Origin of the sequence: Halalkalibacterium halodurans (genome assembly GCF_004376175.1) — a bacterium.
Classification (GTDB): Bacteria; Bacillota; Bacilli; order Bacillales; family Bacillaceae_D; genus Halalkalibacterium; species Halalkalibacterium halodurans.
Genome location: NZ_SNUY01000017.1, coordinates 1628 through 59298, shown reverse-complemented (window position 1 = coordinate 59298; position 57671 = coordinate 1628). Strand labels below are relative to the sequence as shown.

Here is a 57671-nt window from a genome sequence, read left to right as displayed (position 1 = left end):
ACCGTACAGGAACGAAAAAGGTGCGTCATTTGCGAACAACCGAGGCCATCAGGTATTCAATTATTCGAATCATTTATTTGCGAAGGTTGTGAACAGGAAATAGTGAAGACGGAAATTGAGGATATGGCATACTACCATTTTGTCCGCCGTTTAAAAAAGATCGCCCTTCCGAAAACATAAGGTGGTAAGTGATAAGTCGAAACGGCTTATCACTTTTTTCATTAGATAGGAAAGGAGATAACCAGAGAGTTCTAGCACCAGGCACCAAACACGAGGCGAACGTCCCAAGAGCGCCTTATGATCAGTCATCATCGACTCGCAAGCTCTCTAGGATTTCTTTCTCTCCTTGGTAAGCGGGCACTTCTTATTGAAGTGACAAAAGGTTTGTGTTCTCTTTACATGTTTGAGTGTAAATGCTACTAGCGGACTTGCCCCACGTGAGTGTCAATCGTTATAATGGAAGAAACACAGAAGGAGTAGCATAACATGAAAAAAGCCTCAACATTGCCGCTATTTGAACGGCTCGTTCAGCATGATCGCGGGGGACCTATCTCGTGCCATGTTCCAGGCCATAAGCAGGGGGCTCTTTTTCATAAGGATGCCTGTTCATATTTTCAAAGCATTTTATCCCTTGATGTAACGGAGCTAACCGGCCTTGATGATCTCCATGACCCCGAAGGAGTTATTGCAGAGGCTCAAGCTTTGACAGCCCGCTACGTCGGGGCAGAAGCGACGTGTTTTTTAGTCAATGGCTCGACGGTTGGTAATTTGGCAATGATTTTAGGTACACTTGAGCCTGGCGATACTGTTTTTGTACAAAGGGATTCGCATAAATCGGTGATGAATGGGTTAGCGATGGCAAGGGTCCATCCAATCTTTCTTTCACCAGCCTACGATGAGAGAACGCAATTGCCAACAGGTATTACCGAACAAACGTTAAAACAAGCACTAATAGAACACCCGAATGGGAAAGCACTTATTTTAACATATCCATCGTATTATGGGGTTGCCCGCTCGATCCGTCCGCTCGTCCAGATGGCGAAAGAAGCTGGATTGTACGTACTTGTGGATGAGGCGCACGGAGCACATTTTCCGGTAGGTGATCCATTTCCGAAACAAGCACTTGAGCAAGGGGCCGACGTAGTCGTTCAATCTGCGCATAAAACCTTACCCGCCTTAACAATGGGCTCCTATCTTCACTTTGCTCATGGACTACATTCGAAAATCAAGGATTCCATTCGAGAGCAATTGCAGATTTTGCAGTCGAGCAGCCCATCCTATCCGATTCTTGCCTCATTAGATGCAGCAAGAGGATTTTTAGAGGATCTCACGAATGTAAAAGATACGCTCGATTCCATCGCGGAGATAAATAGGCGGATTGAACAGGTCGAGCGTTTGTCGGTTGCTACATTTTCCCCGCTACCCACCGATCCATTAAAAACGGTGATTACAGTAGAAGGGGCAACAGGATTTGCCTTGCAAACGGAACTTGAAAAAGAGGGGATATACTCAGAGCTGGCAGACGATCGTCATGTTTTGCTTATGTGGGGGCTAACCCCTTTACAGAAAGTCCGACAAGAGGAAATCATCGACAAAATGTGCCGAGCAACCAAGCGGCTTCCTGCGCTTGAGCAAATAAGTAAAGCTTGCCCCCTATCGTTATCGTGGCAAGCACACACGTCGCTTGATCTATCATATGATGAACAAAAACGATATTCAATTGAAGAGGTTGCCGTGGAAGAGGCTGTGGGGAAAGTGAGTGGAGCAACGGTTATCCCTTATCCCCCAGGGGTACCTCTCCTATTAAAAGGGGAAAAAATCACAGAACAGTTAATTGCCCAATTTCAGCAGTTGCAGGAGGCAGGGGCCCGTTTTCAGGGGAGACCTTCTGAGCAACAAGGGTTGTATGTGTTTACGTTGGAGGCTATGACATGACGAAAGGTTGTTTTATTACAGTTGAAGGTGGAGAAGGCGCAGGGAAAACGTCTGCGCTAGATGCGATTGAGGAAATGCTAAGAGAGAACGGCCGATCGGTCGTACGGACCCGTGAGCCAGGGGGAATCCCCATTGCTGAGCAAATTCGTTCCATCATATTGGATGTTGACCATACAAGAATGGACCCGAGAACAGAAGCATTGCTTTATGCAGCAGCCCGTAGACAGCACCTGGTTGAAAAAGTGTTGCCAGCACTGGAAGCAGGGCATGTCGTCCTATGCGATCGCTTCATTGATAGTAGTTTGGCGTATCAGGGATATGCAAGAGGTATTGGGTTTGAGGATATTTTAGCGATAAATGAATTTGCCATTGAAGGACGTTATCCGGACTTAACTTTGCTTTTTCGTGTAGATCCAGACGTAGGTTTATCACGAATTCATCGTGATCAGTCAAGAGAGCAAAATCGCTTGGACCAAGAGGCCCTTACGTTTCACCAAAAAGTAAAAGAAGGTTATGAACGGATAGTCGAGACGTACCCCGAACGAGTAGTGGAGATTGATGCAAACCAGTCCTTTGATCAAGTTGTTGCTGATGCCGTCCGCATGATAAAGCAAAGGCTATCACTTTAAAAATGAGGAGTGAACAGTATGAAATTAATTATTGCGGTTGTCCAAGACAAAGATAGCAATCGGTTGTCTGAAGCCCTTGTAAAAGCGAACTATCGTGCGACGAAATTAGCAAGTACGGGCGGTTTCTTAAAAGCAGGTAACACGACATTTCTTATTGGGACCGAAGATGAGCATGTAGAAGAGGTCATGACGATCATTAAAGACAATTGTAAGAGCCGTGATCAGTTAGTAGCACCCATTTCGCCAATGGGTGGAAATGCGGATTCCTATGTTCCATATCCAGTCGAAGTCCAAGTCGGCGGAGCCACGGTTTTTGTTTTACCTGTAGAACAGTTTGAACAATATTGACAAGGAGGGGTCGCCTATGACTTGGGAAAATCTCGCCAAAAACCAACCATTTGTCGCAACGATGCTAAAAAACAGTTTGGCTAAAGGGCGACTCGCTCATGCTTACATCTTTGATGGGAACCGGGGAACTGGGAAAAAGCGCATGGCTCTTCACTTAGCGAAGAGCTTCTTTTGTGCACAGAGAGCTGGAGTTGAGCCTTGTCAAACGTGTAAAGAATGCAAGCGCATTGAGCATGGCAATCATCCGGATGTTCATTTCATCGAGCCAGATGGTCAGTCGATCAAGAAACATCAAGTCGAGCATTTACAAAAGGAATTTTCCTATCGTGGGATGGAATCCGCAAAAAAAGTGTACATCGTCAACCATGCAGATAAAATGACAACTAGTGCAGCGAACAGTCTGCTTAAATTTTTAGAAGAGCCACTCGCAGATACGGTGGCAATATTGTTGACGGAACAACTGCAAAACATGCTCCCTACCATTAAGTCGCGCAGTCAGGTTTTATCCTTTGCTCCGCTTGAGGTGCAAGCATTTGCGAAATTACTGGAAGAAGGGGGGATATCTGAATCCGTTTCCAATCTCTTAGCAAGTTTGACAACAAGTTTTGAGGAAGCGATGGCGTTTGTGGCAGATGAGTGGATTGCACAAGCACGAAGCCTAGTGTTACAATTGATGGAAGAGCTCCAATCTCGGCCGAATCAAGTGTTACTAACGGTTCAAGATCAATGGTTACCACACTTTGATGATCGCCCGAAACAGGAGCTTGGATTAGAGTTACTTCTTTTATGGTTTCGAGACCTTTTATATACACAAGTGGGAAAAGAAGAGGCGTTCACCTACGTTGGCGAGGAAGAGGCCCTTTCACGACAAGCGCTTGCCCTCTCACAACATAAAGTCCGTAAAGGAATGACTGCCATTATTGAGGCGAAACGTCATCTGAGTGCGAATGTATCTCCACAGCTTGTGATGGAGAAGCTTATGCTCAGATTACAGGAGGGATAAAAGATTGCATCATGTTGTTGGTGTTCGTTTTAAAAAAGCGGGCAAAATCTATTACTTTTCTCCAGGTGACTTAGACATTCCTCGAGGAGAGAGTGTTATTGTGGAAACTTCTCGAGGCGTTGAATACGGCAATGTCGTCATTGAGAAAAAAACAGTCGGGGACAACGATGTTGTATTACCGCTTAAGCAAGTGATTCGCGTAGCGACCGAAAAGGACAAGCTAGCGGTTCAAGAAAATAAAGAGGCTGCAAAAAAAGCCTATGACGTCTGTGTTCAGAAAATTATGGAGCATCAGCTCGATATGAAGCTCGTAGACGTGGAGTACACGTTTGATCGGAATAAGGTATTGTTTTATTTTACAGCCGATGGTCGTATTGATTTCCGGGAGCTTGTTAAGGATTTAGCCTCGGTTTTCCGTACGAGAATCGAATTGCGGCAAATCGGTGTTCGTGATGAGGCAAAAATGCTTGGCGGTATAGGGCCGTGTGGGCGAATCCTTTGCTGCTCCTCTTTTTTAGGTGATTTCGAACCTGTGTCCATCAAAATGGCGAAAGATCAAAACCTTTCGTTAAACCCAGCGAAAATCTCTGGCCTTTGTGGCAGGTTGATGTGCTGTTTAAAATATGAAAATGATATGTATGAATCAGCGAAGCAGGAGCTGCCGGATCTTGGCGAAACGATTGATACACCTCATGGGAAAGGAAAGGTTGTCGGGTTAAACATGCTGGAGCGACTCGTTCAAGTTCATCTGTTTGAAGGAGAGCGGGTGCTGGAGTTTTCCCTAGAGGAACTATTAGAACGAGGGGCTGTTTCCGCTGAAGCCACAGAATAATGAGGTGGTTGATACGTGAACAAAAAGGCGATTTTTACACAAGTGAGTCAACTTGAGGAACGGATCGGTGAGCTGCACCGGGAGCTTGGGGGTCTAAAGGAGCAATTGGCTTACTTAATCGAAGAAAATCATTTTTTAACGATTGAGAATGAGCATCTACGTGAGCGATTAGGGGAGCCTGAACTAGAAGAAACGGAAGAGAAAGAGCAAGTGACGAAAGAGAGAAAGCCGTTTGTCGGAGAAGGCTATGATAATCTGGCCCGTCTTTATCAAGAAGGATTTCATATTTGCAATACTCATTACGGTAGCCTTCGTAAAAACGGAGAAGATTGCCTGTTTTGCCTGTCATTTTTAAATCAAGACTAATGTATAAAGCGATAGCCTTTTCCCGGTGAAAAGGCTTTTTTGCTCATGAGGAGGGACTTAGGTGATGATTCCAACATACGACGATGAGCGCATAGATTATACACCTGGACGAACGCGGCAAGTGATTCAAAGTCCAAATGTGTTTGCGTTTTCAATGGACGCCGTTTTGCTTGCCCGATTTGTCTATTTGCCGATACAAAAAGGGGACATACTCGATCTTTGTACAGGAAATGGGATTGTTCCTCTTCTCTTAACGGAGCGCTCAAAGGCACGAATGGTCGGAGTGGAGATTCAAGAACGCTTGTTTGAGATGGCGATCCGCAACAGTCAATTAAATGACCTTGAGCAACAGCTTACGTTTATGAATTTAGACCTTAAAGATCTGCCGAAGAACATGCCGATGCATTCCTTTGATGTGGTGACATGCAACCCACCGTATTTTGCTAATTTGAATGAAGATTTGCTAAATGATAACCCTTATTTGGCCATTGCTCGTCATGAAATTCATTGCTCCCTTGATGATGTGTTACGAGTGAGTAGCCAGATGGTAAAGAACCGAGGGAAAGTAGCAATTGTTCACCGGCCCGAGCGATTAACTGAATTAATCGAAGGGATGAAGCGGTATCGCATCGAGCCAAAGCGGCTACAATTCATCCACCCGAAGGCAGGCGCGGAGGCGAATATCGTTCTAATTGAAGGTATGCTTGGCGGTAATTCAGGAGTAAAGGTTCTCCCTCCACTCACTGTCTATGATGGAAATGGGAAATACACGATAGAATTTCAGCAGGTGTTTGCGGGACAATGAATCATTACGTGTACATATTAGAATGTAAAGATGGTAGCTGGTATACCGGATACACGACAGATGTAGACAGGCGCATAAAAAAGCATGCTAGTGGAAAAGGAGCCAAGTATACACGGGGGAGAGGACCATTTCGGCTCGTTGCCACTTGGGCCTTCCCATCTAAAGAAGAAGCGATGCGGTGGGAATATGAAGTGAAACATCTGTCACGGCGGAAAAAGGAACAGCTCGTGTCATTAAAAGGGGGTCCATATGAAAACACAACAAAGCTATCAACAACGTGATGACAAGGGAACGCTCTATCTTGTAGCCACCCCGATTGGAAATTTGGAAGATGTGACGTTTCGTGCGATTCGGACGTTAAAGGAAGTAGATCAAATCGCGGCAGAGGATACACGGCAGACGAAAAAGCTGCTCAACCATTTTGACATTGCCACGAAGCTTGTGAGCTATCATGAGCACAATAAAGAGACGATGGGCAAGCGATTGATCGATGATTTAATAGAAGGGCGTACGATCGCTCTCGTTAGCGATGCGGGGATGCCTGCCATTTCCGATCCGGGGTATGAGCTCGTGGTATCGGCGATTAAGGAGGGCATTGCCGTCATCCCGATTCCAGGGGCGAATGCTGCTGTTACAGCGCTCATCGCTTCAGGTTTACCGACGGAAAGCTTTCAATTTATTGGCTTTCTCCCACGGCAAAAAAAGCAGCGCCGCCAAGCGTTAGAAGAGACAAAGCCTACAAAAGCGACGTTGATTTTTTACGAATCTCCCCATCGTCTAAAGGACACGCTTGACGATATGCTGCTCATACTAGGAAATCGCCATGTGAGCATTTGCCGGGAATTGACGAAGACATATGAAGAGTTTTTACGAGGAACGTTAGAGGAAGCGGTTCATTGGGCGAGAGAAGCTACGATCAAGGGAGAGTTCTGTCTGATCGTGGAGGGGAATGGAGAGAAGGTTGAGCCTGAAGAAGTATGGTGGGAGTCTTTGTCACCCGTTCAGCATGTAGAACATTATATTGCACTAGGATTTCGTTCAAAAGAGGCCATTAAACAAGTGGCGACAGACCGCGGGGTACCGAAGCGAGATATTTACAACATATATCACCAAGAATAAAAAAGAAAGCTCTGGCATTTGCCAGAGCTGAGCAACCTTCAATTAGGATTGTGTTGTACGTGATACGTAATCTTGAAGATCTTTTAAGATATCTTTCGCACCTTGAGGGCTTAAGATGATCTTTCCTTCTGCAAGAGAAAGGTTGTCGTCAGATACTTCACCAGTTACTTGACAAGTCATGTTTGGCTTATACTTTTTCAAGATGATGCGATCATTGTCGACATAGATTTCAAGAGCATCTTTCTCAGCAATGTCTAATGTACGACGAAGCTCAATAGGAATTACCACACGACCAAGTTCATCAACTTTACGAACAATACCAGTAGATTTCATAGAAAATTCTCCTCCCGAAAAAAATAAATCTGTTTTATAAAATGTGTCATAATTCGACATTTTTTTATCTGAACTAAGAATACCAATGTTTCCAAAACAAGTCAATTACTTTTTTGAGAAAAATTCAATGTAATTTTTTCCTTTTTGCTAGATTCCTTTTATATCAACGTATTACGTAAACGAAAGGATGAAAATATGATTGAAATCTCTTCAGATTTAATAGAAAAACTGACGAAAATTAACGATATCTTAAAAGAAAGGTCAACTATTTCGTCACTCGAAGTAGACAAAATTCGACACTCTTTATCGATTTCAGGAGCTGTCTTTCGACAAATGGAGCCTTTAGGGAGCGAAATGATTGCTCGTTGGCTTGATAATAAGCAGATCGGAGCTGTGGATGGGTCGGTTAATCAGACAAAGGGATCGCCTCCTCATGTGCTCTATTTATTTCAAGCTTTAGCGAAAACACTCCAAGGTGTTGAAACGAAAAAAACAGACGTCTATTCACCTCTTCTTGACTCACCTGAGGATGAGACGGAGCCGCTGAAATGGCGAGCCCACATTTTGTCGAAGCTTGAACTTAAAGCAGCACTAGATTTAATGGATCAAGCAGAACTTGCCATTTTAATGATGGATGGCGCCTTGTACCATTATCGAATCGATGCTCCAGAGGAGTGGGAAGTACTTAGAAACAGGGCCCTAGAGCGAGGGACCCTTCTTGTTGGCGTGTCAGAGGAGATAACAACAAGGAATATTGGTAGTCTATCCCCTTTTACGACGATGTTTAAACACCAAACTGTCTATGATCGGGATTTGTTATTCGGTGTATTGCATAAAAGGGAGAGTTTATATATTGAAAGCATTCAACAGAAAGCTGGGCTCCGATCTGTCTGGATGAGGGCTAGCAGTAGTCCGGCTATTACAGGGTTTGATATGTTAGAAGAGCAGGCGGAGGAGATGAACGATGTTGCTGATTTCTTAGCAACGATGACTCCTGAAGACGGTAGGGGGATTCCTCTCTTCCTTGATATTGTTGATCGTGAGGTGCGGCTATCAGATAAACTAGTCGAAGCGATGGTCGATCAGTATTTAGAAACGGAGCTAAAGGAACGCTACTTTTCCCAGAAGCGTGAGGAACGGCCTTATTAAGTTTAGGAAAAAGGAGAGTGTGAGATGCAAGTAGTCGGGATTACGACCCAGCATGAAGTCTATGTGGCCTCAAAAGAACACAAATTTCGTATGAACGAAATGGTCGTTCTTGAGGATGAAGATTTGTTCGATCCGAAAGGGGAAGTGGTGGAGACCTTTTCCTATAATCGCTACATCCCGATGGGGTTTGATAAAGGGATCGTGGATCAGCAAGTGCTGCAAACGTTAGAGCAACTCGGATACGATATTGGCTCAGATGATATTCATTTAGCGAAGGTGCGTCTGTTTGAAGAGGCGATCCAACCGATTCAGACAGGTGCGAGTGTACGACATCCGTCTTTTGCAGAAATCGCTCCTCTGTTAGTGAAAGCAAGGCCTGAAGATGGTCTTGTGTTAGGAGAGGTTAAGTCTACGGAATATGTAGCAGAGACGCTTCCAGACGAATTGAAAGGATTAATGAAAATTCGTGAACAAGAACAGACGCGGAAGCAGGAAGGGGTTCCGTTTATTTTTGATATTCGCGCGATGCAACAATATCCCCATATCGGTGTGTTCGGTGGATCGGGCTCAGGAAAGTCGTTCGGCCTTCGAGTCATGTTGGAGGAGCTGATGAAGCTCGAGATCCCGACCCTTGTGTTCGATCCTCACTTTGAGATGAATTTTTCAGCTAAAGCCGAAGGACAGGAGGATGCTCCTTCCTATCAATCGAACTATACCGTCGTGCAAATCGGTCGTGATGTGGGAGTGGATTTCTCGGCATTATCGACGCGGGATGTGGAGCGCCTATTGCAAGCGGCTGGTTCATTGTCCGAATCGATGGTGAACGTCATTCAATCGCTCCATAAACGAAAGGATAGCTACCAGTCATTTAGTGACCGGGTTGGGAATTTGGCGGACGCCCTTGAAATCGGTCGGCAAAAGGTGGACAACTTGCTACATGACGGCGGAATGAGTCGCGAAGAGATTGAACGATATCAATCGTACAAAAAACTACTCGAGCAATATGGAAGCTTACCCCTTGCCTCTGTTAAAGGGATTCAATGGCGACTGTACCGTCTCAATCAAGCTGGGTTATTTCAGCAGAGCATCCGTGTCATTGAAGAGAGCTTGCACCGCGGACAGCTTGTTGTCGTTCAAGGAGCAGTCTGGTTGCTCCAAGTGTTTTCAAGCTATGTCGTTGGAGCATTATACGGAAAAAGAAGAGCCTATAAGGATGCGAAGCTGCAGCACGAGCAGGGGGATTTCTTTCCACCGTTTGTCATTGTCACCGATGAGGCCCATAACTTTGCACCAAAAGGATATGAGGCCCCTGCAAAGCCAGTACTGAAGGAAATCGCTCAGGAAGGACGGAAATATGGCGTGTTTCTCATTTTTGCGACGCAGCGGCCAACCTTGCTTGATGAGACGATTACGGCTCAGCTCAATTCGAAGTTCGTTTTCCGAACGGTGCGTGGCACGGACATTCAGACGATTAAGGAAGAAACCGATCTAACAAATGAAGAAGGAAAACGTTTGCCATATTTGCGATCAGGAGATGTGTTTGTGTCATCCGCTATAATGGGGCGAACAATGGCTGTTCGTATCCGGCTAGCCCATTCGACGAGTCCACATACGGTCAATCCATTCGATGAACTACAGGAACGGAAAACCCAAGGAGATGACGAGCTAATCAGTGCCCTTGAGCCGTTTTTACCGCTGGCCGAGACAAGTGTTATGAATCATATGGATGCGCTTCATAAACAGACAGGTAAGCGGTGGGATGTAAGCGAGTTAAAAAAAGAGTTGGAACGACTTTGTGATGCAGGGAAACTAAAAAAGCAAAAAACACCGTTCGCCACTGTTTATGACCGCCCTTGACAGGAATGAGGGTTGTTCGGTATATTTTGGCTAAGTCAAGGTGAAAATGAGCGTAAGAACACAACGTGATAAGAGACCTGATGAAGGGATGAGTACAGCTGATTGACCTATTTGCGTCATGCTAAGCAGAGAGCCGGGGGAGCTGGGAACCGGTATAGGGGGCAGCTGGAAGATGGTCCTGGGAGGGTTTTCTTTCGAGTGTTGCTTTTAAACATGAGGGAGGAACGTAGCTGGCGTTAACAGAGAAGTCAACGTGACTTCATGAGCCAATCATTGTGAAGTGATTGGAAAACATGGGTGGTACCGCGTGAGCACTAGGCTCTCGTCCCAATGGGATGAGGGCTTTTTCTAGTTTGTTTTAGGAAAGCGATTCGATCCCGTATAAAGTTTGCGTGAAATAAGAAGGAGGAAGACGATTATGTCGAAAGAGCAAAAAACATTTTATTTGACTACACCGATCTATTACCCGAGTGACAAGCTACATATTGGTCATGCATATACGACAGTAGCTGGTGATGCGATGGCTCGCTACAAGCGGCTTCGTGGCTATGATGTTATGTATTTAACGGGGACGGATGAGCACGGTCAAAAGATCGAGCAAAAAGCAGAGGCCAAAGGGTTAACACCTAAGCAGTTTGTCGATGAGATTGTCAGCGGTATTCAGGATCTATGGAAAAAGCTCGACATTTCTTATGACGATTTTATTCGTACGACCGAGGAGCGTCACATAAAAGTCGTTCAGCAAATTTTTGAGCAGTTGTTGGATCAGGGAGACATCTACCTTGGGGATTACGAAGGTTGGTACTCCATTCCAGATGAAACGTTTTACACGGAAACTCAGCTTGTAGATAAAGAATATGATGCTGACGGGAATCTCATCGGAGGCAAAAGCCCTGATAGTGGGCACCCAGTAGAAAAGGTCCGTGAACAATCGTATTTTTTCCGAATGAGTAAATACGCAGATAGGTTGCTACAGTTTTATGAAGAAAATCCACAGTTCATTCAGCCAGAATCTCGGAAGAACGAAATGATTAATAACTTTATTAAACCAGGACTTGAAGATTTGGCTGTTTCTCGCACGTCGTTTACGTGGGGCGTTCCAGTGCCGCGCGACCCGAAGCATGTGGTATATGTTTGGATTGACGCCCTTTCCAACTATATCACTGCACTTGGGTATGGCTCGGACCAGCAAGAAAAATACGAGAACTATTGGCCAGCTGATGTTCACCTTGTCGGCAAGGAGATCGTTCGTTTTCATACTATCTATTGGCCGATTATGCTGATGGCTTTAGACTTGCCCCTTCCGAAAAAAGTATTTGGTCATGGCTGGTTGTTGATGAAGGATGGAAAGATGTCAAAATCGAAAGGGAACGTTGTTGACCCGGTCCCACTTATCGATCGTTACGGGTTAGATGCGCTTCGCTATTACTTACTTCGAGAGGTACCGTTTGGCTCGGATGGTGTCTTCACACCAGAAGCATTCGTTGAGCGGGTGAACTATGATCTAGCCAACGATCTTGGTAATTTGCTCAACCGAACGGTGGCGATGATTGAGAAATATTTCGATGGGAAGATTCCTTCCTATGTAAAAGACGGTACCCCGTTTGATGCGGATCTTGTCGAACTTGTGTATTCAACTGTAAAAAAAGTAGAGGATGCCATGGAGGAAATGGAATTTTCCATTGCGTTAACAGCCATCGGTCAGCTGATTAGTCGCACGAATAAATATATTGATGAAACCCAACCGTGGGTTCTGGCAAAGGATGAATCGAAACGTGAGCAATTAGGGGCAGCAATGTACCATTTAGCTGAGTCCATTCGTTATGTATCGGTGTTGCTACAACCATTTATGACAAAAGCACCGCAAAAAATTTGGGAACAGCTTGGCATTGATTCCTCCCTCACGACATGGGAATCCCTCGAAACTTTTGGACAAATTCCAGGGAACACGAACGTACAAAAAGGGCAGCCCCTTTTCCCGCGGTTGGATGTGGAGGAAGAAGTGGCTCACATTAAATCCCTTATGGGTGGAAGTAAAAAACCAGAAGAGGCGCCAAAAGATGAGAAGGAAGAATCGGATGAAATTACGATCGATGATTTTTCAAAAGTGGAGCTCCGCATAGCGGAAGTCATAGATGCTGAGCCTGTGAAAAAGGCCGATCGGTTGCTGAAGATTCAGCTTGATCTTGGCTATGAGAAACGCCAGGTCGTTTCAGGTATTGCAAAATACTATTCTCCAAGTGATTTAATTGGAAAAAAAGTCATTTGTGTTACGAACTTAAAACCAGTGAAGCTTCGTGGTGAGCTTTCACAAGGAATGATCCTAGCTGGTTCGAAAGGAGATCAATTGCGGTTGGCGACAGTTGATGGAGCATTACCGAATGGGTCACTTGTAAAATAGTGCGGGTGGAAGGGAGGAGGACTACTTCTCCCCTTGCTTTTTCCAATGGGTCAAAAACATAAAGTTTTTATTATTATAAAATAGCGAATATAGAGGTGTCTGTCATGTTGTTTGATACACATGTCCATTTAAATGCGGACCAATTCGATGAGGATCAAGAGGAAGTGATCAAGCGGGCACAAGAAGCTGGCGTGAAAGAAATGGTCGTTGTCGGATTTGATGAGAAGACGATTCATCGCGCGCTCGCGTTAGTTGAGCGGTATGATTTTATCTACGCCGCAGTAGGTTGGCATCCAGTGGATGCGATCGACATGAAGGATGAGCATTTAGTGTGGCTTGAAGAGCTGGCAGGCCACCCAAAAGTCGTTGCTCTCGGTGAGATGGGCCTTGATTATCATTGGGATAAATCACCGAAGGACGTGCAAAAAGAAGTGTTTCGGAAGCAAATTGCATTAGCGAAAAAAGTGAAATTACCAATTGTGATTCATAATCGTGATGCTGATCGCGATATTGTGGATGTGCTTAGGGAGGAAGACGCTGGGCAGGTCGGTGGGATTATGCACTGCTTTGGTGGGAGTGTCGAGATTGCTCGTGAATGTATGGAGATGAACTTTTACATTTCCCTTGGAGGTCCTGTGACATTTAAAAATGCAAAACGCCCGAAATTAGTTGCGAAGGAAGTACCTTTGGATCGGCTGCTCATTGAAACCGATTGCCCTTATTTAGCGCCGCATCCATATCGTGGGAAACGGAATGAGCCTGCTTATGTTAAACTAGTAGCAGAGCAAATTGCCGAGCTTAAAGACATCCCGTACGAAGAAGTGGCAAAAGTAACGACGGCAAATGCTCGAAAATTATTTGACATCGTTCGCTGACAGATAGTGTCTGTTTATGTAAATGTCTGTCTAACGAAAGGGACATGCGGAGAAGTTCTACATAACTTGCGCAAGGCATAAAGTGGACGTGTCGAGAGATTTTTGTTTTCAACTTGAGCAAAATTTAGGATAATAGGAGCACAGGTTGAATTCAAAAAATCGAAAAAGAGTTGACAAAGTGAGGTGAACTATTTATAATTCGATCCTTGAAAGGGAGGAATCATTTCACATGGAATCGAATGTAAGCACATCTTCGTCTGGACCCAGGTCCATGAAGGGGCTCGTCATCTCCATCATTAGTCTGATTCTCTTTGTTGCCATTATTGCTTTTGCGGTACATGAGTCTTCAAAAGCAACGGTCACAGTTCAAGTGGATGGGGAAGAGTATGTAGTCAAAACCCATGCTAGTACTGTTGCCGACCTTATGGCTGAACAAGGTTGGGATTATCAAGAACATGACTTGATCGAACCAGCCCTTGATGCGGAAATTTCAGGGAATATGACGGTCTCTTGGAAAAAAGCCGTACAAGTGTTTGCCACGTTCGATGGTGAAGAGAAGACGATTTGGACGACAGCTGATACTGTTGAGCAACTTATCGACGAAATAGATTTACAAGTCAAGAAGCATGATAAGCTTAAGCCAAGCTTAGAAACCGCGATTACCGAAGGTCTAGAGTTAAACTATGAATCTGCTTTTCAAGTTGAGCTCATAAGTGACGGTGAAGAGCGCAAAGTATGGACAACTTCGACTACTGTCGCTGACTTTTTAGAAAGAGAAGAAATTGAATTGGGCGAACTTGATCGGGTTGAACCTGAGCTATCAGACGAGATTGATCAAGAAACGGACATCCGAGTCATCAGAGTGGAAAAAGTCACCGATGTAGTGGAAGAATCTGTTGCATTTGCAACAGTGACTCGAAAAGATGAAAAGCTAGATAGCGGAAAAGAAAAAGTCGTAGAAGAAGGGCAAGAAGGAAAAGTTGCCCATCACTATGAAGTTATTTTGGAAGACGGGGAAGAAGTTTCTCGTGAATTAGTGAAAACAGAAACCGTCGAAGAAAGTAAAGATCGGGTTGTTGCGGTTGGAACGAGGAAGGTGCAGGAGAATGTCTCTCGGAGTAGCGGATCATCCTCCTCATCATCGTCATCATCGTCATCATCGTCTTCCTCCTCATCATCAAAATCTGATCAATCGAGCAAGAGTGAGTCATCCTCATCCTCTTCATCTTCTTCAGGCGGTGGGAAGACATTTACCGTAACAGCAACAGCCTATACAGCTAACTGCAGTGGTTGCTCTGGTGTGACAGCGACAGGAATTAACCTGAATAACAACCGTAACATGAAGGTGATCGCTGTCGACCCTAATGTTATTCCGTTAGGTAGCAGAGTCCACGTTGAAGGTTATGGTACAGCGATTGCTGGCGACGCTGGTGGCGCGATCGTCGGAAACAAAATCGACGTTCATATGCCGTCAACTGCGGAAGCGCAGCGTTGGGGCCGAAAAACGGTGAAAGTCACCATTCTTGATTAATCCAAACACTAAAGCATTGACACAGGGCATTTTTTGCTCTGTGTTTCTTTTTTTAATCGATTGAAGTTTACTCACGGATAACGAGTACCGAATCCGCGTTTTCCTTTCATCCAGGAAGGTCGTATAATGAGGGAGGAACATAGAAAGAGATGGGAGGACGTCATGAAGATCAAAGAAATGATTGTCGTTGAAGGAAGAGATGATACGATCGCCATTCAACGGGCAGTCAATGCAGATACAATCGAAACAAACGGTTCGGCCGTTAATGAGGAGACGCTCAAGCGTATTGCCCTTGCGCAACAACGGCGAGGGGTGATTATTCTAACCGATCCTGATTATCCCGGCGAGCGAATTCGCCGAATTGTTAGTGAGCGGGTTCCTGGGTGCAAGCACGCCTTTTTGCCGAAAAAAGCCGCACTCTCAAAAAATGGTGACGATTTGGGGGTAGAGAATGCTGCACCGGAAGCTATTCGCCATGCATTGGAGAAGGTGCATGAGGCGATGGAGGATCCTTTAGAGGTCATTTCAAGGCAGGACTTATTTGATGCAGGATTAATGGCCGGAGCGGATGCGAAAAAACGCCGAGAACAGCTCGGTATATTGTTAGGGATCGGATATGCCAACGGAAAAACATTGTATAAACGCCTGAAAGCATTCCAAATTACAAAAAGGGAATTTGCCGAGGCAATCGCCCAAATAGTGGAGGAGGGCCGAGATTGACAAAAGATATTGCAACACCTATTCGAACGAAAGAAATTTTAGCGAAACACGGATTTACGTTTAAGAAAAGCCTAGGGCAAAATTTTTTAATTGACCCGAATGTTTTGCGCAACATTGTAGATGTGGCCAGTCTAACACCACAATCAGGTGCAATCGAGATCGGTCCTGGGATTGGTGCATTAACGGAACAGTTGGCAAGGCAAGCAAAGCGAGTCGTCGCCTTTGAAATTGATCAGCGTCTAATACCGGTTTTAAGGGAGACGTTAGCGCCTTATGAAAACGTCACCGTCATCAACGAAGACGTGCTAAAAGCGGACGTGAAACAAGTGATTGCTACGACATTTGAAGAAGGACAAGACCTTATGGTAGTCGCGAACCTCCCTTACTATGTGACGACACCGATTTTGATGAAGCTGTTGGAAGCCAAGCTCCCCGTTCGTGGAATTGTCGTCATGATTCAAGCGGAGGTAGCTGATCGAATTGCCGCAAAGCCTGGCACGAAGGAATACGGATCTCTTTCGATTGCTGCCCAATATTATGCGACGGCAGAGCTTGCGGTAAAAGTACCAAAAACGGTCTTTGTCCCTCAACCGAATGTTGATTCTGCTGTTTTGCGATTAACGATTCGTGAGAAGCCACCGGTAACTGTCGCCGATGAAGAGTGGCTGTTTGCGATTGTGCGCGCAAGCTTCGCCAATCGAAGGAAGACCATCTTAAATAATCTTATCCATAACCTCGTCGGTAAGGAGCGGAAGGATGAGGCTGTTCTGGCGTTAGCGGAAGCGGGAATTGACCCGAGTAGGCGCGGTGAAACATTAACGATTGAGGAGTTTGCCAATTTAAGTGAACAACTACAAAAGCGATGATGGAACCTCCCCTCCTTTCCTTACATAGGCTGAAGAAGGAGGGGTTTTTTTTCGATGAAGCCAAAGGTTGGGGATATCGTTGCGAGAAAATCGTATCAATGTGATTTACTTTTTCGTATTGTAGCCCTCCACAATGATTTTGTGGAGTTAATTGGTGAGGATATGCGCCTTGCGGCTGATGCTCCTTACCATGACCTTGTGTTGATTCAAGAATCAGAACGCAAGCGAAGGAAAAAGGAGTTTTTACAAGCGGAGGAGCAGTGTTATAAGCTTTTTAGACAGGATTACAGTTTGATGAAGCAACGGGATGAATATGAAGCCTCCTCAGGTTATACGAACGATGCAGCGTTTTTTGAAATGCGAGGTAGGGTGCTTCATATGGATGGTGACCCTCTGTACTTACGCAAGTGTACGGAAGTGTATGATCGATTGGGCGTGCCTGTGTATGGAGTCCACGTTTCAGAAAAAGAGATGCCGGAACAGATCGCCTCTCTTATCGAAATGGTACAGCCGGATATTATTGTTGTGACAGGACATGATGCGTATTTAAAAAACCGTGGGACGGAAAAGGACCTTAAAGCTTATCGGCATACAAAATTTTTTGCGGAATGTGTAAGGATTGCGAGACGCTATGTGCCTCAGCGGGATGAACTTGTGATTTTTGCAGGGGCTTGCCAATCCCATTTTGAAACACTGATCAAAGCAGGAGCTAATTTTGCAAGCTCACCCAATCGAGTGAACATTCATGCTCTAGACCCGGTGTATATAGCTTCCCGTATTAGTATTACATCGTTTATGGAACGTGTTTCCTTATCAGAAGTACTCCGAAATACGATTACAGGGGAAAAAGGTCTAGGAGGGATCGAGACGAAGGGTGTCATGCGAAAAGGGATGCCTTTAAAAGCTTTGGAAGAACAAGAGGATTCATAACACATGTTCAGAAAAACTTGGCATATTGCCGAGTTTTTTCTCGTTACAAAGACAAGCGAGACGTGTTATGGCTTACGATTCAATCGTTGCTTTTTTAGCAGCTGTTTTTCCCTTAGCTTTAATAAAATAAGAATACGTCCAATTTGATTGTACCTGGTGATCAAAGCTCTTTTGCAATGGCGATCAGCCTGTAATTTTGCAAATTTTATTCATATCTTCAAACAAAAAGAAGTTCAAATCCTTACATAAATTTCATCCTTTTCGTACATGATAAATATAGACAATCAACCGCGAAAAAAATCGAATTTAAATCGTTGACAATAACAAGGTTAAGTTGATATAATTTTTTATTTTCTTGACATTTTCATCCTAACCATGTTATACTATTCACAGAGAGAAGCGGGGTGTTATAATTGGGAAAAACCTTGGTGGAAATTAAGCGTGCCCTTGATGCTAACGTAGGCAAACGAATTACGATTAAAGCAAATGGTGGGCGACGCAAGACGACGGAACGTTCGGGTTTGCTAGAAGAAACATACCCTTCTGTGTTTATTATTAAGTTGGATGAAGATCAACATGCGTTTGAGCGTGTATCTTACAGTTATGCGGATATCTTGACAGAGACAGTTGAACTGACGGTCTGTGAGGATGACGGTGCAACAACGACGCTAAAGCTGTAAAACACTTCATGAATCGACATACATTGGCCCTTTGGATTTTTTTCAAAGGGCCATATTTCATGTCTTCCTGTACATACTAAGTGTATGTCGTAACATTGATTATCAAGCGAGGAGCTGTTGCGTCATGAGTCGAAGACGTGGAATCATGTCAGATCGCTTAAAGGAAGAAATTGCGAAAGAGTTAGGGTTCTACGATACCGTCCAACAAGAAGGTTGGGGAGGCATTCGTGCACGTGATGCAGGAAACATGGTGAAGCGTGCCATTGAGCTTGCTGAGCAGCAATTAGCAGAGAGAGAATCTTCACGTTAACAATGTTACGATATGTTAGGGGTTGGGTCACCAGCCCTTTTTTCTCTTTTCAATGGGGGAGGGAATCGATTAAGCGAGAAGGCTCCTCTCCCCTGTTTCGCCCAAAAAAAGACAGCTTTCTTGCGCCATTTGTTACACGGTCTGGCTTGTTTCTGTCCAAAATGATAAAATAGCCTAAGCAAATGGAACATAGAAGGTGAAGCGTGTGAAACAGTCAGTGAAGGCCCCAGCTAAAATCAACTTATCTCTCGATGTCTTACATAAACGACCAGACGGTTATCATGAAGTAGACATGATTATGACAACAGTCGACCTTGCCGATCGGATTGATTTAACACTCCGTGAAGATGGGCTTATTTCGGTCGATGTCTCTGAAGGCTTTGTACCAAATGATGAAAAGAACTTAGCGTACCAAGCAGCGGCTTTGCTAAAAGCGCGCTATCACGTAAACGAAGGGGTCTCCATTTACATAACAAAGCGAATCCCAGTAGCAGCTGGCTTAGCTGGTGGAAGCAGTGATGCTGCCGCCACATTAAGGGGGCTGAACGATCTATGGCAGCTCGGGTTATCTTTGGATGAATTAGCGGTTCTTGGAGCGGAAATAGGCTCTGATGTTTCGTTTTGTGTATATGGAGGGACAGCAAGGGCCACAGGACGTGGGGAAATCATAGAACGGATTGCCTCACCGCCACCGTGTTGGGTTATTTTAGCAAAGCCGCCCATCGGTGTATCCACCGCTGATGTTTATAAACGACTAAATGTATCTGCGATTGACCATCCAACAACAGAACACATGATTGCTGCGATCGAGGGGAAAGATTTTGATGGCATCTGTCATCACTTGCACAATGTCCTTGAATCGGTTACCCTCGATCTTTACCCAGAGGTAAGAAACATTAAAGAACAAATGAGGCGCTTTGGTGCTGATGGGGTATTAATGAGCGGAAGTGGCCCCACTGTTTTTGGTCTCGTGTCGAAGGAATCGCGAGTTCAACGGATCTACAATGGGCTACGGGGTTTTTGCCATCAAGTGTATGCGGTTCGGATAATTGGATCGGCCGGCTCTTGATAGAAACCGTATGAAAATGGTATATTTACTTTAAATATTCGGTTTTTGCTGGAGGGCATTATGAAAAAGTTAAAGCGCAGTGGGCGCCTTGTTGATATGACGTATTTTTTATTGCAACATCCCCACGAGCTGATCCCACTTACCCATTTTTCAGAACGGTATCAATCGGCAAAATCTTCAATTAGTGAAGATTTGGTGATTATAAAAGAAATTTTTGAAAGCGAAGGGATCGGAATGCTTTTAACCGTTCCTGGTGCAAGCGGTGGGGTTAAGTTCATTCCTTCCATGGGGGAGGACGAAGCTCGCCAGCTAGTCGGGGCAGTTTGTGAGAAGCTTTCCATCTCAGACCGTATTTTACCGGGTGGCTATCTTTATATGATGGACATGTTAGGAGATGCTCGTTTTATGCAGGAGGTCGGGCGATTGTTTTCTGCCATCCTTTCGCACAAAAAAATTGATGCGGTCATTACGGTGGCGACAAAGGGGATTCCTCTCGCGTATGCAGTCGGGCAGCATCTAGACGTTCCAGTAAGCATTGTCAGACGTGATCACCGAGTCACAGAAGGATCAATGGTTAGTATTAATTACGTGTCAGGTTCATCTAAGCGTATTCAAACGATGACGCTTGCAAGAAGGAGCTTGAGCCCAGGCTCCAACGTGTTTATTGTGGATGATTTTATGAAAGCCGGTGGTACTGTCCGAGGAATGATGGACCTGCTCCATGAATTTCAAGCGGAGGTTGCTGGGATAGGTGTCCTCGTGGAGTCAGGCGAAGCAGAGGAACGACTTGTGGATGACTACTTATCGGTTGCACGCATTTGTCAGTTGAATGAGAGGGAAAAAACAATTCTTGTCGAACCAGGTAATGTATTAGAGTATATGATGACATTAAAGGAGGACCAATCATGAAGGTTGTACATACGAACCAAGCACCAGATGCCATTGGACCCTATTCACAAGGGATTGTCGTAAACAATATGTTTTACAGTTCAGGCCAAATTCCACTGACTGCTGAGGGAGAACTTGTTCAAGGAACGGTGGAAGAGCAAACACATCAAGTGTTTAAAAATCTTCAAGCCGTTCTAAAAGAAGCTGGAGCTTCACTGGACACGGTTGTAAAGGCGACGGTATTTATTAAAGACATGAATGACTTCCCACGTATTAATGAAGTGTATGGGGAATACTTCCAAACACATAAGCCGGCACGCTCTTGTGTAGAAGTGGCTCGCTTACCAAAAGATGTCCTTGTAGAAATCGAGGTTATTGCTCTCGTGAAATAGCATTTTTTTAAACATGCTTCGTTCCTAGAAGCATGTTTTTTTAACGCTGTAGAAAGTTTACTTTTTTGTGCATGAGAGGCTCAGAAAAAACGATTGCTCATAAGCCAAGTATTCCGAGCGTTTTTTATCCTTTAAAGGTACCTGTGCTACTGATGAAGCCAGTTCATCATCAAGGAGAAAAACTTCGAATCAAAATTCACAAAAATTCTTTCGGAAAAAGAAGGAATATAGCCGGTCACCGAGAACTTAATATACAGACAGCGGAAAACCAACTACAAAGGAGGTGACTTCATGCAAGTAACAGATGTCAGGCTCCGTCGAGTTAACACCGAAGGACGGATGAAAGCGATTGCGTCCATTACTATTGATCATGAATTTGTTGTTCACGATATTCGGGTGATCGATGGAAACAATGGACTGTTTGTTGCTATGCCAAGCAAACGCACACCAGATGGTGAGTTTCGCGATATTGCGCACCCTATCTCTTCCCAAACACGTGAGAAGATTCAAACAGCTGTATTGGCTGAGTATGAGCGTGCTGGAGAATTGGATCAAGTAACATATGAGGAAGCAGGAGCCTCCTAATAAACAGCCAGGCCTTACTCCAACTAGGTGGAAGTGAGGTCTTTTTTTATAAATTCAAAAGGGGAAAATCCTCTCCTATTCATATGGGACCGTTTCCTTTCTTATTGCTAGTGCAAGTAAGTTCTTGCGCTTTTTTATTTGTTCCATCTTCATCCAGCAACAAAAGGGGCGGTATAACGCTTGTTTTTCCGGATTTCTCTTCTTGAAAACACAACCGTTTTAAGATATATTCGTAAGGGAAAAATGGAACAGTTGGAGGGGAACGATGAGCAATCGATTTGCGGTCATACTTGCCGCTGGACAAGGGACGAGGATGAAGTCAAAGCTTTATAAGGTGCTCCATTCAGTTTGTGGAAAGCCAATGGTTCAACACGTCGTTGACCAAGTCTCAGCCCTCGGATTTGACGAAATTGTGACAATTATAGGGCACGGTGCGGATGCTGTAAAGTCACAGCTAGGAGAGCGTGTCTCCTATGCTTTGCAAGAGGAACAGCTTGGGACAGGACATGCTGTACTTCAAGCAGAATCAGCTCTTGGCGGAAGACGAGGAGTAACGATCGTATTGTGCGGTGATACACCGTTGTTGACAGCCGAAACAATCGATCATGTGATGTCCTATCATGAAGAAGAGCAAGCCAAGGCGACTGTGCTAACGGCCGAATTGGCTGATCCAACAGGATATGGGCGAATTGTACGGAACGATAAGGGACTTGTTGAACGAATTGTTGAGCACAAAGATGCGACTTCTGAAGAGAAGCAAATTACAGAAGTCAATACAGGGACGTACTGCTTTGACAATGAGGCGTTATTTCAAGCGTTGAAAGAAGTTGGTAACAATAACGCCCAAGGGGAATACTACCTTCCTGATGTGATCCAAATCCTTCAAACTAAAGGGGAAAAGGTAGCGGCATACAAAACGGCCCATGTTGAGGAAACTTTAGGGGTTAACGACAGGGTCGCTTTAGCTCAAGCGGAGCAGGTGATGAAGCGTCGTATCAATGAAGCATGGATGAGAAAAGGGGTTACGTTCATTGATCCTGAGCAAACGTACGTATCACCTGATGCAACAATTGGTCAAGATACCGTGATTTATCCGGGAACGATGGTGCTTGGACAAACGACCATCGGTGAAGGATGCGTGCTTGGTCCCCATACGGAATTAAAAGATTCAAAAATCGGGAACAAAACGGCAGTTAAGCAATCGGTTGTTCATAATAGCGAAGTGGGGGAGCGTGTATCTATTGGACCATTTTCGCACATTCGCCCTGCATCAATGATCCATGATGATGTACGGATTGGTAATTTTGTTGAAGTAAAAAAGTCAACCATTGGAAAAGAGAGCAAGGCATCACATTTGAGCTACATTGGTGACGCTGAAGTTGGCGAGCGGGTGAACTTTAGTTGTGGATCCATTACCGTGAATTACGATGGGAAAAACAAATTTTTAACGAAAATCGAGGACGATGCATTTATCGGCTGCAACTCTAACTTAATTGCCCCTGTCACGATCGGAAAAGGGGCTTTAATAGCAGCAGGATCTACAATAACAGAAGATGTGCCAAGTGATGCACTCTCGATCGCACGCGCACGGCAAACAAATAAAGAACACTATGTAACGAAAAAAAACAATTAATTTATGGTGGAGGTTTAAGGAAACATGGCAAACTACGGTGACCCCAACTTAAAGGTGTTTACGCTCAATTCAAATAAAGGGTTGGCTTATGAGATTACAGAACGAATCGGTGTACCGATGGGGAAAAGCTCAGTCACTCGCTTTAGCGATGGAGAAGTGCAAATCAACATTGAAGAAAGCATTCGAGGTTGCGATGTTTTCTTAATTCAATCAACAGCTGCTCCGGCAAACGAGCATATTATGGAGCTCCTGATTATGATTGATGCGGTGAAGCGTGCATCGGCGAAAACCATTAATGTGGTGATCCCTTATTATGGATATGCGAGACAGGATCGCAAGGCGAGAGCTCGTGAACCAATTACTGCAAAATTGGTGGCTAATTTACTAGAAACAGCCGGAGCGACTCGTGTTTTGACACTTGATTTACATGCGACACAAATTCAAGGCTTTTTTGACATTCCGGTTGATCAGCTTATGGGCGTTCCGATTTTAGCTGAGTTCTTTGAGAAAAAGGGCTTGGATGATGTCGTTGTCGTTTCCCCTGATCATGGAGGCGTGGTGCGTGCCCGCAAGCTAGCCGACCGGTTAAAAGCACCGATTGCGATTATTGATAAACGTCGTCCGAAACCAAACGTGGCAGAAGTAATGAATATAGTCGGTCATATTGAAGGGAAAACAGCAATTATTATTGATGACATTATCGATACAGCGGGGACAATCACATTAGCAGCAAACGCCCTCGTTGAACACGGGGCAAAAGAAGTGTACGCATGTTGCACCCACCCTGTCTTATCAGGACCTGCGATCGAGCGAATCAAAAATTCGAAAATCAAAGAGCTTGTCGTCATGAATACAATTGAGCTTGAAGAAGAAAAATTAATTGATAAGATTACTACGTTGTCTGTAGCACCGCTCATGGCAGAGGCCATTGTCCGTGTTCATGAACATTCTTCTGTAAGTTTATTATTTGATTAATCGGCTTTTTTCTGCTGTTTTTAAATTTCTCCGTTTGAAAAAGGGATGCTCAGGGAAAAGATGAAAGAGAGCAACTGTAAAAAACGTAGAGGTGATAAAAATGGCAATGAGCTTAAAAGCAGAGAAACGGCCAGATCTACGTGGCTCTGTTACAAGAAAAATTCGTAAACAAGGGTATGTGCCGGCCGTTGTTTATGGAAATAAGACGAAAAGCCAACCAATTAGCGTCGAGGCTGTAGACTTTTTAAAAACGGTTCGAGAAGTGGGCCGAAACGGATTGATCTCACTTGAAGTAGAGAAAGGCACGAAGCATCAAGTGATGGTCCATGATTTGCAAATGGATCCGTTAAAAGGCGATTATTTGCATATTGATTTCTTCGAAGTGGATATGTCCTCTGAGATTGAAGCAAATGTTCCTGTTCGATTAACAGGGGAAGCGAGAGGAGTATCCGAGGGCGGTGTCCTTTCTCAGCTTATGTATGAAATCACGGTTCGTAGTTTGCCAGCAGACATTCCGGAAGAAATCACGCTCGATGTGTCATCCTTAACGATTGGGGATTCCATTCAAATAAGGGATGTGCGAGGGAACGTCCCTGTTCAAGTCGTAAACGAAGACGAAGAAACCGTCGTAACTGTCCAACCTCCTGCCACGGAGAAGGAAGAAGAGACGGAAGCAGCAGTGACTGATAATGAGCCAGAAGTAATCAATGAGAAAGAGGAGCCTGCTGAAGAGGCAAAAGAAGAATAAAGTCAATTTGTGTCCATCACAAGACAGCTGTAAAGTACGTACGCAGCCTTAGAAATGGCGCTGCTCTAAACAACCTTTAAAAAGGTATGACCCTTGTGGTTATACCTTTTCTGTTGTTATACTGTTTTTAGTAACTGTGAAAGGGACACTAAAAAGGTGATATAGATGAAGCTAATCGTCGGTTTAGGAAACCCTGGTGCTAAATATGATGGCACGAGGCATAATGTCGGTTTTGATGTAGTAGATGCCGTCGCTCGCCGCTTGAATATTGAGATCAAGCAGTCGAAAGCGAACGGACTTTATGGGGAAGGTCGAATCGATGGAGAAAAGATCTTTTTGTTAAAGCCCCAGACTTTTATGAATCGATCAGGAGAATCGGTCCGCCCATTCCTTGAATACTATAACATGGAAGTGGAAGACCTACTCGTGATTTATGATGATTTAGATTTGCCAGTAGGTAAAATCCGCCTTCGTCAAAAAGGAAGCGCTGGTGGCCACAATGGGATGAAATCTTTGATCGCTCACCTAGGCACGAGTGATTTTAAACGAATTCGTGTCGGGGTCGACAGGCCGGCACCAGGAGAAACGGTCGTTCAGCACGTGCTTGGGCGCTATCGCCCAGAGGAAAAGGACGCCATCTCGGAGGCGATTGATCTCTCGGCAGAGGCAGCAGAAGCTTTTACAAAGAAACCATTTCTTGAAGTGATGAATACATTTAATTAAAGCTAGATCCGATGAGGTATAGCTCGTTCCACTTCCGTTCATACTAAAAGCAACTGATGATCTAGAACGGAGGGGACTTGCGTTGACGATTCATTATCAATGTCGCCATTGTCAAACGAAAGTTGGTCAATTAGAAGGTAGACATACATCTGAACAGTTAGGACTTCATCATTTGACTGAAGAGGAAAGAGCCTCGATGGTGACATATAATGACAGTGGAGACATGACGATTCACGTTATTTGCGAAGATTGTCATGAAGCCTACATTCGGAATCCAAACCTATATGAACTGGATGTTACGTCACATATTCAATAAATGACAACCATAAGAACTCGTTGGCTTTGTCAACGCTTTGGTTTTAGACCAAAGCATTTTTCTGTTTCCAAACAACAGTGACATCAGTAGGATTTTTAAAAAAGAGGAAGAGGATTTTCAAAAGTTTCATAGAATGTCATGAAGCGAATTGATTTATACCTACAGCAGGGGAGGACCCCCTGCTTTAAGGCGTTTTTAATGAAATGCTTGTAGCAGAAGGCTTTAGGGGGAAAGGTATGCTAGGTTTACAACGTTTTATTCAAGAACAGGAAGACACACAAGCGATTGTACAGGGCTTGGAAGTGAATATGAAGGAACAACTCGTCTCAGGATTGTCAGGGTCTGCTAGGCCTGCCGTTATGGCTGCTTTATATAAGGAGACGAGACGGCCACAGCTTGTCATTACCTATAATTTGTATCAAGCACAGAAAATCTTTGAGGATCTTGTCGAACTCGTAGGGGCGGATCATGTACTACTCTATCCCGTTAACGATTTGATTTCATCAGAAATTGCGATTGCTAGCCCGGAAATGAAAGCGCAACGCATTGACGTATTAAATCAGCTCGTAGCTGGATTTTCAGGAATCGTAGTCGTTCCATTAGCAGGCCTGCGGCGTCTATTGCCTCCTTCTTCCTTATGGAAGGAAAGCCAAATTCGTTTAAGTGTTGGGGATGACATAGGTGACTTGGAGTCGTTGATTAGACGGCTTGTTCGCAATGGTTTTACTCGTGTTGATATGGTGACGACCCCGGGAGAATGTAGTGTCCGTGGGGGCATTATTGATCTGTATCCCTTAACAGAGGAGGACCCAATTCGAATTGAATTGTTTGACACGGAAATTGATTCGATTCGGACATTTACGATTGAAGACCAGCGTTCAAAGGACTCGCTATCCGAAGTTGTCATTGGACCAGCGGCGGAAATCATTATGGATGAAGAGCATTTTATTCAAGGGGCATCACGCTTAGAGGACCGTCTCAGTCAAACGTTAAAAAAAGTAAAGAAAAAAGAAGTAAAAGAAAAACTAACCGAACAAATTTCTTTTGATATTAGTGAGCTGAAGCAGAAACATCCGTTTCCATCGATGTACAAATACATTTCTCTTTTTTACGATGATACGTACAGCCTTTTTTCATACGTACCTTCCACTGGGGTCATTTTTGTTGACGAAATGAGTAGGGTTAAAGAAATGTCCGAAAGTTTAGAGAAAGAAGAGGCGGAATGGCATACGACGCTTATTGAACAAGGGGAAATTGTCCACGATGTAACCTTAGCTCACTCAGTTCTAGAGCAGATGAAGCAAGGCGTCTTACCGATCGTTTACTTGTCGCTTTTCGTGCGTCACGTGCCGTCTACGAATCCGCAAAATATTATTAGCTTCCAATGCAAATCGATGCAAAACTTTCATGGACAAATGCCACTGCTTCAATCGGAAGTTAAGCGCTGGATTTCATCACAATTTGCGACCGTTTTCATTGCAGCGACGAGGGAGCGGGCGAAGCGACTAAACCATGTCTTAGCTGAGGAAGGAATAGAAGCCCTCGTTGTAGATGGGGAAGCTCCACTTACGCCAGGTCAGGCGCAAATTATGGTCGGTGCATTAACGAGCGGCTTTGAATTGACCCTGCACAAGCTAGTGGTGATTACAGAAGAAGAAATATTTGCGAAAAAGGTGAAGCGGCCACAGCGGAAACAAAAACTATCGAACGCCGAAAGAATTAAAAACTATAGCGAGTTAAAAGTAGGCGATTTAGTCGTCCATACGAACCACGGGATCGGGAAATATTTAGGAATCGAAACCTTAGAAATTAATGGGGTTCACAAGGATTATTTACACATTCGCTATGCAGGTAACGATAAACTATACGTTCCTGTAGAACAAATCGATCAAGTGCAAAAATATGTGGGCGCCGAAGATAAAGATCCAAAGCTGTACTCTCTAGGAAAAAGCGATTGGAAAAAGGTAAAGCGCCGTGTCCAGTCATCAGTGGAAGACATTGCTGATGATTTAATCAAGCTGTATGCTGAGCGAGAAGCGAGCAAAGGGTTTGCATTCGCCCCAGATGGACCAGAGCAAGCGGAGTTTGAAGCATCATTTCCATATCAAGAAACAGAAGATCAGCTTCGAGCGATTCAAGAGATAAAAGAAGACATGGAAAAAGAGCGTCCGATGGATCGGCTTCTTTGTGGTGACGTTGGCTATGGGAAAACAGAGGTGGCGATTCGCGCTGCTTTCAAGGCCATTATGAACGGAAAGCAAGTGGCGATTCTCGTGCCAACGACCATCTTAGCGCAGCAACATTTTGAGACGATCCAGGAGCGCTTCGCTGATTATCCAATTAACATTGGGGTTCTTAGTCGTTTTCGTTCTCGAAAGGAACAGTCACAAACGCTTAAAGGACTAAAAGCAGGATCGGTTGACCTTGTGGTCGGTACCCATCGTCTGCTGTCCAAGGATGTTCAGTTCAAAGATCTCGGCTTGCTCATTGTCGATGAGGAGCAGCGCTTTGGGGTGACGCACAAGGAGAAAATTAAACAGTTAAAGGCAAATATTGACGTTCTAACATTAACGGCAACCCCGATCCCGCGAACACTTCACATGTCGATGCTCGGCGTCCGTGATCTTTCTGTCATCGAAACACCACCAGAGAACCGCTTTCCGGTGCAAACCTATGTGGTAGAATATAACAGCCCTCTTGTGCGAGAAGCGATTGAGCGTGAACTATCCCGTGGTGGACAAGTGTATTTTCTTTACAATCGTGTGGAAAACATCGAGCGAATGGCAAATGAAATCTCTATGCTCGTCCCAGATGCCCGAGTGTCTTTTGCCCACGGGCAAATGAAAGAAAGCGAATTAGAGTCGATTATGCTCGCCTTCTTAGAAGGGGAGAGCGATGTGTTAGTAACGACGACCATTATTGAAACAGGTGTGGACATTCCAAATGTTAACACGCTCATCATCCACGGTGCCGATAAAATGGGCTTGTCCCAACTGTATCAAATCCGCGGACGGGTCGGACGCTCCAATCGGGTGGCTTACGCCTATTTCACGTATCAGCGTGACAAAGTGTTGTCCGAAGTTGCAGAAAAGCGACTCCAAGCCATTAAGGAATTCACGGAGCTCGGGTCTGGATTTAAAATAGCGATGCGAGATTTAGCGATCCGTGGTGCCGGTAATTTGCTTGGCGCGCAGCAGCATGGTTTTATTGAATCGGTTGGCTTTGATCTATACTCACAAATGTTGAAGGAAGCCATTGAAAAACGAAAAGGCGAACAGCCGAAAGAAGAACCACGAAACGTGGAAATTGATGTACAAGTGGATGCTTATATACCGGATTCATACATTCAAGACGCAAAGCAAAAAATTGAAATGTACAAACGGTTCCGTGGGGTCGAGACGATTGAAGAGATCAACGACTTAAAGGACGAAATGTTTGATCGGTTCGGTGAATATCCTCAAGAAGTAAGTGACCTTCTACAGCTAACGACGATAAAAATTTTAGCCTATCAAGAAGGCGTCGAAAGCATTGTGGAGTCAAAGGGTCAATGGATTATTCTCCTTTCGCCAGAAACGACAGAAGGGATTGATGGCGCTAAGCTGTTTGAAGTCATTCATAAGCTCGATCAGCAAGTTGGTCTTGGGACTGAAGGTGAGCGAATAAAATTAACGTTAAAAACAAAGCAGCTAGGGACAAATCAATTGCTGGAAGTAACAGAAACGCTCTTGGCTTCACTGGCGGATGTAAAAAAACAACCGTCTCCAGTTAATTCGGTTTCCTAATATTGATATCCCAAGGAAGGAGTAAAACGGCAAAAGGATGTCTTTTTTCTTCGAATGGTGAATAGTTCTTCTGGAAACAAAGATACTAACACGTAAACAGGATCATCTTTACTTACATCCAGAAGTTATTCCATCAGAAGAAAGTGAGGCATCATAGGTATGAAAGCAACAGGAATTGTTCGACGGATCGATGACTTGGGGCGTGTAGTGATTCCAAAGGAAATCAGAAGAACGTTGCGCATCCGCGAAGGGGACCCTCTCGAAATTTTTGTGGATCGTGATGGAGAAGTCATCCTAAAGAAATACTCGCCTATTTCTGAGCTTGGTGATTTTGCAAAAGAATACGCAGAAGCGCTTTACGACAGTCTGAATCATAGTGTGCTTATCGCTGATCGTGATACGTACATCGCGGTGGCTGGAAGCTCGAAGAAGGATTATACAAATAAAAGCATCGGGGACATGATAGAGTCGGCAATGAACGACAGAAAATCAATCGTCCATACAGATGCGGGCGAATACAACCTTGTTGGTGAACAGCAAGAAGAACTTAAAGGCTGCGTCATTGCACCAATTATTGCAAATGGAGATCCAATCGGGGCAGTGGTGATCTTTAATAAAGATGAAACATTACAAGGACAAGTGGAACAAAAGCTGGCAGAAACAGCAGCGAGCTTCCTTGCCCGTCAAATGGAGCAATAATCACGAAGCCATTCTTTCCGAGGAAGGAATGGCTTTTCTACTTTAAGCGATTGGTTGGAATCCAAGTTTTGCTAACAAACGTCCAACTTTATATGTCAACCTATGGTATAATGACAAGAAAAAAAAGGAGAAACGCCAATGCAAAACAACGAAACCATTCGTCCGTTTCTGCGTGGGGCGCTTTCTGTTTCTGTTGCGGCATTGTTCGCGAAGGTGTTAAGTGCGGCGTATCGCGTGCCATATCAAAACATGGCTGGAGATTTAGGGTTTTATGCTTACCAGCAAATTTATCCTTTTTACGGGATTGCGATGATTCTCGCTATGTACGGATTCCCTGTGTATTTATCCAAAGTAGTGACAGGTTATTTGGAGCGTGGGGAAGTTGAACAAGCGAAGGCGTGGGTCTCTTTTTTCTTTTATCGACTCATTCTTTTATCTGTTGCCATGTTTAGTACCTTGTATGTTTTTGCCGAGAGAATAGCCCTCGTCATGGGAGATATAAACCTAACTGCACCGCTGCAGACCGTGGCTTTTTCCATCTTGCTCATCCCCCTTTTATCGGTCGTTCGTGGAGTGTATCAGGCGCATCATCAACTAGAGCCGACGGCCCTTTCTCATGTGACCGAGCAGATTATTCGCGTGATTGGTATTCTCTGTCTCGTAGGTCTTTTTATGTCGCAAGGGGGCGATGGCTATGATGCAGCGGTCGGTGCAGCGCTCGGATCAATTGCTGGCAGTGTCGGGGCTATCATCGTCTTGCTTATCGGGTATCGCTCAATTGCTTGGAGAGAGTGGTTATCTCGGAAAAATCTTCGGATGTTGAAGGGGAACAGAAACACGCCATGGTTTAGGCAAAGTGTGTACATTTGCTTAAGTTCCCTCGTCTTTGTGCTCGTCCCGCTTGTAGATGCATTCACGATGATCCGCTTGCTAGGGGTGGCAGGAATCGAAGGGACGTGGGCATTTATTGAAAAAGGAATTTATGATCGAGGACAGCCGCTCGTTCAAGTGGGCATCGTCGTCGCTACGTCCTTCTCACTTGCAATCGTTCCGTTTATGACAAAAGCAGTACAAGGAAGAAGGTTGAGAGAAGCTCGGACATTCACAGAGTTAGCTTGTCGGTTTACGATTCTCATTTCAGGGGCTGCTGCACTTGGTTTGTTCATCGTAATGGAGCCAACAAACATCCTGTTGTTCGGGAATAGCGAAGGAACACATGTGTTACAAGTGTACGGCTTTTCTATCTTTTTTGCGAGCTTGTTTGTTGTAACAGCTGCCTTGCTCCAAGGATCGGGTTATGTTCACATTCCGATGATCGCACTTGCGGTTAGTTTGCTTGTCAAAATGGTTGCAAATGTTGTCCTCATTCCAGCATTCACCACGGTCGGTGCAGCGATTGGGACGATCGCAGCATACGCTACAATGGCAACGATAAATGTTGTCGCCCTTTCGAAACTGTACGGCGGCCTTGCGCGTCTAGTTGCCAATGCACAGGCGATGTTGGTATGCTTTATCGCCATGGCGATCCCTGCGAGTGTTTGCCGTTACTTGCTCTCTTTAGTAGTGGGAGAGGGGCGGATGGAAGCGCTATTGATGGTTCTGCTCACAGTAGCTGCAGGTATCTTAGGCTTTCTGTTTGCTGTATTGCGGAGCAAGGTCATTAGTGAGAAAGAATGGGACATGGTGCCGACCTTACAAAAGTGGGCGAAGCGAATGAACCATTTGTTTGGTAACACGTAAGAAGCTAAAGGAGTGGGAAGATGAGCCATACGATTACGGTCATTGGCCTTGGAGCAGGAGACTTAGAACAATTACCGCTCGGGGTATATCGCTTAATTCTAAATCAGGATCATCTATATGTGAGGACAAAGGATCATCCTGTAATAGAAGAGCTCATTGGTGAAGGGCATTCTTTTACCTTTTTTGATTCGATCTATGAGCAGCATGAGACATTTGAGGCCGTCTATGATGCCATTGTTGCCGAACTTTTAGAGGCGGCCAAAAGCAAGGAGGTTCTTTATGCTGTACCTGGGCATCCGCTCGTGGCGGAGCGAACGGTTCAACTGCTGCTAGCAGCTGAACGGGAAGGGCGCGTCACGGTGAAGATATTAGGGGGACAAAGCTTTTTAGACCCTATGTTTTCCGCATTGAAGATCGATCCGGTCGAGGGATGTCAAGTGCTCGATGGGACGATGCTTTCGCGTGATGAAGTGCACGTAACGCAGCACATTGTCATTTGTCAAGTATATGATCAGATGATAGCATCCCATGTGAAATTAACACTTATGGAGCTTTTGCCAGATGATTACGAGGTGACAGTGGCAACCGCTGTTGGAACAAAAAATGAAAAGCTAGAGACCGTGCCATTATATGAGCTTGATCGAGTGACGACGATCAGTAATTTAACGGCGGTATACGTCCCCCCAGTTGAGGATGAGGTTATACTGTATCAAGACTTTCGAACGTTGCGCCAGATCATTGCGACGCTTCGCGGGCCTGACGGCTGCCCTTGGGATAAGAAGCAAACCCACCAATCATTGAAAAAATATCTATTAGAAGAAGCGTATGAAGTACTTGAAGCGATTGATGAAGAAAACGAGGATCACCTTGTTGAAGAGCTTGGCGATCTTTTACTCCAGGTCTTGCTGCACGCTCAAATTGGCGAGGATGATGGTTGGTTCCAAATCGAGGATGTCATTCGTTCTATTTCAGAAAAGATGATTCGCCGTCATCCCCACGTATTCGGTGAAAGACAGGTAGAGGATGCAGAAGACGTAGTCGAAACATGGGATGAAATAAAGAAAGCCGAGAAGGGCGAAGATCAAGCTAGTACGTCCATCCTTGGAAAAATTCCGAAAGGCTTGCCAAGCTTAATGCTAGCATTTGAACTGCAAAAGAAAGCGGCGAAGGTAGGATTTGATTGGGCAGAAGTGGAACCGATGTGGGCGAAGCTTGACGAGGAACTGCATGAGTTTAAAGAGGAAATTCAGGCGGGACACTCGCAAGAAATGGCAAAAGAGTTCGGCGATGTACTGTTTGTCCTCGTAAATATTGGCCGGTTTTACAATATATACGCAGAAGAGGCTCTCCACCGAACGAACGAGAAGTTCAAGCGGCGCTTTCAGTCGATTGAACAGGCAATTACTGCTAAAGGGGACACTCTCGAAGAAAGTTCCTTAGAAGAAATGGACGTCCTTTGGAATCAAGCAAAAGAAAGTGAAAGTCAGGGGGAGTAAGAATGAGACTCGATAAATTTTTAAAAGTTTCCCGGTTAATTAAACGGAGAACATTGGCGAAAGAAGTTTGTGAACAAGGTAGAATTACGGTCAATGGAAACGTAGCAAAAGCAGGGACTGTCGTGAAGGAAGGGGATGAGCTTGTGATTCGTTTCGGTCAAAAGCTTGTCACTGTTGAAATTACAAATGTGAAAGAAACGGTTCGGAAAGAAGAAGCAAGCACGTTATATGAAGTAAAAAAAGAAGAGCCGATTTCTAAAAGTGAGTAAAAGAAAAACCGTCGTTATGCGGCGGTTTTGCATTTTAGGAAGGTGCTTTTCAAGTTGGATCTTAAGGGATGGGTCTTTATATCTATTTATAGGAACAGAATCAGATTAAGGGGCTTGTTCTATCTTTGGTTCCCCCTTCATAGACTGTCAGTAAAGTCGTAATGAGGAGGAATCGGAATGGACCAGCAGTATGACTTCGGCAGACCTATGGGACATGAACGTCGGTCAAAAGAGCACGATGTGACGATGCGGAATCGTAAAACACTTGATATAACGGGGGTTAAGCAAGTCGAAAGCTTTGACAATGAGGAGTTTTTGCTTGAGACAGAAATGGGTTTTCTATCGATTCGTGGGCGCAATCTGCATATGAAAAATTTAAATGTAGAGGAAGGACTGGTGTCGATCGAAGGAAAGATCTTCGATATGGTGTACCTTGAACAGGGCCAAGGAGAAAAATCTAAAGGGTTCTTTGGGAAGTTGTTCAAGTGAGTTTAACCATTCAATTTTACACGATGCTATCAATGGCTGCGATGGGCGTTTGGCTTGGCGCAGCTATTGATACCTATCACCGGTTCTCAAAGCGCCGCCGTATGCTTTTTCACTGGCTTGAGTTTATCAACGATGTTCTTTTTTGGCTGATTCAAGGGCTCATTCTGTTTTATGTCCTCCTTCAAGTCAACCAAGGGGAAATTCGCTTTTATATATTTTTAGCTATTCTTTGTGGGTATGCTGCCTATCAAGCATTGTTTCGCCAAGTTTATCAGAAGCTATTGGAGCGTGGTATCCAGTTCGTACTAGCGCTTTATCGGTTTGGGAGAAAGATGATCCATATCTTTTTCGTTTCGCCGATCAAGTGGCTGTTGAATCTTCTTTATCGCTTGTGTATGATGATAATATCGGCGGTCCTATCTATTTTCTACTTTTTGCTAAATTTGATATGGAAACCTATCTTTTGGGGGCTAAAGGTAGTTTACCGCCTTTTAGGCATTCAGAAGCTGATCAATAAGATTCAGTCCACAACATTTTTTCAAAAAGGAAAAGGATTTTGGAAAAAGCTGTGGAAATGGATTCAAAAGGAGTGAGGGCCATGGTCAAAAAACAACCATCAAGAATTCGTGAAATTGACTCGCAATATATCCAGCAGCATGAACAAAATCTCGAAATGCAAAAGCGGAAACGCCGTGGGTTGGTTCGTCGACTTGTGGCCATTGGAATCGTGTCTGTATTGCTTTGTGTTTTTGCCTTTATGACGTTGCAAACACAAGCGAAAATGCTAGAGGATATACAACAAGAAAAAATAGCCCTTGAGCAAAAGCTCGATGAACTACATGCGGAACAAGAATTTCTTGAACAAGAAATTAAAAATTACAACGACGAAGAATTTATTGCAGAGATTGCAAGGCGAGACTACTATATGACCAAGCCAGGTGAAACGCTATTTAAGTTGCCTAAATCATCCTCAGATTGACACCATTTTTTTGGATCGGGTATACTATACCAAAGTGAAGATTTTTAGCTACTTTAAGGAGGAACAATTTTTTCATGGCAATTGAAGTTGGCAGCAAGTTGCAAGGCAAGGTAACGGGAATCACCAAATTTGGTGCATTTGTTGAGTTGCCAGGTGGTTCTACAGGTCTTGTGCACATCAGCGAGGTTGCTGATCATTATGTCAAGGACATTAATGAGTTGTTGACAGTTGGACAGGAGGTTCAAGTCAAGGTTTTAAATGTAGAGTCTGATGGGAAAATTGGACTTTCTATCCGAAAAGCCCTTGATCAGCCTGAACGACCGAAACGCCCACATGGAGGTGGAAATCGCGGTCCTCGTACAAATCGTCCGGGCCCATCATTTGAAGATAAAATGGCTCGCTTCTTGAAAGACAGCGAAGAGCGCCTTGCTACGATTAAAAGGCAAACAGAGTCAAAGCGTGGTGGACGCGGCGCCCGTCGAGGGTAACTTGCTGCTCGCTTGATCATACAATGTTGAGAAAGACAAGCATTCGCTTGTCTTTCTCCTTGATAAAAAAAGATATTGACTTTTGTTTGGTCATCATATATATTATTACATGTCGCAATCAACAAATTCACACTATGGCGGTGTAGCTCAGCTGGCTAGAGCGTACGGTTCATACCCGTGAGGTCGGGGGTTCGATTCCCTCCGCCGCTACTCTTTCAAAGCCCTGCTCGTGTAAACGAGTAGGGCTTTTAAGGTGCACTAGGAATGGGCGTAGTCTTCACGATCTATCCAGCTTAGGCTCGGCATCACCGAGTTTTCTTGATCATTAAGAAAGTTTTCCTCGCTTCTATTTCCTTTAATCGTATCTGCTTTCCTTCATGAAATATCGATCAGTCCACTTTTGCAATTATTGCTCGTTTTTTTCTTTCCTCACATTTCCCTATCAGTCTTTCGTTTTTCCAAGATTGTGCGTTTTCCTCGATTCAACTCATCAGTCGTTTTGGCTAAACAGTCTGAATGGAGCCGAAATGAGTCGAACATTTCTTTGTTTTCACTTTCCCATTTTGACAAAATCTTTCTTTTGGACATGTTTTAATGGAGTCACGATCTTAAAATGGGTGGTGGATGATAATGATTCGGAAGCTAACAAAAGAGATGGTGGGATTTAGATTGGAGTGGAAAGGGGTAGAACGGGTTAATCGTTTCATTCGGTCAGTTAGTCAATCTCTTACCAAAGGGGGAGCGATTGTCTTTTATCAATGGGGGTTGCTCCTGGCGATTGTCGGCTTTTTGCTTGGGCGTGCGGTCATTTTAGAAGAGTTGACGCCGTTTGTTGTTCCATTCCTAGCCGCTGTTTATTTATTGAAAAAGGACAAGCTGATGCTTGCGGCGATTGCTATGTTTGCCGGCGCTGTTACGAGCTTTCACCAAGAGGTTGGCTTTGTCATCGTGGCCATGGTCGCATTCCTCCTCTTCCAAAAGGTAACAGAACGCTTTACGGATCAACGAAAAAAAATCGTCCCCTATTCGGTATTGATCGCCAGCGTGGTTTCTAGGCTAGGGTTAGTCTATTTAATTGAAGGGGCTATCTCAAACTATGCAGTCATGATGGCGATTGTTGAGGGTGGGTTAAGCTTTATCTTAACACTGATCTTTTTGCAAAGTGTCCCATTGCTGACGGCTAAACGTATTCAGCAGCCTTTGCGGAATGAAGAGATTGTATGTCTTGTGATTTTACTTGCTTCTGTTATGACGGGTACGGTCGGATGGTTCTTCTATGGGTTAACAGTTGAGCATATGTTTGCCCGTTATCTCGTGTTAATCTTCGCATTCGTTGGAGGTGCAGCGATCGGATCGACCGTAGGCGTTGTTACAGGGTTAATCTTGAGTTTAGCGAGTGTGGCTAGTCTCTATCAAATGAGCCTCCTTGCATTTTCTGGTCTTCTTGGTGGTCTACTAAAAGAAGGTAAGAAAGTAGGTGTCAGCCTCGGACTTCTTGTTGGTACGATGTTGATCGGTCTCTACGGTGAAGGGGGGACCAATATTCAACTAACGATGATGGAAACAGCAGTTGCCATTGCAATCTTTTTGATCACGCCAAAAGGGTGGATCCATGCGATCGCTCGCTACATTCCTGGAACGACAGAGTATTCGAAAGAGCAGCAGCAATACTTGCGAAAAATCCGCGATATCACAGCAGGAAGGGTCGAACAATTCTCAAATCTTTTCCAAACGTTGTCGACCAGTTTTTCTACACCTACGAGTGCTGCTACAGAGGATGCGGAAAAAGAGTGGGACTACGTACTAAGTAATGTAACCGAAAAAACATGCCAAGCGTGTTTTAAAAAGGAAAAGTGCTGGGTTCGTAACTTTAATACAACCTATGATGCGATGCAACGGCTTATGATCGAAACTGAAAAAAATGGGGAAGTCATAGATAAGAGATTACTTGTTGAATGGAAGCAGCATTGCATTAAACCCGATAAGGTGATGCAAGCGATCCAACAAGAGCATACTCAACACCTTGCGCACCAGAAGCTGAGGCACCAAGTGATGGAGAGTCGGAAACTTGTAGCTGATCAACTCCTGGGTGTGTCACGAGTGATGGGGGATTTTGCAAAAGAAATTCAAAAAGAGCGTCAGGAGCATCATCTAGAGGAGGAGCAAATTTTAGAGGCTTTACGGAGTGTTGGCTTAGAGATTGGCCATGTGGATATTTTTCAACTCGAAAAAGGAAATATGGAGATCGACATGAGCATAGCTGATGATTCTGGTCACGGGCAGGCAGAGAAGATCATTGCTCCAATGCTCTCCGACATGTTAGGTGAAACGATCATCGTCAAACATGAAGAGCGACATTATTACCCTAACGGCTATCAGCATGTATCCTTTGGTTCTGCGAAGCAGTTTGTTGTGGAAACGGGGGTTGCCCATGTAGCCAAAGGGGGCGGCTGGATTTCTGGAGATAGTTATTCGACCATTGAGCTAGGATCGGGAAAATACGCAATCGCCATAAGTGATGGAATGGGCAATGGTGAACGAGCTCATTTAGAAAGTAACGATACGCTTCAGCTGTTACAAAAAATTTTACAGTCGGGGATCGAAGAAACGGTGGCGATTAAATCCATCAACTCCGTATTATCGTTGCGCACGACAGATGAAGTGTTTTCGACACTTGATCTAGCGATGATTGATTTGCATGATGCTACAGCGAAATTTTTGAAAATTGGCTCAATCCCAAGCTTCATTAAACGAGGCAACAAAGTAATCAAAATGGAGGCTGGTAATTTGCCGATGGGCATTATTCAAGAGTTTGATGTGGACGTCGTAAGTGAGCAGCTAAAAGCGGGAGATTTGCTCATTATGATGAGCGATGGAATTTTGGAAGCGCCCCGTCATGTAGAAAACCGAGAAATGTGGATCAAGCGTCTCGTTTCAGAAATGGAGACAGACGATCCACAAGAGCTAGCAGACTTGTTACTAGAACGAGTGCTACGAACGGAAAAAGGTCAGATTGATGATGATATGACGATCATCGTAGCAAAGGTGAAGCGAAACATGCCAAAATGGGCGGCGATCCCCATGCATAAGCCAAAACGTATTCTTAGGAAGAAGGCACAATAACATGAATGTATATGATTATTGTATAAGAAAACAGATTTTTGCGAGAGAGGGTATGGCAATAAAACAAGTCTTTTAAATCAAGTGGCAACATTGTAAAGGTATAAAAATCTCCCTTCTTGACAAGCATGATAGTAATGAGTCTCATAGGAGGGGTTGAGATGGAGAAAGGTACATTAAAGCAAATTTTATTGCTTACAGACGGATGTTCTAATCATGGTGAAGATCCTGTAGCAATAGCAGCGTTAGCAAAAGAGCAAGGAATTGTCGTTAATGTCATAGGAGTCGTAGATGATAATCACTTAGGTGAGCAAGGTACGAAAGAAGTAGATGCTATTGCCATGGCTGGGGGTGGCGTAAGCCAGATTGTTTACGCCAAGCAATTATCACAAACGGTACAAATGGTGACCAGACAAGCAATGACACAGACCCTTCACGGTGTAGTAAATAAAGAGTTACAACAAATCTTTGGAAAAGAATCAGAGATGGAAAGTCTATCACCAGAAAAAAGAGGGCAAGTAATGGAAGTCGTAGATGAGCTCGGTGAAACGGTTTCCCTGCAAGTGCTCATCTTAGTAGATACTAGTGCGAGCATGAAAAACAAGCTGCCGATGGTACAAGATGCACTGACGGATCTTTCCATAAGTTTAACGTCCAGAATGGGTGATAACCAATTTTCTGTTTATTCATTTCCCGGGAAACGAAAAGATGTGGATAAACAATTAGATTGGACGCCCCACATTCATTCACTGACCAATATTTTTAATAAGCTGTCATTAGGAGGGATTACACCAACTGGGCCAGCCTTACGATTTGCAATCGAACAATTTGGTAGACGTGGCTCAAGAAGGAGATTACTGAGCAATGATGAAGAACAACGAGCTGAAGAGTCTGGCCTCTAATCTCCCGAGCGGGACACGAATCGTTGGGAAATGGCACAAGCAGCGCTATCGGATCATTCGAAAAATAGGATCAGGTGCGACGGGCACCGTTTATTTGGCGGAGTCGATCCATGGGAACGTTGCGGTAAAAGTAGCAGATAGCCATTACGCGATTACGTCTGAAGTGAACGTGTTAAGGCATTTTCAGAAGGTTCAAGGAGAACGACTTGGGCCTTCCTTGCTTGATGTAGATGACTTTGTCACGTCCCGCGGAACGATCCCTTTTTATACAATGGAGTATGTGAGAGGCACAAACATTGTACAATTCATGGCAGCCAAAGGAGAAGAGTGGTTGGGCTTACTCATCGTCCAGCTGCTGGGGGATTTAGATCGATTGCATCAGTCTGGCTGGGCGTTTGGTGACTTAAAGCCTGATAACTTACTAGTAACAGGCCCTCCTGTTCGAATTCGTTGGTTAGATGTAGGTGGGACGACCCTTTTAGGGCGATCTATAAAAGAGTTTACCGAATTTTATGATCGTGGTTATTGGGGCTTAGGGACACGAGTAGCAGAGCCGTCATATGATTTATTTGCAGTGGCCATGATCATGCTGCACTGTTATGACCGAAAACATTTTGGCAAGAAGGAAGGTAAGCCACTGCAACAAATGAAGAGGAAAATGGACTCCATTCCTCAACTAAAACCATTTCGCCCGATCATGCTTCGCGCGCTCCAATCAAAATACGAAACCGCGCATCAGATGCGTGAAGACATGATCCAGGCACTAAACCATGCAGGGAAAGAAACAACCTCCTCTGTAAAAACAAGACCGAGCCGTGCCGCTAAACGAGCAAGCAAAAATGATCGTCGCAATGAAAAAAAATCTTCCTATTTTGTTGAAATCTTTTTAATAGCCTCTTTTCTTCTGTTCCTATCTATCCTATACTTATTTGGACAAATCATGTAATGATAGGTTTTGTGTAGAATGGGGGCATGATGGATGGTAAGAGCAGACGAAATGATGGATATTTGTATGCTTGCCGGGGAAATTATGCTCATTAACGGTGCGGAAACGTATCGAGTGGAAGAAACTTTAGAGCGAATGGCGAAGGCGGGTCAATTTCGGAACGTCCACAGCTTTGTGACGACCACGGGCATCTTCTTGTCCTTCGAAGAAGAAGGGGCAGGGGATGTTATGCAAATGATTCGCGTGGATGATCGGATGCAAGATCTTAATAAAGTCACCTTGGTTAATCAAGTATCCCGTGAGTTTGTGAATGGAGAAATTGATGCAGCCGAAGCCTTAACAAAATTACAGAACATAGCGAAACAACCGATGAACTATTCGCCGCTTCTTTTGCACACCGCCTCGGGGGTGGCAGGAGGAGCCTTTTCCTATTTGTTTGGCGGGAATTTGTTTGATACTTTACCTGCTTTTATCGCGGGATTTGTCGCTAGCATGGCGGTTGTTCATCTTCAATCCTATTTAAAGGTTCGGTTTTTTGCTGAATTTATGGCTGCCTTTACTGGAGGAGCGGTAGCCATTTTACTTGTCCTCATTGGCCTTGGGGAGAATGTGGATCAAGTCATCATTGGGACCCTTATGCCATTAGTGCCTGGCATCCCTCTGACAAATGCTGTTCGCGACTTAATTTCAGGTGATTTGCTTGCAGGTGTTACTAGAGGAGCAGAGTGCTTTGTTACATCGTTATCAATTGCAACAGGAATTGCGCTAGCGATTGCGCTCCTGTCATAAAGGAGGGATTGTTAGGTGCTTGTTATTGAGCTTTTCTTTGTGTTTATCGCTACCGTTGCCTTCGGGATTCTATTTAATGTACCAAAACAAGTCCTTTGGATCGGAGGATTTATTGGCGCTAACTCCTGGCTAGTGTTTTCCTTACTTCCCATATACGGTGCATCGCCGATCGTGGCGACTGCAGCCGCCTCCTTAGCAAGTGCAGCGATCTCGCACCTCTTGGCAAAGTACTATAAGGTCCCTGTCACCACGTTTAGCATTCCTGGCATTATCCCCCTTGTGCCTGGGAGTCGGGCTTACTTTACGATGTTAGCCTTCGTGGAAGGCGATTATTTGCTCGGACTAGAACTAGGCATTGAAACAATGCTACAAGCAGGTGCTATTGCCGCAGGGCTTGTGTTTGCATTGGCAGTGTTTTCATATAGAAAAGGAGGCATCGGCCAGCGCTATGAAACAGGACGTTCTTAATTTTATTGAGGAGCACCGACTGTTTGCTTCTGGAGGGCTCGTGATCGTAGCAGTATCAGGAGGGCCTGATTCGATGGCTTTGCTCCACTTCTTATTTTCTCACCGAGAGCAGCTTGGCATTACGGTAATGGCGGCTCACGGTAACCATCAACTACGACAGGAAGCTGATGAGGAAGAGACATTTGTCCATCAGTTTTGCCTCAGCCACGGCATTCTGTTTACGAGTGCGCGTCTGCCTGTAAAGGAAAGAATGGAAATGAGCGGTGAGGGGGTTCAAGTAACGGCACGAGAGCTTCGTTATAAATGGCTGGAAGCTGAAGCCAAAAAGCATGGTGCTGCCTTTATTGCGACGGGCCATCATGGCGATGACCAAATCGAAACAATATTAATGAAGCAGGTGCGTGGAACGTTTCCTCTAAGTCGAGGTGGGATTCCAGTTAGGCGAGAAGTTGGGGATGTTCTGATTGTCCGTCCGTTTTTAGGAATAACTAAAGGACAAATTGAGCACTATTGTAAAGAAGTGAATATTGAACCCAAGCGAGATCCTTCAAATAATGCCTCTAGCTATACCCGAAATCGTTTTCGGCACACAATCATTCCTTTCATTCGGGGAGAAAACCCAAATGCTCATCTACATTTTAGGCGGATCAGTGAATGGAAGGAGGAGGACGAGTGCTTCCTTCTTGATTTAGCGGAAAATGCATTAGCTGACGTTTTATTGCATAAAGATGAACATCTCGTGACAATTGATCGTGACGCCTTTCTTAACGTGGGTCTCCCTTTACAAAGGAGGATGATTCATCTAATATTAAAATATCTTTATACAAATGATTCTCCAGCTAATGGGTTCATACATATAGAGCGAATCGAAACGTTAATTCGGAACGATGTAACAGGGACGAAGCTACACTTACCGATGGGAATAACCGTCGAGAGGGTTTACGGACAAATTCGGTGGGTGAGGGCGTCAGGCGAAAAGCAACCAGTTCCTGTTTACCCAGTAGTAATAGAAGGTGAGGGCCAAGTTTCTACCCCTTTTGGTCGATTTTGTGTCGTGCAGTTGGTCAGTGGTCCTCGCTCTGTGTCTCCGTTTACGTTTACGTGTTCTGCTAGTGACTTTCCACTTACTGTTCGATCTAGACGAACAGGGGATCGAATCGTCCTCTCCGTAGGAACGAAAAAAGTCAGTCGCCTGTTTATTGACAAAAAAGTGGAGAGAGAGGTAAGGGATCGCTGGCCTCTTGTTTTCAATCAATCCTCAGAGATTGTATCCGTGCCTGGGTTATACAATCACCCTTCACAGAAACATAAACAGGATTTCCAAGTTACCTTTACCCCCAAGGATGTTCGCTTGGAGGACTACGTTTAAAGTCACGAGAGTATAAAAAGGAGTTTTTTGCGTTGAAGATGAGAGATGAGATTCAAGAGATCTTGATAACAGAGGAAGAGATTCAAGCAAAAATCGTCGAGCTAGGCAAACAGATTACCGAAGAATATGAAGGGAAATTTCCCCTCGTCATTGGCGTATTAAAAGGTGCCATGCCATTTATGGGTGATTTAACGAAACGAATTGATACTCATTTAGAAATGGATTTCATGGATGTCTCTAGCTACGGTAAAGGAACAGTTTCCTCTGGAGAGGTGAAAATTATTAAGGATTTGGATACGTCTGTAGAAGGACGGGACGTATTAATTGTGGAAGATATTATAGACAGTGGCCTCACACTTAGCTATCTGATTGAACTGTTCCATTATCGAAAAGCGAAGTCAGTGAAGGTTGTGACACTACTGGACAAACCGGAAGGACGTAAAGTCGACCTCGTTCCTGATATGGCAGGCTTCACGGTACCGGATGCGTTTGTAGTAGGATATGGATTAGACTACGCCGAGCGTTATCGAAACCTTCCGTTTATTGGGATTCTCAAGCCTGAAGTTTACGAAAGCTAATGTTTGTGAAAGATGAAACCATTGTGGTACGATAGTTGAAGCTGATTGTGCGTGGGAGGAGGTCAGGAATGAATCGGATATTCCGAAATACGATATTTTATTTATTAATATTCCTCGTAATCGTTGGGATCGTTAGCTTTTTTACAGGTGATCAAACGCAAACCAAGCAGATTACGTTTGAAGAATTTACCCAGCATTTAGAGGCGGGTGAAATTACAAGTCTGTCGATAAAGCCAGAACGGGATGTGTATCTCGTACGTGGACAGCTTCGCGGGGCCGATGAAGATGAGTTTTTCGAAACTTATGTACTCCCGACTGAGCAAATGGCAGAAACCATTTCCGAGGCCGCTGGTCTTGAGGTCATTCCAGCCGATGAAACGAGCGGATGGGTGACGTTCTTTACAGGGATCATTCCGTTTATCATTATTTTTATCCTATTCTTCTTCTTGTTGAGCCAAGCGCAGGGCGGTGGAAGCCGTGTCATGAACTTCGGTAAGAGCAAGGCGAAAATGGTAAATGAGGATAAAAAGAAGGCGAAGTTTAAGGATGTAGCTGGTGCTGACGAAGAGAAACAAGAGCTTGTGGAAGTTGTAGAATTTCTGAAAGACCCTCGGAAGTTCTCGGCGATTGGGGCTCGTATTCCTAAAGGGGTACTTCTTGTCGGGCCACCAGGAACAGGGAAAACGTTGCTTGCTCGTGCAGTTGCAGGGGAAGCAGGTGTACCGTTCTTCTCGATAAGTGGTTCAGATTTCGTTGAAATGTTTGTCGGGGTAGGGGCATCCCGTGTCCGCGATTTGTTTGAAAACGCAAAGAAAAACGCTCCTTGCATTATTTTTATCGATGAAATTGATGCTGTAGGTCGTCAACGTGGTGCTGGTTTAGGCGGTGGTCACGATGAGCGCGAGCAAACGTTGAACCAATTGCTCGTTGAAATGGACGGTTTTAGCGCTAATGAAGGAATTATTATTATCGCTGCGACGAACCGTGCTGACATTCTTGACCCGGCCTTGCTCCGTCCAGGACGCTTCGATCGTCAAATTACGGTCGGACGCCCAGATGTGAAAGGACGCGAAGAAGTATTAAAAGTGCATGCTAGCAATAAGCCGCTTGCTGATGACGTAAATCTTAAAACGATTGCGACTCGTACACCAGGATTCTCTGGGGCTGACCTTGAGAACTTATTAAATGAAGCCGCACTCGTTGCGGCTAGACAAGATGAAAAGAAAATTAGCATGGTTCATATTGAAGAAGCCATTGACCGTGTCATTGCTGGACCGGCGAAGAAGAGCCGTGTCATTTCCGAAAAGGAAAAGAACATTGTGGCGTGGCATGAAGCTGGGCATACAGTCGTAGGGGTGAAGCTCGAAAACGCCGATATGGTGCATAAAGTAACGATCGTACCTCGTGGCGTTGCTGGTGGCTATGCTGTAATGCTTCCGAAAGAAGACCGCTATTTTATGACAAAGCCGGAACTCCTCGATAAAATTGTCGGACTTCTTGGCGGACGTGTAGCAGAGGAAATTCAATTCGGTGAAGCGTCTACAGGAGCCCACAATGACTTCCAGCGAGCCACAAGCATTGCACGTAAAATGGTGACCGAATATGGAATGAGTGAAAAGCTTGGACCGATGCAATTTGGATCAGGAGGATCTGGTGGTCAAGTTTTCTTAGGGCGGGATATTCAAAATGAGCAAAATTACAGTGATGCGATTGCCCATGAGATTGATCTCGAAGTGCAACGAATTATTAAAGAGTGCTATGAGCGTTGTAAGCAAATCCTTTTGGACAACAAGAAAAGCCTCGACCTTGTAGCTGAAACGCTTTTAGATCTAGAAACCCTTGACGCCGAACAAATCAAATCACTGATCCATGATGGAAAGCTTCCAGATAATCACCACTTAGCAGAGAAGATTGCTGAAACGCGTGAGAACGGGCAAGATTCAGAAGTTAAGGTGAACATTCATTCGAAAAAAGGTGAGGAAGCAGAGGGCGAAGAATCAGCGCCTAACACTGAAGATGTAAAAGAAGATGACGAAAAGAAATAATCGTCTCTAGAAAGCCCGATGAATGTCATCGGGCTTTTCATATCCATAGGTATTATTTTTGTATATAAAATGATAATCGGTTCCATCAAGATTAAAGAACGGTTCAGTTGAAGAAAAGTTTGCCTTCTAGCTAAGGCTAAAGTATATAAAAACATAACTACCGCTCATAAGACTTGGCGGTAATCCAAGTTTTACTAAAAGATGTGTGGTGATGAAACATGATACTTGTCATTGATGTTGGAAATACAAATACTGTGTTAGGGGTCTACCAAGATGAAACGTTAGTGCATCATTGGCGGCTAGCGACGAGTAGGCAAAAGACCGAGGATGAGTATGCAATGACAGTGCGTTCTCTCTTTGATCATGCAGGTCTACAGTTTCAAGACATAGACGGCATTGTCATTTCATCTGTTGTCCCACCGATGATGTTTTCCTTAGAGCAAATGTGCAAAAAATACTTTCATGTCACTCCTATGATTATTGGGCCTGGAATTAAGACAGGCTTAAATATTAAGTATGACAATCCAAAAGAGGTTGGGGCCGATCGAATCGTTAATGCAGTTGCAGCGATTGAGTTATATGGCTACCCTGCCATTGTCGTTGATTTTGGAACAGCAACAACATATTGCTTAATTAATGAAAAAAAACAATATGCAGGGGGAGTCATTGCTCCTGGAATCATGATCTCAACAGAAGCGTTGTATCATCGCGCATCAAAATTGCCACGGATTGAAATAGCGAAGCCGAAACAAGTCGTAGGGACAAATACGATTGATTCGATGCAATCAGGAATCTTCTACGGGTATGTGAGCCAAGTCGATGGTGTTGTGAAACGAATGAAGGCTCAAGCAGAAAGTGAACCGAAAGTCATTGCAACTGGTGGGCTTGCGAAGTTAATCGGAACCGAGTCGGAAACCATTGATGTAATCGATTCGTTTTTAACATTAAAAGGATTGCAACTCATTTATAAGAAGAATGTCTGAAAGGAATGAACCGATATGGGTGATTATTTAGTAAAGGCGCTCGGCTTTGAAGGGAAGGTGCGTGCCTATGCCCTCAAAGCGACAGAGATGGTCAATGAGGCGGTGAGGCGTCAAGATACGTGGCCGACAGCGTCAGCAGCTCTTGGGCGTACGATGATGGCTGGCACAATGATGGCTGCTATGTTAAAAGGGGATGCCAAGCTGACCGTGAAGGTTGAAGGGGATGGCCCGATAGGAGCGATCATTGTTGATAGTCAGGCAAACGGACAAACGCGTGGATACGTGAAGAACCCCCATGTTCACTTTGAATTAAACGAACACGGGAAATTGGATGTGGCACGAGCAGTCGGCACAAACGGATCGTTGTCTGTGGTCAAGGATATCGGCTTACGGGACCATTTTACAGGAAGTGTTCCGCTCGTTTCTGGAGAGCTTGGGGAAGACTTTACGTATTACTTTGTGTCTTCTGAACAAACGCCATCTTCAGTAGGAGTAGGAGTGCTTGTGAACCCTGATAACAGCGTGCTTGCAGCAGGAGGTTTCGTTCTGCAATTGATGCCGGGAGCAGATGACGCTATTATTTCAGAAATTGAAAAGCGGCTGCAGACGATACCGCCGATTTCCAAGCTAGTTGAGGCAGGAATGCCACCAGAAGAGATACTTGCTGCTCTATTGGGGGATGACAATGTGAAAATCCTCGAAAAGATGCCGATCGAGTTTGCATGTCAATGTTCAAAAGAGCGGATTGCCCGCGCGATCATTAGTCTTGGGAAAGATGAAATCCGCGCAATGATTGAAGAAGATGGTGGGGCTGAGACAACCTGTCATTTTTGTAATGAAGTCTATCTCTTTTCCAAAGAAGAGCTGGAGACGTTATACGAAGAAGCCTAAAGGGCATAGCAAAGCAGCGACGTTTAAAGAAAGCGCCGCTGTTTTTTGTTGAGCAAATTGTCCAAGCCTTTTTCCAGTACATACGATGATTTTTATTGACTTATCTGAAAATCTTTGATACCATCAAACTTAATAAAACCAATAAATTTACTTGGGATTAGGGGGCTTTATTATGAGAGTGGCAAACTCCATTACCGATTTGATCGGTCAAACGCCGTTAGTAAAATTAAATCGACTCGTTTCTGACAAACATGCCGATGTTTACTTAAAGCTTGAATTTTTTAACCCTGGAAGCAGCGTAAAAGATCGTATTGCACTTGCGATGATTGAAGCTGCAGAAAAGTCTGGGGCTTTAAAGCCTGATGATACAATCGTTGAGCCTACTTCTGGAAATACTGGGATCGGCCTTGCGATGGTTGCTGCTGCAAAAGGGTATAAAACAAAACTTGTCATGCCTGAGACGATGAGTTTAGAGCGCCGGAACTTGCTGCGTGCATACGGTGCAGAGCTTGTTCTAACTCCTGGCCCTGAAGGAATGGGAGGAGCGATTCGTAAAGCAACAGAGCTTGCCCAAGAAAATGGGTACTTCATGCCACAACAATTTGAAAATGAAGCGAACCCAGAAATTCACCGTGAAACGACAGGTCGTGAGCTTCTTGAGCAGGTGGACGGTCAGCTTGATGGCTTCGTATCTGGAATTGGAACAGGTGGAACGATTACAGGTGCAGGTGGATTGCTAAAAGAAAACTTCCCGAACTTGCACATTGCAGCTGTTGAGCCTGCAGATTCTCCAGTATTATCTGGTGGAAACCCAGGGCCTCATAAAATTCAAGGAATTGGTGCCGGATTTGTGCCGAAAATCCTTGATACAGACATCTATGATGAAGTCATAAAAGTTTCAACAGAACAAGCATTTGAATACGCTCGTCGTGCAGCGAAAGAAGAAGGAATCCTTGGAGGAATTTCTTCTGGTGCAGCGATTTATGCAGCGTTGCAAGTGGCTGAAAAGCTTGGGCCAGGTAAAAAAGTAGTAGCCGTCATCCCATCAAATGGAGAGCGCTACTTGAGCACACCTCTTTATCAATTTGAGGACTAATAATTAGAGGCAGTTCCAGTGGCGGAGCTGCCTTTTTCTATTTCAGGAAAATCTCGTGAGTAGGTGCTTCTGATTTGCAATTTAAGAAATCGATAAAGGAAGGAAGTGTAGGAAAAAGATTGCTTCCACCAATAGTGGTTCGCCATGTTTTTCTAAGCACTATTCGTTTTTGCCAACGTCTTCAACTTTCCTCATCTATGCAGTTCATGTAAAATAGAGAGAACGATAAATGGCAGGAGTGAGGTTGTTGCAGCAAGGAAAGCAAGAGACGAAACGAACGGTTTGCGCCACTTCCTTTCCGATGGAGGAGAGCCAGTTTTTTCGCCGCTATAAAAAGCAATCAAGGGATCGGGAGCGGCACGTATTGTTGGAGAGCGGTAGGGGTGGACGATACAGCATGGTCGGACTTGAGCCGGTCATGGTTCTTGAAGGCAAGAAAGATACATTAATCGTTACGACAGAAAATGAAGTCGTGAAACGGCAAGGAGCTTTATTAGATTTAATGCGCGACGCACTTGCCTCGTATCAAGCTGAAACGTTACCAGGTGCTCCCCCATTTCAGGGAGGTGCGATTGGCTTTTTCAGTTATGACCTTGTCCGTGAAATTGAGCGGTTGCCAACTATCGCTCAAGATGACTTGAATCTTCCGGACTTATATTTTCTTATTTTTGATGATGTGTTTATTTATGATCATGAAAAAAAGGTTGCGTGGATCTTTGTTCATGGGGACGCCAGTGAACAAGACTTATCGGAGCAAAAGCTAAGACATTACGAAGCGACATGGAAGCAGCCGGTCAGCTTGGACGAAGAAGTTGCAACTTCTTATTTGGAAACAGAAGGGGAGAAGGTCCATTCGTTTAGCGAAGAGACGTTCGCAAAAGCTGTAGAGAGAGTGCGAGAGTACATTGCGGCAGGGGATGTGTTCCAAGTGAACTTATCCGTTCGCGAAGGACGCCCTTTAAGGACAACTCCATTATCGATTTATGAGGCGTTACGTCAGATCAATCCTTCGCCCTATATGAGTTATTTGCACACTCCAGATTTCCAGCTTGTTAGCGGTTCTCCAGAGTTGTTAATCAAAAAAGATGGCCGGAAGTTAAGCACTCGTCCGATTGCCGGTACCCGTTCTCGCGGGGCAACGGCTGATGAGGATGAAGCTCTCGTTCAGACATTATTGTCAAATGAAAAAGAGCGGGCCGAACATGTGATGCTCGTCGATTTAGAGCGAAACGACCTCGGGCGTGTAAGTGAATACGGTTCGGTTGAAGTGAACGAGCTTATGGTTGTGGAAAAATACTCCCATGTCATGCACATTGTTTCCAACGTACGAGGGGTGTTAAAAGAGGGGCTTGATGCATTTGATGCGATCCGCGCTACGTTCCCAGGCGGGACGATAACGGGTGCGCCTAAAGTACGAACGATGGAAATCATTGAAGAGCTAGAGCCGGTTCGTAGAGGAATTTATACGGGTTCAATTGGCTGGATTGGTTATAATGGTGATATGGAACTGAACATTGTCATTCGCACAATGTTGTGTAAAGATGAGATGGCGTATGTTCAAGCGGGAGCGGGTGTGGTCATTGACTCCAATCCTCGCTATGAATATAAGGAATCATTGAAGAAAGCAAAAGCATTATGGCGGGCGTACGACCAGAGTATAGACGAGCAAAAGCAAAGAATAGAAAAGTAGAGCTGAGGAGGAATTACGATGATTTTAATGATTGATAATTACGATTCGTTTACCTACAACTTAGTGCAATATTTGGGCGAGATGGGTCATGAGCTTGTTGTTAAGCGGAATGATGAGGTATCGGTGGAAGAGATTGAGCAAATGTCACCAGACTTTTTGATGATTTCACCGGGGCCTTGTAGCCCGAATGAAGCGGGGGTTAGCCTTGATGCGATCCGCGCATTCGCAGGGAAGCTCCCGATTTTTGGTGTTTGTTTAGGTCATCAATCGATCGCCCAAGCATTTGGCGGTGACGTCATTCGTGCGGAGCGGCTCATGCACGGAAAAACGTCTGAAGTGACACACGATGGCAAAACCATTTTTAAAGAGGTGGCGAATCCTTTTACTGCAACGCGTTATCATTCATTAATTGTGAAACGCGAAACGTTACCGGATTGCTTCGAGATTTCAGCTGAAACGGCTGAAGGGGAGATCATGGCGATTCGTCATAAGGAGCTTTCAATTGAAGGGGTGCAGTTTCACCCAGAATCGATTATGACCGATGCGGGCAAACGACTGTTGCGTAACTTTATCGAAACGTACGGGAAGGAAACAAACGATGTACATGTACGTTAATGACAAACTTGTCAAGGAAGAGGAGGCGATCATCTCGCCTTTCGATCACGGTTACATGTATGGTCTCGGTCTTTTTGAAACGTTTCGACTTTATGAAGGTCATCCATTTTTATTGGATGACCATTTTGTCCGTTTAGAGGAGGGGCTACGCGCCCTTGCGATTGATTGGACGTATAATCGGTCTCACGTTTTACACCAGCTTGCCACGCTTTGTAATAAAAATGGTGTGAGAAATGCTTATATTCGCTGGAACGTCTCTGCTGGTCCGGGTCCGATTGGGCTGTACACGGACACTTATAAAGAGCCGACAGTCATCATCTACATGAAGTCATTGCCACAAGGGCTATCGACGCGAAAAACGGGGACATTGCTGGAGCTAAGAAGGAATACCCCTGAAGGAGATCGACGACTTAAGTCACACCACTTTCTGAACAACGTTCTTGGAAAGCGTGAGGTGGCAAAGGACCCACAAACGGAAGGGATCTTTTTAACAGAGGATGGCGTGTTAGCGGAAGGGCTGACTTCGAACGTGTTTTGGGTAAAAAACGGGGTCGTGTACACGCCTTCTGTTGATACAGGAATCTTGAATGGCATCACTCGGCAATTTGTTCTCACCTTATGTGATAAGCAAGGGATTCCGTGGCGGGAAGGGCGCTACCCTAAAGAAGCATTACTGAAAGCGGATGGGGCGTTTATTACAAATTCCATTCAAGAAATCGTGACTCTCACTTCCGTTGGACAAGCTGAATTTAACCAAGATGAAGCGGTGATTATGAGTTTGAGAAAAAGCTATCAGAAATACTGCACAAAACTATGGTCCAAGAACGAGATAAAGGAGGGAAAACAGGATGTCAACAACACTTGCAAATAAAACGCGATTGAATCCGTTACAATTCTCGGATCGAACGTACATTATGGGAATTCTTAATGTAACACCTGATTCTTTTTCAGATGGAGGGAGATACGTTGATGTTGAAGCGGCTGTCCGTCACGCGAAGCAAATGATCACCGACGGCGCTGATCTAATTGACATCGGCGGCGAATCTACGCGCCCAGGGCATACGAAAGTGGAAGTGGGCGAAGAACTTAACCGTGTGATCCCTGTGATTGAAGCTGTTTCAGCGCAGGTCGATGTACCGATTTCAATCGACACGTACAAGGCAGAAGTAGCCGAGAAAGCGATCAAAGCAGGTGCTTCGATCATCAATGACGTATGGGGAGCAAAAGCCGACCCTAGTATGGCTCACGTTGCCGCTAAATACGGGGTACCGATTATTTTAATGCATAATCGAGACAATGAGGATTATACAGACTTGATGGCCGAGATGATCGCTGACCTAGAGGAAAGCATCTCTTTGTGTAAACAAGCAGGCGTGAAAGATGAGAACATTATATTAGATCCGGGAATTGGCTTTGCAAAAACATATGAGCACAATTTGGAGGCGATGCGTCGACTGGATGAGTTAACTGCGCTCCCATATCCAGTTCTGCTCGGTACGTCGCGAAAATCCCTCATCGCGAAGACGCTTCATTTACCTGTGGACGATCGGGTTGAAGGAACGGGAGCTACTGTCTGTTATGGGATTGCCAAAGGCTGCAATATTGTTCGAGTTCATGATGTAAAAGAAATGAGTCGAATGGCAAAAATGATGGATGCGATGATGGGGAAAGGGCGTGATATCGGTGGATAAGATTTATATGAATCGGATGGAGTTTTACGGGTATCATGGGGTCTATGCAGAAGAGAATAAGCTTGGCCAACGGTTCTACGTCGACTTGACGTTAGAGCTCGATTTAAAACGTGCGGGGGAATCAGACGCTCTCGTTCATACGATCAACTATGCCGATGTATACAAAATCACGAAAGAAGTTGTAGAAGGGGAGCCGTATAAACTTGTGGAGTCCGTTGCGGAAACGATTGCAGCAAAGCTCCTTGCTTCCTTTGAGCCTTTGCAATTCGTCACCGTTACAGTGACGAAGCCAGATCCACCGATCCCTGGTCACTATGACTCTGTAGCTGTTGAAATTACGAGGTCTAAATAAATGGAAAAGCAGTGTTACATTGCGCTTGGATCAAACATCGGCGATCGTTCGCGTTTTTTAGAAGAAGCGATCCAACAGTTAGCTGAACACGATAAGGTTACGGTTACATGCTGTTCCTCTATCTATGAAACGGATCCGGTTGGGTATACGGATCAAAGCCCATTCCTAAATATGGTTGTTGAAGTGTCTACGTCTCTTCCGGTGGAACAATTGCTAGAAGTAACGCAAAAGATAGAGCGTTATTGTGGGCGTGAGCGCCATATTCGATGGGGGCCTCGCACGTTAGACCTTGACATTCTCCTCTATGATCAAGAAAATAGAGAGATGGAGAACTTAATTATCCCTCACCCGCGCATGTGGGAACGGGCGTTTGTTCTCATTCCTTTAATGGAATTAAATCCATCGATTGTTGCTCCTTCTGGCAAAACGATTGAACAGGTTGTCAGAGAGTTAAAAGATAAAGAAGGTGTGACGTTATGGAAACAGGAAACTGGGGCCAGCGTATACGGGCGTTTCGAAAGCTAAAGGGCTATACGCAGGAGCGATTTGCCCAAGCGATTGGAGTCTCCGTGTCCGTGTTAGGAGAAGTAGAGAGAGGCACTCGAACACCTAATCGTCAGTTAATTGAACGAGTTGTTTCAGTTTTAAATATATCGGAAGACGAGTTGCTTCCGCAAACAGAAAAAGAAAAGAACTAGGAGGTGAATCATCATGCTTAAAATTGGTCCAATCGAAATGAAAAATCAAGTGGTCTTAGCACCGATGGCAGGGGTATGTAACCCTGCGTTTCGTTTGATTGCCAAGGAGTTTGGAGCAGGACTAGTCTGTGCAGAAATGGTGAGCGATAAAGCCATTCTTCATAAAAACGAAAAGTCATTGAGCATGCTGTATGTAGATGAGCGGGAAAAACCGTTGAGTTTGCAAATTTTTGGCGGAGAAAAGGAAACCCTTGTCGAAGCGGCCAAGTTCGTGGATAAGAACACAAATGCCGATATTATTGACATCAATATGGGGTGTCCAGTGCCGAAAATTACAAAATGTGATGCGGGTGCTCGTTGGTTACTTGATCCAAACAAAATTTATGATATGGTTTCAGCCGTTGTTGATGAGGTCGATAAACCTGTTACGGTTAAGATGCGGATCGGTTGGGATGAAGAGCATATCTATGCAGTCGAAAATGCTCAAGCAGTTGAACGTGCAGGTGGTGCAGCGGTTGCTGTCCACGGACGGACGCGTGTGCAAATGTACGAAGGAACAGCTGACTGGAATATCATTCGTGAAGTCAAACAAGCCGTAGGTATTCCCGTTATTGGAAACGGGGATGTGAAGACGCCGCAAGATGCGAAGCGCATGCTTGATGAAATTGGTGTTGATGGAGTGATGATCGGGCGTGCAGCACTAGGAAACCCTTGGATGCTTTATCGGACGATCCATTACTTGGAAACAGGGGAGTTACTCCCAGATCCTACGCCGCGTGAGAAAATTGATGTATGCATGATTCATTTGGATCGCCTGATTAAGCTTAAAGGCGAAAACGTAGCGGTTCGTGAAATGAGAAAGCATGCTGCTTGGTATTTGAAAGGCTTGCGCGGGAATGGGAAAATCCGCGATCAAATTAATCAATTTGAAACTCGGGAGGATGTATCCTCAACCCTTTATGCCTATATTGAAGAGTTAGAGGCAAAAATGGCGGAGAAAAGTGCGAGTGTGGTTTGATAGAAAGGCTTGTCTCTAGGGGAGCGTGACTCGAGTGCGCCTTCTTCTTCTAGAAGGCAGCCTTTTTACATAGAGAGTCTAAATATGAAAAGCTTAGGAGCTGATTTTGAGATGAGCGAAGAGCTCGGATTAAATGACCTCTTGGCTGTGCGCCGAGAGAAATTGCAAAATTTAGAAGCCGAAGGGGCAAATCCATTTGGTGGGAAGTTTGAGCGTACCGATACTGCCCAGTCTATGAAAGAAAAATATGACGCGAAGTCAAAAGAAGAATTAGAAGAAGAAACGCATGAGGTCGTGCTTGCAGGACGAGTGATGACGAAGCGTGGAAAAGGAAAAGCGGGCTTTGCTCATATTCAGGATTTAACAGGGCAAATACAAATTTATGTACGTAAGGATGCAGTAGGCGACAAGTCATACGATTTGTTTACGTCAATCGATATTGGCGACATCGTGGGCGTCAAAGGTGTTGCTTTTAAGACGAAAGTAGGGGAACTATCGGTTAAAGTACAAGACTTTCAACTATTGACGAAGTCATTGCGCCCTCTCCCAGATAAATATCATGGCTTAAAAGATGTGGAGCAGCGCTATCGCCAACGTTACCTTGACCTCATTGTGAACCCTGAAGTTCGTGATACGTTTGTCTTGCGTAGTAAAATTTTACAATCGATGCGTCGTTACTTAGATGACCGTGGATATTTAGAGGTGGAAACCCCGACCATGCACTCCATTCCAGGTGGGGCATCGGCTCGTCCGTTTGTTACTCACCATAATGCGCTCGATATGACATTGTATATGCGGATTGCGATTGAGCTACATTTGAAACGGCTTATTGTTGGTGGGATGGAAAAAGTCTATGAAATTGGTCGAGTGTTTCGTAATGAAGGTGTGTCAACCAGGCATAATCCGGAATTTACTATGATTGAGCTTTATGAAGCATATGCGGATTATAACGATATTATGGAATTGACAGAACAACTGATCGCTCATATCGCCAAAGATGTACTGGGGACGACGACAATTACTTATGGTGAGTATGAAGTGAACATGGAGCCGAAGTGGCGACGTGTCCACATGGTGGAGGCCATTAAGGAAGAGACAGGTGTAGACTTTTGGAACGAGATGAGTGACGAGGAAGCGCGTGCTTTGGCTAAGGAGCACAACGTTCCTGTAAAAGAGACGATGACGTATGGGCACGTCGTAAACGAGTTCTTTGAGCACTTTGTGGAAGAAAAGCTCATTCAACCAACATTCGTTTACGGACACCCTGTTGCGATCTCGCCATTGGCAAAGAAAAATCCTGATGATCCTCGCTTTACCGATCGATTTGAATTATTTATCGTAGGACGAGAGCATGCAAATGCCTTCTCTGAACTTAATGATCCGATTGATCAACGTCACCGTTTTGAACAACAATTAGTTGAGCGGGAGCAAGGGGACGATGAAGCTCATATGATGGATGAGGATTTCGTTGAATCATTAGAGTATGGGATGCCGCCAACCGGTGGGTTAGGAATTGGCATCGATCGATTGGTCATGCTTTTGACAAACTCACCGTCCATACGTGATGTGCTATTGTTCCCGCAAATGCGTCATAAAGATTCACCTGCTACTGAATAAGCTGCCTAAGGGGCAGCTTATTTTCTTTAGGTGTGCCAGGCATGCGCATATTCTCTAGGGTTCAAGTCCCGAACTGTGAAGGCAGTCGTAACAGTTAGCTTAAGACAAGGGTGTCTGGGGTGACCCAGAATCTGAAGGAAGTCGGCGGCAAACCTCCGCTCCTAGGAACACGAACTTCATATAAGGCTAGGTAGACTTGGGTGAGATTGCCTAACAAATCAAAGTCCAGACTGCCAAAGGGTCTACCGAGTAAATGAAGAGGAGACATGGAGGGGAAGAATGTGTACTTACCCTGGGAGATCTGACTGATACGCGACACGCATGTCGTAACCTTGCATAAGAGTGCAAGCTGAACGGTCAGAAGTCAGCAGAAGCCATAGTACCCGCTTGGTCTAGACAAGAGGGGAAGGGCTGAATCACGTAAGGAGAATCATCCCTTCGCATACACGCATCTTGATGAAACAGAAAACGAAGAACCTCCTTCGTGGAGGAAGCGATGAATCTCGCTGGGGACACGAAGAGAGGGTGGAGAGAGCGCGTCACATAAGAAGAACCGATGATTCACGTAGGAGATTGATACGATGTTGGAACGAATTCTATCCCGTGAAAACTTAATACAAGCACTCGAACGAGTGGAAAAGAATAAAGGAAGTTACGGTGTGGATGAAATGGACGTAAAATCCCTACGCCTCCATCTTCATGAAAACTGGACTTCCATTCGAAATGAGATCATAGAAGGGTCTTATTTCCCGAAGCCTGTCCGTCGAGTCGAAATCCCGAAACCGAACGGTGGCGTAAGGAAACTAGGGATCCCCACGGTGATGGATCGTTTCCTTCAACAAG

At 44.7% G+C, this 57671-nt stretch carries 59 protein-coding genes, 1 tRNA gene and 1 pseudogene (1 of these 61 cut by a window edge); 60 read left to right on the top strand and 1 reads right to left on the bottom strand.

Annotation, left to right across the window (positions count from 1 at the left end):
- From E2L07_RS07730 to rsmI, 10 genes are all read left to right on the top strand, one after another.
- Nucleotides 1–180: the 3' portion of a sigma factor G inhibitor Gin gene (locus tag E2L07_RS07730; RefSeq protein WP_134229280.1), read on the top strand. The gene continues 21 nt to the left of window position 1, outside the view; 180 of the gene's 201 nt are visible here — the last part of the coding sequence; its start codon lies off the left edge, out of view; it ends in the stop codon at nt 178–180.
- A gap of 306 nt (nt 181–486) precedes the next feature.
- Nucleotides 487–1935, top strand: coding sequence for an aminotransferase class I/II-fold pyridoxal phosphate-dependent enzyme (locus tag E2L07_RS07725; protein WP_134229279.1), 1449 nt, complete (start codon nt 487–489; stop codon nt 1933–1935).
- On the top strand, nt 1932–2564 hold the full coding sequence (gene tmk / locus E2L07_RS07720; RefSeq protein WP_053432339.1) for a dTMP kinase: 633 nt from the start codon (nt 1932–1934) through the stop codon (nt 2562–2564). Before E2L07_RS07725 ends, tmk begins: the two co-directional genes overlap by 4 nt.
- Before the next feature lie 18 nt (nt 2565–2582).
- The gene (locus tag E2L07_RS07715) at nt 2583–2912 is read left to right on the top strand and encodes a cyclic-di-AMP receptor (protein WP_134229278.1); all 330 of its coding nucleotides are present in this window, start codon (nt 2583–2585) and stop codon (nt 2910–2912) included.
- Between the two features lie 16 nt (nt 2913–2928).
- Nucleotides 2929–3915, top strand: a complete 987-nt coding sequence (gene holB, locus E2L07_RS07710; RefSeq protein WP_134229277.1) for a DNA polymerase III subunit delta' — start codon at nt 2929–2931, stop codon at nt 3913–3915.
- Nucleotides 3916–3919: 4 nt separating this feature from the next.
- The gene (locus tag E2L07_RS07705; protein ID WP_010896229.1) at nt 3920–4747 is read left to right on the top strand and encodes a PSP1 domain-containing protein; all 828 of its coding nucleotides are present in this window, start codon (nt 3920–3922) and stop codon (nt 4745–4747) included.
- 15 nt (nt 4748–4762) lie between these two features.
- On the top strand, nt 4763–5113 hold the full coding sequence (gene yabA / locus E2L07_RS07700) for a DNA replication initiation control protein YabA (RefSeq protein ID WP_010896230.1): 351 nt from the start codon (nt 4763–4765) through the stop codon (nt 5111–5113).
- Between the two features lie 64 nt (nt 5114–5177).
- Nucleotides 5178–5918 carry a tRNA1(Val) (adenine(37)-N6)-methyltransferase gene (locus E2L07_RS07695; protein ID WP_134229284.1) on the top strand — a complete coding sequence of 247 codons (741 nt, stop codon included), beginning with the start codon at nt 5178–5180 and terminating at the stop codon, nt 5916–5918.
- Nucleotides 5915–6199, top strand: a complete 285-nt coding sequence (locus tag E2L07_RS07690) for a GIY-YIG nuclease family protein (RefSeq protein ID WP_010896232.1) — start codon at nt 5915–5917, stop codon at nt 6197–6199. The genes E2L07_RS07695 and E2L07_RS07690 overlap by 4 nt, the downstream gene beginning before the upstream one ends.
- Nucleotides 6168–7037, top strand: coding sequence for a 16S rRNA (cytidine(1402)-2'-O)-methyltransferase (gene rsmI / locus E2L07_RS07685; RefSeq protein WP_053432337.1), 870 nt, complete (start codon nt 6168–6170; stop codon nt 7035–7037). Before E2L07_RS07690 ends, rsmI begins: the two co-directional genes overlap by 32 nt.
- Nucleotides 7038–7079: 42 nt before the next feature.
- On the opposite strand, the gene E2L07_RS07680 is transcribed toward rsmI, so the two are convergent.
- The gene (locus tag E2L07_RS07680) at nt 7080–7370 is read right to left on the bottom strand and encodes an AbrB/MazE/SpoVT family DNA-binding domain-containing protein (protein WP_010896234.1); all 291 of its coding nucleotides are present in this window, start codon (nt 7368–7370) and stop codon (nt 7080–7082) included.
- Between the two features lie 195 nt (nt 7371–7565).
- On the opposite strand from E2L07_RS07680, the gene E2L07_RS07675 reads away from it, so the two are divergent.
- The 50 genes and pseudogenes from E2L07_RS07675 to E2L07_RS07425 form a co-directional block, all read left to right on the top strand.
- Nucleotides 7566–8519 (top strand): DNA double-strand break repair nuclease NurA, encoded by a 954-nt coding sequence (locus tag E2L07_RS07675; RefSeq protein ID WP_010896235.1) that lies wholly within the window; start codon nt 7566–7568, stop codon nt 8517–8519.
- A 24-nt stretch (nt 8520–8543) separates the two neighbouring features.
- Complete coding sequence (locus tag E2L07_RS07670; RefSeq protein ID WP_134229276.1) at nt 8544–10376, top strand: ATP-binding protein; 1833 nt, start codon at nt 8544–8546, stop codon at nt 10374–10376.
- Nucleotides 10377–10794: 418 nt separating this feature from the next.
- Nucleotides 10795–12777 (top strand): methionine--tRNA ligase, encoded by a 1983-nt coding sequence (gene metG / locus E2L07_RS07665; protein ID WP_134229275.1) that lies wholly within the window; start codon nt 10795–10797, stop codon nt 12775–12777.
- 104 nt (nt 12778–12881) lie between these two features.
- Entirely contained in the window at nt 12882–13652 is a 771-nt protein-coding gene (locus E2L07_RS07660) for a TatD family hydrolase (RefSeq protein ID WP_134229274.1), read from the top strand.
- Nucleotides 13653–13881: 229 nt separating this feature from the next.
- Complete coding sequence (locus tag E2L07_RS07655; protein ID WP_166740044.1) at nt 13882–15183, top strand: ubiquitin-like domain-containing protein; 1302 nt, start codon at nt 13882–13884, stop codon at nt 15181–15183.
- Nucleotides 15184–15345: 162 nt separating this feature from the next.
- Nucleotides 15346–15903, top strand: a complete 558-nt coding sequence (gene rnmV, locus E2L07_RS07650) for a ribonuclease M5 (RefSeq protein ID WP_010896240.1) — start codon at nt 15346–15348, stop codon at nt 15901–15903.
- The gene (gene rsmA, locus E2L07_RS07645) at nt 15900–16769 is read left to right on the top strand and encodes a 16S rRNA (adenine(1518)-N(6)/adenine(1519)-N(6))-dimethyltransferase RsmA (RefSeq protein ID WP_134229273.1); all 870 of its coding nucleotides are present in this window, start codon (nt 15900–15902) and stop codon (nt 16767–16769) included. The genes rnmV and rsmA overlap by 4 nt, the downstream gene beginning before the upstream one ends.
- A gap of 54 nt (nt 16770–16823) precedes the next feature.
- Nucleotides 16824–17699 carry a sporulation peptidase YabG gene (yabG, locus tag E2L07_RS07640; RefSeq protein WP_134229272.1) on the top strand — a complete coding sequence of 292 codons (876 nt, stop codon included), beginning with the start codon at nt 16824–16826 and terminating at the stop codon, nt 17697–17699.
- Nucleotides 17700–18112: 413 nt separating this feature from the next.
- On the top strand, nt 18113–18379 hold the full coding sequence (veg, locus tag E2L07_RS07635; protein ID WP_010896243.1) for a biofilm formation stimulator Veg: 267 nt from the start codon (nt 18113–18115) through the stop codon (nt 18377–18379).
- A 124-nt stretch (nt 18380–18503) separates the two neighbouring features.
- Nucleotides 18504–18689, top strand: a complete 186-nt coding sequence (locus E2L07_RS07630) for a small, acid-soluble spore protein, alpha/beta type (RefSeq protein ID WP_010896244.1) — start codon at nt 18504–18506, stop codon at nt 18687–18689.
- Nucleotides 18690–18894: 205 nt separating this feature from the next.
- On the top strand, nt 18895–19758 hold the full coding sequence (gene ispE / locus E2L07_RS07625) for a 4-(cytidine 5'-diphospho)-2-C-methyl-D-erythritol kinase (protein WP_134229271.1): 864 nt from the start codon (nt 18895–18897) through the stop codon (nt 19756–19758).
- 60 nt (nt 19759–19818) lie between these two features.
- Nucleotides 19819–20667: a pur operon repressor gene (gene purR / locus E2L07_RS07620; protein WP_010896246.1), complete on the top strand. Its 849-nt coding sequence runs from the start codon at nt 19819–19821 to the stop codon at nt 20665–20667.
- Nucleotides 20664–21038 carry a RidA family protein gene (locus tag E2L07_RS07615; protein ID WP_010896247.1) on the top strand — a complete coding sequence of 125 codons (375 nt, stop codon included), beginning with the start codon at nt 20664–20666 and terminating at the stop codon, nt 21036–21038. Before purR ends, E2L07_RS07615 begins: the two co-directional genes overlap by 4 nt.
- A 291-nt stretch (nt 21039–21329) precedes the next feature.
- Entirely contained in the window at nt 21330–21623 is a 294-nt protein-coding gene (spoVG, locus tag E2L07_RS07610) for a septation regulator SpoVG (protein ID WP_010896248.1), read from the top strand.
- Nucleotides 21624–21888: 265 nt separating this feature from the next.
- Nucleotides 21889–23256: a bifunctional UDP-N-acetylglucosamine diphosphorylase/glucosamine-1-phosphate N-acetyltransferase GlmU gene (gene glmU, locus E2L07_RS07605; protein WP_010896249.1), complete on the top strand. Its 1368-nt coding sequence runs from the start codon at nt 21889–21891 to the stop codon at nt 23254–23256.
- Between the two features lie 24 nt (nt 23257–23280).
- Complete coding sequence (locus tag E2L07_RS07600) at nt 23281–24231, top strand: ribose-phosphate diphosphokinase (RefSeq protein WP_010896250.1); 951 nt, start codon at nt 23281–23283, stop codon at nt 24229–24231.
- Between the two features lie 100 nt (nt 24232–24331).
- Nucleotides 24332–24979, top strand: a complete 648-nt coding sequence (locus tag E2L07_RS07595; protein WP_053432329.1) for a 50S ribosomal protein L25/general stress protein Ctc — start codon at nt 24332–24334, stop codon at nt 24977–24979.
- 165 nt (nt 24980–25144) lie between these two features.
- Nucleotides 25145–25702, top strand: coding sequence for an aminoacyl-tRNA hydrolase (gene pth, locus E2L07_RS07590; protein ID WP_010896252.1), 558 nt, complete (start codon nt 25145–25147; stop codon nt 25700–25702).
- Between the two features lie 82 nt (nt 25703–25784).
- Nucleotides 25785–26018: an anti-sigma-F factor Fin family protein gene (locus E2L07_RS07585; RefSeq protein WP_041820045.1), complete on the top strand. Its 234-nt coding sequence runs from the start codon at nt 25785–25787 to the stop codon at nt 26016–26018.
- Between the two features lie 236 nt (nt 26019–26254).
- Nucleotides 26255–29800 (top strand): transcription-repair coupling factor, encoded by a 3546-nt coding sequence (gene mfd / locus E2L07_RS07580; protein WP_134229270.1) that lies wholly within the window; start codon nt 26255–26257, stop codon nt 29798–29800.
- Between the two features lie 159 nt (nt 29801–29959).
- Nucleotides 29960–30499 carry a stage V sporulation protein T gene (spoVT, locus tag E2L07_RS07575; protein ID WP_010896254.1) on the top strand — a complete coding sequence of 180 codons (540 nt, stop codon included), beginning with the start codon at nt 29960–29962 and terminating at the stop codon, nt 30497–30499.
- Nucleotides 30500–30637: 138 nt separating this feature from the next.
- Nucleotides 30638–32239: a putative polysaccharide biosynthesis protein gene (locus tag E2L07_RS07570; RefSeq protein ID WP_053432327.1), complete on the top strand. Its 1602-nt coding sequence runs from the start codon at nt 30638–30640 to the stop codon at nt 32237–32239.
- A 20-nt stretch (nt 32240–32259) separates the two neighbouring features.
- Nucleotides 32260–33735: a bifunctional methyltransferase/pyrophosphohydrolase YabN gene (gene yabN / locus E2L07_RS07565; protein ID WP_134229269.1), complete on the top strand. Its 1476-nt coding sequence runs from the start codon at nt 32260–32262 to the stop codon at nt 33733–33735.
- 2 nt (nt 33736–33737) lie between these two features.
- Nucleotides 33738–34004, top strand: a complete 267-nt coding sequence (locus tag E2L07_RS07560) for an RNA-binding S4 domain-containing protein (protein ID WP_010896257.1) — start codon at nt 33738–33740, stop codon at nt 34002–34004.
- 177 nt (nt 34005–34181) lie between these two features.
- Entirely contained in the window at nt 34182–34493 is a 312-nt protein-coding gene (gene yabP, locus E2L07_RS07555) for a sporulation protein YabP (protein ID WP_010896258.1), read from the top strand.
- Nucleotides 34490–35086, top strand: a complete 597-nt coding sequence (gene yabQ, locus E2L07_RS07550; RefSeq protein WP_010896259.1) for a spore cortex biosynthesis protein YabQ — start codon at nt 34490–34492, stop codon at nt 35084–35086. The genes yabP and yabQ overlap by 4 nt, the downstream gene beginning before the upstream one ends.
- Nucleotides 35087–35091: 5 nt before the next feature.
- Nucleotides 35092–35472 (top strand): FtsB family cell division protein, encoded by a 381-nt coding sequence (locus tag E2L07_RS07545; protein ID WP_010896260.1) that lies wholly within the window; start codon nt 35092–35094, stop codon nt 35470–35472.
- Between the two features lie 74 nt (nt 35473–35546).
- Complete coding sequence (locus E2L07_RS07540) at nt 35547–35960, top strand: S1 domain-containing RNA-binding protein (protein ID WP_010896261.1); 414 nt, start codon at nt 35547–35549, stop codon at nt 35958–35960.
- Nucleotides 35961–36096: 136 nt separating this feature from the next.
- Nucleotides 36097–36170, top strand: a tRNA-Met gene (locus tag E2L07_RS07535).
- Nucleotides 36171–36590: 420 nt separating this feature from the next.
- On the top strand, nt 36591–39083 hold the full coding sequence (spoIIE, locus tag E2L07_RS07530; RefSeq protein WP_010896262.1) for a stage II sporulation protein E: 2493 nt from the start codon (nt 36591–36593) through the stop codon (nt 39081–39083).
- Between the two features lie 158 nt (nt 39084–39241).
- Nucleotides 39242–39982: a vWA domain-containing protein gene (locus E2L07_RS07525; RefSeq protein WP_053432325.1), complete on the top strand. Its 741-nt coding sequence runs from the start codon at nt 39242–39244 to the stop codon at nt 39980–39982.
- Nucleotides 39945–40928, top strand: a complete 984-nt coding sequence (locus E2L07_RS07520) for a serine/threonine protein kinase (protein WP_134229268.1) — start codon at nt 39945–39947, stop codon at nt 40926–40928. The genes E2L07_RS07525 and E2L07_RS07520 overlap by 38 nt, the downstream gene beginning before the upstream one ends.
- A 33-nt stretch (nt 40929–40961) precedes the next feature.
- Nucleotides 40962–41717, top strand: coding sequence for a threonine/serine exporter family protein (locus E2L07_RS07515; protein WP_010896265.1), 756 nt, complete (start codon nt 40962–40964; stop codon nt 41715–41717).
- Nucleotides 41718–41732: 15 nt separating this feature from the next.
- Nucleotides 41733–42185 carry a threonine/serine exporter family protein gene (locus E2L07_RS07510; RefSeq protein ID WP_134229267.1) on the top strand — a complete coding sequence of 151 codons (453 nt, stop codon included), beginning with the start codon at nt 41733–41735 and terminating at the stop codon, nt 42183–42185.
- Nucleotides 42166–43554: a tRNA lysidine(34) synthetase TilS gene (gene tilS, locus E2L07_RS07505; RefSeq protein WP_053432323.1), complete on the top strand. Its 1389-nt coding sequence runs from the start codon at nt 42166–42168 to the stop codon at nt 43552–43554. The genes E2L07_RS07510 and tilS overlap by 20 nt, the downstream gene beginning before the upstream one ends.
- Nucleotides 43555–43592: 38 nt before the next feature.
- Complete coding sequence (gene hpt / locus E2L07_RS07500; RefSeq protein WP_010896268.1) at nt 43593–44132, top strand: hypoxanthine phosphoribosyltransferase; 540 nt, start codon at nt 43593–43595, stop codon at nt 44130–44132.
- Between the two features lie 68 nt (nt 44133–44200).
- On the top strand, nt 44201–46177 hold the full coding sequence (gene ftsH, locus E2L07_RS07495) for an ATP-dependent zinc metalloprotease FtsH (protein WP_134229266.1): 1977 nt from the start codon (nt 44201–44203) through the stop codon (nt 46175–46177).
- A gap of 218 nt (nt 46178–46395) precedes the next feature.
- Entirely contained in the window at nt 46396–47160 is a 765-nt protein-coding gene (locus E2L07_RS07490) for a type III pantothenate kinase (protein ID WP_010896270.1), read from the top strand.
- A 15-nt stretch (nt 47161–47175) separates the two neighbouring features.
- Entirely contained in the window at nt 47176–48051 is an 876-nt protein-coding gene (gene hslO, locus E2L07_RS07485; RefSeq protein WP_010896271.1) for an Hsp33 family molecular chaperone HslO, read from the top strand.
- Between the two features lie 172 nt (nt 48052–48223).
- Complete coding sequence (cysK, locus tag E2L07_RS07480) at nt 48224–49147, top strand: cysteine synthase A (RefSeq protein WP_010896272.1); 924 nt, start codon at nt 48224–48226, stop codon at nt 49145–49147.
- Between the two features lie 229 nt (nt 49148–49376).
- Nucleotides 49377–50837: an anthranilate synthase component I family protein gene (locus tag E2L07_RS07475; RefSeq protein ID WP_053432321.1), complete on the top strand. Its 1461-nt coding sequence runs from the start codon at nt 49377–49379 to the stop codon at nt 50835–50837.
- An 18-nt stretch (nt 50838–50855) separates the two neighbouring features.
- On the top strand, nt 50856–51452 hold the full coding sequence (gene pabA / locus E2L07_RS07470; protein WP_053432320.1) for an aminodeoxychorismate/anthranilate synthase component II: 597 nt from the start codon (nt 50856–50858) through the stop codon (nt 51450–51452).
- Entirely contained in the window at nt 51436–52323 is an 888-nt protein-coding gene (gene pabC / locus E2L07_RS07465) for an aminodeoxychorismate lyase (protein WP_053432319.1), read from the top strand. Before pabA ends, pabC begins: the two co-directional genes overlap by 17 nt.
- Nucleotides 52301–53143 carry a dihydropteroate synthase gene (gene folP / locus E2L07_RS07460; protein WP_053432318.1) on the top strand — a complete coding sequence of 281 codons (843 nt, stop codon included), beginning with the start codon at nt 52301–52303 and terminating at the stop codon, nt 53141–53143. Before pabC ends, folP begins: the two co-directional genes overlap by 23 nt.
- A 7-nt stretch (nt 53144–53150) precedes the next feature.
- Complete coding sequence (folB, locus tag E2L07_RS07455) at nt 53151–53495, top strand: dihydroneopterin aldolase (protein ID WP_407901393.1); 345 nt, start codon at nt 53151–53153, stop codon at nt 53493–53495.
- Entirely contained in the window at nt 53496–54020 is a 525-nt protein-coding gene (gene folK / locus E2L07_RS07450; protein WP_010896279.1) for a 2-amino-4-hydroxy-6-hydroxymethyldihydropteridine diphosphokinase, read from the top strand.
- On the top strand, nt 53972–54193 hold the full coding sequence (locus E2L07_RS07445; protein ID WP_010896280.1) for a helix-turn-helix domain-containing protein: 222 nt from the start codon (nt 53972–53974) through the stop codon (nt 54191–54193). Before folK ends, E2L07_RS07445 begins: the two co-directional genes overlap by 49 nt.
- 13 nt (nt 54194–54206) lie before the next feature.
- Nucleotides 54207–55211, top strand: coding sequence for a tRNA dihydrouridine synthase DusB (dusB, locus tag E2L07_RS07440; RefSeq protein WP_053432316.1), 1005 nt, complete (start codon nt 54207–54209; stop codon nt 55209–55211).
- Nucleotides 55212–55322: 111 nt separating this feature from the next.
- Complete coding sequence (lysS, locus tag E2L07_RS07435) at nt 55323–56828, top strand: lysine--tRNA ligase (RefSeq protein ID WP_053432343.1); 1506 nt, start codon at nt 55323–55325, stop codon at nt 56826–56828.
- 581 nt (nt 56829–57409) lie between these two features.
- Nucleotides 57410–57671 (top strand): annotated as a pseudogene (locus E2L07_RS07425) (group II intron reverse transcriptase/maturase); the annotation flags it as partial.

What these genes read in the sequence shown, in the direction of transcription:
- folB (WP_407901393.1), top strand. Translation starts at nt 53,151, where the DNA reads ATGAATCGGATGGAGTTTTACGGGTATCATGGGGTCTATGCAGAAGAG.
- rnmV (WP_010896240.1), top strand. Translation starts at nt 15,346, where the DNA reads ATGAAGATCAAAGAAATGATTGTCGTTGAAGGAAGAGATGATACGATC.
- spoVG (WP_010896248.1), top strand. Translation starts at nt 21,330, where the DNA reads ATGCAAGTAACAGATGTCAGGCTCCGTCGAGTTAACACCGAAGGACGG.
- E2L07_RS07655 (WP_166740044.1), top strand. Translation starts at nt 13,882, where the DNA reads ATGGAATCGAATGTAAGCACATCTTCGTCTGGACCCAGGTCCATGAAG.
- pth (WP_010896252.1), top strand. Translation starts at nt 25,145, where the DNA reads ATGAAGCTAATCGTCGGTTTAGGAAACCCTGGTGCTAAATATGATGGC.
- E2L07_RS07695 (WP_134229284.1), top strand. Translation starts at nt 5,178, where the DNA reads ATGATTCCAACATACGACGATGAGCGCATAGATTATACACCTGGACGA.
- E2L07_RS07675 (WP_010896235.1), top strand. Translation starts at nt 7,566, where the DNA reads ATGATTGAAATCTCTTCAGATTTAATAGAAAAACTGACGAAAATTAAC.
- pabC (WP_053432319.1), top strand. Translation starts at nt 51,436, where the DNA reads ATGTACATGTACGTTAATGACAAACTTGTCAAGGAAGAGGAGGCGATC.
- E2L07_RS07725 (WP_134229279.1), top strand. Translation starts at nt 487, where the DNA reads ATGAAAAAAGCCTCAACATTGCCGCTATTTGAACGGCTCGTTCAGCAT.
- rsmI (WP_053432337.1), top strand. Translation starts at nt 6,168, where the DNA reads ATGAAAACACAACAAAGCTATCAACAACGTGATGACAAGGGAACGCTC.
- yabP (WP_010896258.1), top strand. Translation starts at nt 34,182, where the DNA reads ATGGACCAGCAGTATGACTTCGGCAGACCTATGGGACATGAACGTCGG.
- E2L07_RS07680 (WP_010896234.1), bottom strand. Translation starts at nt 7,370, where the DNA reads ATGAAATCTACTGGTATTGTTCGTAAAGTTGATGAACTTGGTCGTGTG.
- dusB (WP_053432316.1), top strand. Translation starts at nt 54,207, where the DNA reads ATGCTTAAAATTGGTCCAATCGAAATGAAAAATCAAGTGGTCTTAGCA.
- ftsH (WP_134229266.1), top strand. Translation starts at nt 44,201, where the DNA reads ATGAATCGGATATTCCGAAATACGATATTTTATTTATTAATATTCCTC.
- tmk (WP_053432339.1), top strand. Translation starts at nt 1,932, where the DNA reads ATGACGAAAGGTTGTTTTATTACAGTTGAAGGTGGAGAAGGCGCAGGG.
- tilS (WP_053432323.1), top strand. Translation starts at nt 42,166, where the DNA reads ATGAAACAGGACGTTCTTAATTTTATTGAGGAGCACCGACTGTTTGCT.
- folK (WP_010896279.1), top strand. Translation starts at nt 53,496, where the DNA reads ATGGAAAAGCAGTGTTACATTGCGCTTGGATCAAACATCGGCGATCGT.
- lysS (WP_053432343.1), top strand. Translation starts at nt 55,323, where the DNA reads ATGAGCGAAGAGCTCGGATTAAATGACCTCTTGGCTGTGCGCCGAGAG.
- E2L07_RS07525 (WP_053432325.1), top strand. Translation starts at nt 39,242, where the DNA reads ATGGAGAAAGGTACATTAAAGCAAATTTTATTGCTTACAGACGGATGT.
- glmU (WP_010896249.1), top strand. Translation starts at nt 21,889, where the DNA reads ATGAGCAATCGATTTGCGGTCATACTTGCCGCTGGACAAGGGACGAGG.
- E2L07_RS07690 (WP_010896232.1), top strand. Translation starts at nt 5,915, where the DNA reads ATGAATCATTACGTGTACATATTAGAATGTAAAGATGGTAGCTGGTAT.
- E2L07_RS07715 (WP_134229278.1), top strand. Translation starts at nt 2,583, where the DNA reads ATGAAATTAATTATTGCGGTTGTCCAAGACAAAGATAGCAATCGGTTG.
- spoIIE (WP_010896262.1), top strand. Translation starts at nt 36,591, where the DNA reads ATGATTCGGAAGCTAACAAAAGAGATGGTGGGATTTAGATTGGAGTGG.
- E2L07_RS07630 (WP_010896244.1), top strand. Translation starts at nt 18,504, where the DNA reads ATGAGTCGAAGACGTGGAATCATGTCAGATCGCTTAAAGGAAGAAATT.
- E2L07_RS07595 (WP_053432329.1), top strand. Translation starts at nt 24,332, where the DNA reads ATGGCAATGAGCTTAAAAGCAGAGAAACGGCCAGATCTACGTGGCTCT.
- E2L07_RS07490 (WP_010896270.1), top strand. Translation starts at nt 46,396, where the DNA reads ATGATACTTGTCATTGATGTTGGAAATACAAATACTGTGTTAGGGGTC.
- E2L07_RS07520 (WP_134229268.1), top strand. Translation starts at nt 39,945, where the DNA reads ATGATGAAGAACAACGAGCTGAAGAGTCTGGCCTCTAATCTCCCGAGC.
- spoVT (WP_010896254.1), top strand. Translation starts at nt 29,960, where the DNA reads ATGAAAGCAACAGGAATTGTTCGACGGATCGATGACTTGGGGCGTGTA.
- E2L07_RS07660 (WP_134229274.1), top strand. Translation starts at nt 12,882, where the DNA reads ATGTTGTTTGATACACATGTCCATTTAAATGCGGACCAATTCGATGAG.
- E2L07_RS07615 (WP_010896247.1), top strand. Translation starts at nt 20,664, where the DNA reads ATGAAGGTTGTACATACGAACCAAGCACCAGATGCCATTGGACCCTAT.
- yabG (WP_134229272.1), top strand. Translation starts at nt 16,824, where the DNA reads ATGAAGCCAAAGGTTGGGGATATCGTTGCGAGAAAATCGTATCAATGT.
- E2L07_RS07600 (WP_010896250.1), top strand. Translation starts at nt 23,281, where the DNA reads ATGGCAAACTACGGTGACCCCAACTTAAAGGTGTTTACGCTCAATTCA.
- E2L07_RS07445 (WP_010896280.1), top strand. Translation starts at nt 53,972, where the DNA reads ATGGAAACAGGAAACTGGGGCCAGCGTATACGGGCGTTTCGAAAGCTA.
- yabN (WP_134229269.1), top strand. Translation starts at nt 32,260, where the DNA reads ATGAGCCATACGATTACGGTCATTGGCCTTGGAGCAGGAGACTTAGAA.
- E2L07_RS07545 (WP_010896260.1), top strand. Translation starts at nt 35,092, where the DNA reads ATGGTCAAAAAACAACCATCAAGAATTCGTGAAATTGACTCGCAATAT.
- holB (WP_134229277.1), top strand. Translation starts at nt 2,929, where the DNA reads ATGACTTGGGAAAATCTCGCCAAAAACCAACCATTTGTCGCAACGATG.
- mfd (WP_134229270.1), top strand. Translation starts at nt 26,255, where the DNA reads ATGCTAGGTTTACAACGTTTTATTCAAGAACAGGAAGACACACAAGCG.
- folP (WP_053432318.1), top strand. Translation starts at nt 52,301, where the DNA reads ATGTCAACAACACTTGCAAATAAAACGCGATTGAATCCGTTACAATTC.
- hslO (WP_010896271.1), top strand. Translation starts at nt 47,176, where the DNA reads ATGGGTGATTATTTAGTAAAGGCGCTCGGCTTTGAAGGGAAGGTGCGT.
- pabA (WP_053432320.1), top strand. Translation starts at nt 50,856, where the DNA reads ATGATTTTAATGATTGATAATTACGATTCGTTTACCTACAACTTAGTG.
- cysK (WP_010896272.1), top strand. Translation starts at nt 48,224, where the DNA reads ATGAGAGTGGCAAACTCCATTACCGATTTGATCGGTCAAACGCCGTTA.
- metG (WP_134229275.1), top strand. Translation starts at nt 10,795, where the DNA reads ATGTCGAAAGAGCAAAAAACATTTTATTTGACTACACCGATCTATTAC.
- E2L07_RS07560 (WP_010896257.1), top strand. Translation starts at nt 33,738, where the DNA reads ATGAGACTCGATAAATTTTTAAAAGTTTCCCGGTTAATTAAACGGAGA.
- E2L07_RS07570 (WP_053432327.1), top strand. Translation starts at nt 30,638, where the DNA reads ATGCAAAACAACGAAACCATTCGTCCGTTTCTGCGTGGGGCGCTTTCT.
- purR (WP_010896246.1), top strand. Translation starts at nt 19,819, where the DNA reads ATGAAAAAGTTAAAGCGCAGTGGGCGCCTTGTTGATATGACGTATTTT.
- E2L07_RS07670 (WP_134229276.1), top strand. Translation starts at nt 8,544, where the DNA reads ATGCAAGTAGTCGGGATTACGACCCAGCATGAAGTCTATGTGGCCTCA.
- hpt (WP_010896268.1), top strand. Translation starts at nt 43,593, where the DNA reads ATGAGAGATGAGATTCAAGAGATCTTGATAACAGAGGAAGAGATTCAA.
- E2L07_RS07540 (WP_010896261.1), top strand. Translation starts at nt 35,547, where the DNA reads ATGGCAATTGAAGTTGGCAGCAAGTTGCAAGGCAAGGTAACGGGAATC.
- E2L07_RS07475 (WP_053432321.1), top strand. Translation starts at nt 49,377, where the DNA reads ATGGCAGGAGTGAGGTTGTTGCAGCAAGGAAAGCAAGAGACGAAACGA.
- E2L07_RS07515 (WP_010896265.1), top strand. Translation starts at nt 40,962, where the DNA reads ATGGTAAGAGCAGACGAAATGATGGATATTTGTATGCTTGCCGGGGAA.